General features: G+C 59.7%; 57 protein-coding genes (1 of these 57 cut by a window edge). 31 read left to right on the plus strand and 26 right to left on the minus strand.

From position 1 onward, the window contains the following. Positions 1–42: 42 nt before the first annotated feature. From phnE (HMPREF3140_RS21710) to phnC, 4 genes are all read right to left on the minus strand, one after another. Entirely contained in the window at positions 43–927 is an 885-nt protein-coding gene (phnE, locus tag HMPREF3140_RS21710; protein WP_032410886.1) for a phosphonate ABC transporter, permease protein PhnE, read from the minus strand. Then, a complete protein-coding gene (gene phnE, locus HMPREF3140_RS21715) occupies positions 924–1,796 on the minus strand; it encodes a phosphonate ABC transporter, permease protein PhnE (protein ID WP_021312332.1) in 873 nt (290 codons plus the stop codon). Before phnE (HMPREF3140_RS21715) ends, phnE (HMPREF3140_RS21710) begins: the two co-directional genes overlap by 4 nt. A 66-nt stretch (positions 1,797–1,862) precedes the next feature. Further along, entirely contained in the window at positions 1,863–2,801 is a 939-nt protein-coding gene (gene phnD / locus HMPREF3140_RS21720; protein WP_002890002.1) for a phosphonate ABC transporter substrate-binding protein, read from the minus strand. A gap of 22 nt (positions 2,802–2,823) precedes the next feature. Further along, the gene (gene phnC / locus HMPREF3140_RS21725; protein WP_004177295.1) at positions 2,824–3,666 is read right to left on the minus strand and encodes a phosphonate ABC transporter ATP-binding protein; all 843 of its coding nucleotides are present in this window, start codon (positions 3,664–3,666) and stop codon (positions 2,824–2,826) included. An 848-nt stretch (positions 3,667–4,514) separates the two neighbouring features. Between phnC and ecpR the strand changes: the two genes are divergently transcribed. From ecpR to HMPREF3140_RS21755, 6 genes are all read left to right on the plus strand, one after another. Next, positions 4,515–5,057: an ECP biosynthesis operon DNA-binding transcriptional regulator EcpR gene (gene ecpR / locus HMPREF3140_RS21730; RefSeq protein WP_004144585.1), complete on the plus strand. Its 543-nt coding sequence runs from the start codon at positions 4,515–4,517 to the stop codon at positions 5,055–5,057. 74 nt (positions 5,058–5,131) lie between these two features. Continuing rightward, positions 5,132–5,719, plus strand: a complete 588-nt coding sequence (gene ecpA / locus HMPREF3140_RS21735) for a common pilus major fimbrillin subunit EcpA (protein ID WP_032410888.1) — start codon at positions 5,132–5,134, stop codon at positions 5,717–5,719. A 58-nt stretch (positions 5,720–5,777) separates the two neighbouring features. Beyond that, complete coding sequence (locus tag HMPREF3140_RS21740; RefSeq protein WP_004144586.1) at positions 5,778–6,446, plus strand: fimbrial chaperone EcpB; 669 nt, start codon at positions 5,778–5,780, stop codon at positions 6,444–6,446. 25 nt (positions 6,447–6,471) lie between these two features. After that, a complete protein-coding gene (locus HMPREF3140_RS21745; RefSeq protein WP_021312330.1) occupies positions 6,472–8,997 on the plus strand; it encodes a fimbrial biogenesis outer membrane usher protein in 2,526 nt (841 codons plus the stop codon). Beyond that, positions 8,987–10,630 carry a fimbrial adhesin EcpD gene (ecpD, locus tag HMPREF3140_RS21750; protein ID WP_002890060.1) on the plus strand — a complete coding sequence of 548 codons (1,644 nt, stop codon included), beginning with the start codon at positions 8,987–8,989 and terminating at the stop codon, positions 10,628–10,630. Before HMPREF3140_RS21745 ends, ecpD begins: the two co-directional genes overlap by 11 nt. Continuing rightward, positions 10,599–11,309, plus strand: a complete 711-nt coding sequence (locus tag HMPREF3140_RS21755) for a fimbria/pilus periplasmic chaperone (RefSeq protein ID WP_002890061.1) — start codon at positions 10,599–10,601, stop codon at positions 11,307–11,309. The genes ecpD and HMPREF3140_RS21755 overlap by 32 nt, the downstream gene beginning before the upstream one ends. 3 nt (positions 11,310–11,312) lie before the next feature. Here the strand turns inward: HMPREF3140_RS21755 and HMPREF3140_RS21760 are convergent, their stop codons facing one another. Genes HMPREF3140_RS21760 through HMPREF3140_RS21775 form a run of 4 tightly spaced genes read right to left on the minus strand, consistent with a single transcriptional unit; the run spans position 11,313 to position 14,370 of the window. Next, on the minus strand, positions 11,313–12,002 hold the full coding sequence (locus tag HMPREF3140_RS21760) for an amino acid ABC transporter permease (protein ID WP_021312329.1): 690 nt from the start codon (positions 12,000–12,002) through the stop codon (positions 11,313–11,315). Then, the gene (locus tag HMPREF3140_RS21765; RefSeq protein ID WP_004178715.1) at positions 11,992–12,744 is read right to left on the minus strand and encodes an amino acid ABC transporter permease; all 753 of its coding nucleotides are present in this window, start codon (positions 12,742–12,744) and stop codon (positions 11,992–11,994) included. Before HMPREF3140_RS21765 ends, HMPREF3140_RS21760 begins: the two co-directional genes overlap by 11 nt. Continuing rightward, positions 12,741–13,559: an amino acid ABC transporter ATP-binding protein gene (locus HMPREF3140_RS21770; RefSeq protein ID WP_004151355.1), complete on the minus strand. Its 819-nt coding sequence runs from the start codon at positions 13,557–13,559 to the stop codon at positions 12,741–12,743. The genes HMPREF3140_RS21765 and HMPREF3140_RS21770 overlap by 4 nt, the downstream gene beginning before the upstream one ends. 1 nt (position 13,560) lies before the next feature. Further along, positions 13,561–14,370, minus strand: a complete 810-nt coding sequence (locus HMPREF3140_RS21775) for an ABC transporter substrate-binding protein (protein ID WP_070553100.1) — start codon at positions 14,368–14,370, stop codon at positions 13,561–13,563. A gap of 334 nt (positions 14,371–14,704) precedes the next feature. Here HMPREF3140_RS21775 and HMPREF3140_RS28450 point away from each other — a divergent pair, with 334 nt between their 5' ends. After that, positions 14,705–14,875, plus strand: a complete 171-nt coding sequence (locus HMPREF3140_RS28450) for a hypothetical protein (RefSeq protein ID WP_002890108.1) — start codon at positions 14,705–14,707, stop codon at positions 14,873–14,875. A 116-nt stretch (positions 14,876–14,991) separates the two neighbouring features. On the opposite strand, the gene HMPREF3140_RS21785 is transcribed toward HMPREF3140_RS28450, so the two are convergent. The 5 genes from HMPREF3140_RS21785 to HMPREF3140_RS21805 are packed head-to-tail and all read right to left on the minus strand — an operon-like array spanning position 14,992 to position 19,523. Continuing rightward, positions 14,992–15,687, minus strand: coding sequence for an ABC transporter ATP-binding protein (locus tag HMPREF3140_RS21785; RefSeq protein ID WP_002890126.1), 696 nt, complete (start codon positions 15,685–15,687; stop codon positions 14,992–14,994). Beyond that, complete coding sequence (locus tag HMPREF3140_RS21790) at positions 15,680–16,462, minus strand: ABC transporter ATP-binding protein (protein ID WP_004183132.1); 783 nt, start codon at positions 16,460–16,462, stop codon at positions 15,680–15,682. The genes HMPREF3140_RS21785 and HMPREF3140_RS21790 overlap by 8 nt, the downstream gene beginning before the upstream one ends. Next, positions 16,449–17,498, minus strand: a complete 1,050-nt coding sequence (locus HMPREF3140_RS21795) for a branched-chain amino acid ABC transporter permease (RefSeq protein ID WP_008805324.1) — start codon at positions 17,496–17,498, stop codon at positions 16,449–16,451. The genes HMPREF3140_RS21790 and HMPREF3140_RS21795 overlap by 14 nt, the downstream gene beginning before the upstream one ends. Continuing rightward, entirely contained in the window at positions 17,498–18,397 is a 900-nt protein-coding gene (locus HMPREF3140_RS21800) for a branched-chain amino acid ABC transporter permease (protein ID WP_070553101.1), read from the minus strand. The genes HMPREF3140_RS21795 and HMPREF3140_RS21800 overlap by 1 nt, the downstream gene beginning before the upstream one ends. A gap of 19 nt (positions 18,398–18,416) precedes the next feature. Beyond that, positions 18,417–19,523: an ABC transporter substrate-binding protein gene (locus HMPREF3140_RS21805; protein WP_004147267.1), complete on the minus strand. Its 1,107-nt coding sequence runs from the start codon at positions 19,521–19,523 to the stop codon at positions 18,417–18,419. Between HMPREF3140_RS21805 and HMPREF3140_RS28945 the strand changes: the two genes are divergently transcribed. Next, entirely contained in the window at positions 19,516–19,659 is a 144-nt protein-coding gene (locus HMPREF3140_RS28945) for a hypothetical protein (RefSeq protein ID WP_004144596.1), read from the plus strand. The genes HMPREF3140_RS21805 and HMPREF3140_RS28945 overlap by 8 nt on opposite strands. 439 nt (positions 19,660–20,098) lie before the next feature. Here the strand turns inward: HMPREF3140_RS28945 and eutC are convergent, their stop codons facing one another. From eutC to eat, 3 genes are read right to left on the minus strand one after another with little or no spacing between them, the layout of a single operon-like run. After that, positions 20,099–20,875, minus strand: coding sequence for an ethanolamine ammonia-lyase subunit EutC (gene eutC / locus HMPREF3140_RS21815; RefSeq protein WP_021441260.1), 777 nt, complete (start codon positions 20,873–20,875; stop codon positions 20,099–20,101). Then, a complete protein-coding gene (locus HMPREF3140_RS21820; RefSeq protein WP_004151352.1) occupies positions 20,872–22,260 on the minus strand; it encodes an ethanolamine ammonia-lyase subunit EutB in 1,389 nt (462 codons plus the stop codon). Before HMPREF3140_RS21820 ends, eutC begins: the two co-directional genes overlap by 4 nt. A gap of 9 nt (positions 22,261–22,269) precedes the next feature. Further along, the gene (eat, locus tag HMPREF3140_RS21825) at positions 22,270–23,649 is read right to left on the minus strand and encodes an ethanolamine permease (protein WP_032410894.1); all 1,380 of its coding nucleotides are present in this window, start codon (positions 23,647–23,649) and stop codon (positions 22,270–22,272) included. Positions 23,650–23,711: 62 nt separating this feature from the next. Here eat and HMPREF3140_RS28950 point away from each other — a divergent pair, with 62 nt between their 5' ends. The 7 genes from HMPREF3140_RS28950 (at position 23,712) to tauD (ending at position 29,905) form a co-directional block, all read left to right on the plus strand. Further along, positions 23,712–23,840 (plus strand): hypothetical protein, encoded by a 129-nt coding sequence (locus HMPREF3140_RS28950; RefSeq protein WP_012737473.1) that lies wholly within the window; start codon positions 23,712–23,714, stop codon positions 23,838–23,840. 82 nt (positions 23,841–23,922) lie between these two features. After that, a complete protein-coding gene (gene mmuP / locus HMPREF3140_RS21835) occupies positions 23,923–25,332 on the plus strand; it encodes an S-methylmethionine permease (RefSeq protein WP_070553102.1) in 1,410 nt (469 codons plus the stop codon). After that, complete coding sequence (gene mmuM, locus HMPREF3140_RS21840) at positions 25,319–26,251, plus strand: homocysteine S-methyltransferase (protein WP_004144601.1); 933 nt, start codon at positions 25,319–25,321, stop codon at positions 26,249–26,251. The genes mmuP and mmuM overlap by 14 nt, the downstream gene beginning before the upstream one ends. Before the next feature lie 240 nt (positions 26,252–26,491). Continuing rightward, positions 26,492–27,454 (plus strand): taurine ABC transporter substrate-binding protein, encoded by a 963-nt coding sequence (gene tauA, locus HMPREF3140_RS21845; protein WP_032410896.1) that lies wholly within the window; start codon positions 26,492–26,494, stop codon positions 27,452–27,454. A gap of 11 nt (positions 27,455–27,465) precedes the next feature. Beyond that, on the plus strand, positions 27,466–28,233 hold the full coding sequence (tauB, locus tag HMPREF3140_RS21850; protein WP_004178719.1) for a taurine ABC transporter ATP-binding subunit: 768 nt from the start codon (positions 27,466–27,468) through the stop codon (positions 28,231–28,233). Next, a complete protein-coding gene (gene tauC / locus HMPREF3140_RS21855) occupies positions 28,230–29,057 on the plus strand; it encodes a taurine ABC transporter permease TauC (RefSeq protein ID WP_002890196.1) in 828 nt (275 codons plus the stop codon). The genes tauB and tauC overlap by 4 nt, the downstream gene beginning before the upstream one ends. Further along, positions 29,054–29,905: a taurine dioxygenase gene (gene tauD, locus HMPREF3140_RS21860; protein ID WP_004147277.1), complete on the plus strand. Its 852-nt coding sequence runs from the start codon at positions 29,054–29,056 to the stop codon at positions 29,903–29,905. The genes tauC and tauD overlap by 4 nt, the downstream gene beginning before the upstream one ends. 155 nt (positions 29,906–30,060) lie before the next feature. Here the strand turns inward: tauD and HMPREF3140_RS21865 are convergent, their stop codons facing one another. The 3 genes from HMPREF3140_RS21865 to ampH all read right to left on the minus strand — a co-directional run bounded on the left by HMPREF3140_RS21865 (position 30,061) and on the right by ampH (position 34,350). Then, entirely contained in the window at positions 30,061–31,779 is a 1,719-nt protein-coding gene (locus HMPREF3140_RS21865; protein ID WP_023284720.1) for a bifunctional ornithine lipid synthase OlsF, read from the minus strand. 329 nt (positions 31,780–32,108) lie between these two features. After that, the gene (hemB, locus tag HMPREF3140_RS21870; protein WP_002890201.1) at positions 32,109–33,083 is read right to left on the minus strand and encodes a porphobilinogen synthase; all 975 of its coding nucleotides are present in this window, start codon (positions 33,081–33,083) and stop codon (positions 32,109–32,111) included. 106 nt (positions 33,084–33,189) lie between these two features. After that, positions 33,190–34,350, minus strand: a complete 1,161-nt coding sequence (gene ampH / locus HMPREF3140_RS21875; protein WP_004178722.1) for a D-alanyl-D-alanine-carboxypeptidase/endopeptidase AmpH — start codon at positions 34,348–34,350, stop codon at positions 33,190–33,192. Between the two features lie 218 nt (positions 34,351–34,568). On the opposite strand from ampH, the gene HMPREF3140_RS21880 reads away from it, so the two are divergent. From HMPREF3140_RS21880 to HMPREF3140_RS21890, 3 genes are all read left to right on the plus strand, one after another. Then, positions 34,569–35,081 (plus strand): isochorismatase family protein, encoded by a 513-nt coding sequence (locus HMPREF3140_RS21880; RefSeq protein ID WP_072143249.1) that lies wholly within the window; start codon positions 34,569–34,571, stop codon positions 35,079–35,081. Between the two features lie 117 nt (positions 35,082–35,198). Further along, complete coding sequence (gene sbmA, locus HMPREF3140_RS21885; RefSeq protein ID WP_002890204.1) at positions 35,199–36,419, plus strand: peptide antibiotic transporter SbmA; 1,221 nt, start codon at positions 35,199–35,201, stop codon at positions 36,417–36,419. An 18-nt stretch (positions 36,420–36,437) separates the two neighbouring features. After that, positions 36,438–37,544, plus strand: coding sequence for a DUF1615 domain-containing protein (locus tag HMPREF3140_RS21890; protein ID WP_032410899.1), 1,107 nt, complete (start codon positions 36,438–36,440; stop codon positions 37,542–37,544). Here HMPREF3140_RS21890 and HMPREF3140_RS21895 read toward each other — a convergent pair. After that, positions 37,541–37,843: a YaiY family protein gene (locus HMPREF3140_RS21895; RefSeq protein WP_032410901.1), complete on the minus strand. Its 303-nt coding sequence runs from the start codon at positions 37,841–37,843 to the stop codon at positions 37,541–37,543. The genes HMPREF3140_RS21890 and HMPREF3140_RS21895 overlap by 4 nt on opposite strands. Positions 37,844–38,095: 252 nt before the next feature. Between HMPREF3140_RS21895 and HMPREF3140_RS21900 the strand changes: the two genes are divergently transcribed. Beyond that, a complete protein-coding gene (locus HMPREF3140_RS21900) occupies positions 38,096–38,299 on the plus strand; it encodes a DUF2754 family protein (RefSeq protein ID WP_070553104.1) in 204 nt (67 codons plus the stop codon). Between the two features lie 32 nt (positions 38,300–38,331). Here the strand turns inward: HMPREF3140_RS21900 and ddlA are convergent, their stop codons facing one another. Beyond that, entirely contained in the window at positions 38,332–39,429 is a 1,098-nt protein-coding gene (gene ddlA / locus HMPREF3140_RS21905; RefSeq protein ID WP_004177279.1) for a D-alanine--D-alanine ligase, read from the minus strand. Between the two features lie 99 nt (positions 39,430–39,528). Here ddlA and HMPREF3140_RS21910 point away from each other — a divergent pair, with 99 nt between their 5' ends. From HMPREF3140_RS21910 to HMPREF3140_RS21930, 5 genes are all read left to right on the plus strand, one after another. Further along, the gene (locus tag HMPREF3140_RS21910; RefSeq protein ID WP_032410902.1) at positions 39,529–40,212 is read left to right on the plus strand and encodes an extensin-like domain-containing protein; all 684 of its coding nucleotides are present in this window, start codon (positions 39,529–39,531) and stop codon (positions 40,210–40,212) included. Positions 40,213–40,381: 169 nt separating this feature from the next. Continuing rightward, entirely contained in the window at positions 40,382–41,581 is a 1,200-nt protein-coding gene (locus HMPREF3140_RS21915; RefSeq protein ID WP_070553105.1) for a multidrug efflux MFS transporter, read from the plus strand. A 299-nt stretch (positions 41,582–41,880) separates the two neighbouring features. Next, positions 41,881–42,141, plus strand: coding sequence for an anti-adapter protein IraP (iraP, locus tag HMPREF3140_RS21920; RefSeq protein ID WP_002890221.1), 261 nt, complete (start codon positions 41,881–41,883; stop codon positions 42,139–42,141). A gap of 89 nt (positions 42,142–42,230) precedes the next feature. Further along, positions 42,231–43,661 carry an alkaline phosphatase gene (phoA, locus tag HMPREF3140_RS21925; protein WP_032410904.1) on the plus strand — a complete coding sequence of 477 codons (1,431 nt, stop codon included), beginning with the start codon at positions 42,231–42,233 and terminating at the stop codon, positions 43,659–43,661. Between the two features lie 91 nt (positions 43,662–43,752). Then, complete coding sequence (locus HMPREF3140_RS21930) at positions 43,753–44,070, plus strand: PsiF family protein (RefSeq protein ID WP_002890225.1); 318 nt, start codon at positions 43,753–43,755, stop codon at positions 44,068–44,070. A gap of 67 nt (positions 44,071–44,137) precedes the next feature. On the opposite strand, the gene proC is transcribed toward HMPREF3140_RS21930, so the two are convergent. Continuing rightward, positions 44,138–44,947, minus strand: coding sequence for a pyrroline-5-carboxylate reductase (gene proC, locus HMPREF3140_RS21935; RefSeq protein WP_002890227.1), 810 nt, complete (start codon positions 44,945–44,947; stop codon positions 44,138–44,140). 116 nt (positions 44,948–45,063) lie between these two features. Between proC and HMPREF3140_RS21940 the strand changes: the two genes are divergently transcribed. Next, complete coding sequence (locus tag HMPREF3140_RS21940; protein WP_002890230.1) at positions 45,064–45,522, plus strand: YaiI/YqxD family protein; 459 nt, start codon at positions 45,064–45,066, stop codon at positions 45,520–45,522. On the opposite strand, the gene HMPREF3140_RS21945 is transcribed toward HMPREF3140_RS21940, so the two are convergent. Beyond that, on the minus strand, positions 45,519–46,229 hold the full coding sequence (locus HMPREF3140_RS21945) for a DUF2076 domain-containing protein (RefSeq protein ID WP_002890273.1): 711 nt from the start codon (positions 46,227–46,229) through the stop codon (positions 45,519–45,521). The two genes, HMPREF3140_RS21940 and HMPREF3140_RS21945, sit on opposite strands and share 4 nt — an antisense overlap. Before the next feature lie 328 nt (positions 46,230–46,557). Here HMPREF3140_RS21945 and aroL point away from each other — a divergent pair, with 328 nt between their 5' ends. The 4 genes from aroL (at position 46,558) to ppnP (ending at position 48,647) form a co-directional block, all read left to right on the plus strand. After that, complete coding sequence (gene aroL, locus HMPREF3140_RS21950; protein ID WP_002890276.1) at positions 46,558–47,091, plus strand: shikimate kinase AroL; 534 nt, start codon at positions 46,558–46,560, stop codon at positions 47,089–47,091. Between the two features lie 71 nt (positions 47,092–47,162). Next, complete coding sequence (locus HMPREF3140_RS21955) at positions 47,163–47,354, plus strand: YaiA family protein (protein WP_002890278.1); 192 nt, start codon at positions 47,163–47,165, stop codon at positions 47,352–47,354. Between the two features lie 250 nt (positions 47,355–47,604). Next, positions 47,605–48,285 carry an AroM family protein gene (locus tag HMPREF3140_RS21960; protein WP_004144619.1) on the plus strand — a complete coding sequence of 227 codons (681 nt, stop codon included), beginning with the start codon at positions 47,605–47,607 and terminating at the stop codon, positions 48,283–48,285. Between the two features lie 77 nt (positions 48,286–48,362). Continuing rightward, the gene (gene ppnP / locus HMPREF3140_RS21965) at positions 48,363–48,647 is read left to right on the plus strand and encodes a pyrimidine/purine nucleoside phosphorylase (RefSeq protein ID WP_002890284.1); all 285 of its coding nucleotides are present in this window, start codon (positions 48,363–48,365) and stop codon (positions 48,645–48,647) included. Between the two features lie 71 nt (positions 48,648–48,718). Here ppnP and rdgC read toward each other — a convergent pair whose 3' ends face one another. After that, on the minus strand, positions 48,719–49,630 hold the full coding sequence (gene rdgC / locus HMPREF3140_RS21970; protein ID WP_002890285.1) for a recombination-associated protein RdgC: 912 nt from the start codon (positions 49,628–49,630) through the stop codon (positions 48,719–48,721). Between the two features lie 91 nt (positions 49,631–49,721). Here rdgC and mak point away from each other — a divergent pair, with 91 nt between their 5' ends. Beyond that, a complete protein-coding gene (mak, locus tag HMPREF3140_RS21975) occupies positions 49,722–50,636 on the plus strand; it encodes a fructokinase (RefSeq protein ID WP_002890286.1) in 915 nt (304 codons plus the stop codon). A 73-nt stretch (positions 50,637–50,709) separates the two neighbouring features. Here mak and sbcC read toward each other — a convergent pair whose 3' ends face one another. Both sbcC and sbcD read right to left on the minus strand, forming a co-directional pair. Further along, on the minus strand, positions 50,710–53,847 hold the full coding sequence (gene sbcC / locus HMPREF3140_RS21980; protein ID WP_070553107.1) for an exonuclease subunit SbcC: 3,138 nt from the start codon (positions 53,845–53,847) through the stop codon (positions 50,710–50,712). After that, positions 53,844–55,049 (minus strand): exonuclease subunit SbcD, encoded by a 1,206-nt coding sequence (gene sbcD / locus HMPREF3140_RS21985; protein ID WP_004183155.1) that lies wholly within the window; start codon positions 55,047–55,049, stop codon positions 53,844–53,846. The genes sbcC and sbcD overlap by 4 nt, the downstream gene beginning before the upstream one ends. A 182-nt stretch (positions 55,050–55,231) precedes the next feature. Between sbcD and phoB the strand changes: the two genes are divergently transcribed. Then, on the plus strand, positions 55,232–55,249 hold the 5' portion of the coding sequence (gene phoB / locus HMPREF3140_RS21990) for a phosphate response regulator transcription factor PhoB (RefSeq protein WP_002890343.1). The gene runs 672 nt beyond the window's last position; 18 of the gene's 690 nt are visible here — the first part of the coding sequence; its start codon is at positions 55,232–55,234; its stop codon lies off the right edge, out of view.

Below are 55,249 nucleotides of genomic sequence, written 5' to 3' on the forward strand. Positions count from 1 at the left end.
TAGGCCGGATAAGGCGAAGCCGCCATCCGGCGCAAAGGCGCGCTAGCGTCCGCCCTGATACAGCGGCACCGTGGCGCCGCCGATATAGCGACGGCGCAGCCAGGCGGAAAGGGTGTCCATGATCATTACCACCGCCACCAGCAGCAGGGTGATAAACATCACCACATCCCAGTTCCACAGACGCATATTTTCGGCATAGATAAGCCCGATACCGCCGGCGCCGACGAAGCCCAGCACCGCCGCGGAGCGGGTGTTGGATTCAATCTGATACAGGCTCAGCGCGAGGAAGGTCGGGAACGACTGGGTAAAAATGCCAAAGCGATGCTTTTGCAGGCCGTTCGCGCCCACGGCGGTCAGCCCGCGCCCGGGAGATCGGTCCACGGCTTCGTGTCCTTCCGCGTACAGCCTTCCCAACAGGCCGGTATCCTGCATGATGATCGCCAGCACCCCTGCCAGCGGCCCGAGGCCGACCGCACGCACGAAAATCAGCCCCCAGATAGCCATGTCGATCCCGCGCAGCACATCAAACAGGCGGCGCATCAGCAGGGCGAGGGTCCCCAGCACCACGCCGCGCATGATGTTACGGGCGGCGAAGAAGGAGAGCAGCAGCGCCAGCACCGTGGCGGTCAGCGTCCCGGCGAAGACGATGGCCAGGGTGACGCCGATTTGCGTAAAGTAATAGCCGAACGGCCAGTTCCAGAAGTCGTGCCAGACGAACATCCGCGCCAGGTAGCGGCCAATCTGCTGCAGGCCGGTGGTCAGCTGCTCGCCGCTGATACCAAACTGCAGAAAAAACCAGACGTAATAGAGCACGCAGGCCAGCGCCACCAGCCCGACGTAGCGCAGGTAGCGCCCCTGGACCTGATAGAGCTGCTTATGCTGCCGCCGGCTGGCGGCGAGATCCGGTTGCATGTGCCAGACGCTCATTTCTTATCCTCCAGTACCCACAGGCGCAGACGACCGGACAGCATGTCCAGCGCCGACACCACCAGAATGATCAGCAGCAGGGTGATGCTCACCTGATCGTAGCGGTCGAGTTTGATGTTGGTCATCAGCTCCTGGCCGATGCCGCCCGCGCCCACCAGCCCGAGAATGGTCGACGAGCGGAAGTTGATTTCAAGCCGCATAAAGCCGTAGGAGAGAAACAGCGGTTTCACTTGCGGCCACAGGGCGAAGCGAATTTTCTGCAGCGGGGACGCGCCGCAGGCCGCCAGGCCGCGTACCGGTTTGTTTTGCGCGCTTTCCACCGCCTCGTAGAACAGTTTGGTTAGGCTGCCGACGGTATGCAGCATCAGCGCCAGAAAGCCCGGGATCGCGCCGATGCCGAACGCCATCACAAAGATCACCGCCCACGCCAGCTCGGGCATGGTGCGTAAAAACGCCACCAGCACGCGAATGGCAAAGCGCACCGGCGCCGGGGACCAGGCGTTATTGGCGGCAAGAAACGCGAAAACCGTGGCGATGGCGACCGCCACCAGGGTCGAGGCCAGCGCCAGCTGCAGGGTTTCCCAGATCAGCGGCAGCTGGATCGGCAGGCGATAGCCCCACCAGGCCAGCGACCCTTTGGTCTGCACATCGGCGAACAGGTTGCCGGCGCTCAGGGGCGGAATGGTCTCTGCCATATAGTCAAAGAAGTGGGGCAGCGAGTGCCAGATAGTCAGCAGATTAAATTCCGCGGCGCTGCCGGCGGCAAAATAGAGCGCCAGCAGCAGCAGCGACCAGCAGACGGCATCGCGCTTTTGCCGCGAGCGTACCTGCTGGTAATAGCGTTCAAATTCGGTGTGGGTCGTCTTCATGCGTCGGGGATCTTCAACGTAGCGCCGCCGCTTACCCTGGGGCAAGCAGGCGGCGTTGAGGCAGGATTAACGCGCGCTCACCAGCTCGCGTTTCATATCAATAATCTGCTGGAAGTCAGCCACGCTGCCCGGGCCGATGTGCTGAGTACCGCCCATCGCTTTGATAAAGCAGGCGTGATCCTCGGTGTCCAGCTTTTTCACTGCCGCCACGACCTTCGCCTTAAAGTCCGCCGGCAGCGCATTGCTCACCAGGATCGGGCCGTTCGGGATCAGCGGCGATTGCCAGATAATGCGGATCTGCTTCATCAGATCCGGATGATCCATGCGAATCAGGCGGTTGAACGCGCCGGTAGTGTAGCCGGTGTTGTAATCGCCAACCATCGAGGCCCACGTGACCGCGCCCGCGAACTGGCCATTCAGCACGCCGAGGATGTCCTGCTCATGGCCGCCGGAGAAGGTGACGCTGGAGAAGGTGTTGTTGTATTTGTTGTCGGCGTTACCGCCAAATTTTTCTTTAAACGCATGGTTAGGGATCAGATACCCGGAAGTGGAATCCGGATCGGCGAAGCCGAAGGCTTTGCCTTTTAAATCGTCCAGCGTTTTGTACGGGGAGTCGGCTTTGACAATCACCACCGAGTGATAGCCGCGAGACTGATCTTTGTCGTCCACGGCGATGCCGACGATATCCACCGCTTTCGGATTATTGAGATAAACCGAGGCGTAGGAGGAGGGGGACATGCTCAGCACCACGTCGACTTTGCCCCCCAGCAGGCCCTGGATCACCCCGGAATAGTCGGAAGAGTTGCGCAGTTTGGTATCCACGTTCAGCTCTTTATCGAGGAAGGCCTTCACGCACTGGTTATCGCCGATTTGCTGGGTGGCGTTCTGGCCGCCGAGAATGCCCAGATTGAGCTCTTTCGGCTGCGCCGCCGCTGCCTGCCATGCCATCATCATGCCCGCGACCATTGCGGATAAACGAACTGCGCCAGTCATATATTTTTTCATTATGTTGCCCGTGTAAGTGAAATTAATGCAATTGGCTAACTTCATCGCCGTACAGCCGCTGCAGCACATCCTGCGTCAGCCGGGAGGGGTGATCGTCAAAAATAAGCTGGCCGCTGGCGACGCCGATAACCCGGGTGCAGTAGGCCCTGACCAGCTCCACCGAATGCAGGTTTACCATCACGCTGATGCCCTGCTCGCTAATCTCGCGCAGCACATCCATGATGCGCTGAGTGTTTTTCGGATCCAGCGAGGCGACAGGCTCGTCGGCCAGCAGGATCCCGGGGTTTTGCATCAGCGCCCGGCAGATCGCCACCCGCTGCATCTGCCCGCCGGAGAGGTTCTCCGCCCGCTGCAGCGCGTGCGGCAGCATGTTCATCCACTCAAGCAGCGCAATGGCGCGCGCCCGGTCGGCTGCGGGAAAGATTTTAAACAGCGATTTCAGGGTTGAAGTCTGGCTGAGGCGGCCCAGCAGGACGTTGGTGAGCACGTCGAGGCGCGGCACCAGGCAGAAGTCCTGAAAAATCATTCCGCAGTGGCTACGCCAGGCATTGAGCGCGCGGCCTTTCAGCTGTGAGACATCGTGCGGGGTACCGACTTCCGGGTAGCTAAGAATTTCTCCGCCGCTGGCGCTGTGGGTGCCGTTGAGGACATGCAGGAGCGTCGATTTACCGGCGCCGGAGCGGCCAATGACCCCGACCATTTCCCCGGCGTGCAGATCAAAGCTGATGCCGTCCAGCACCTTGTGCTGGGCTTGATAAGCTTTACTCAGATTACGCACGCTTAAGACCTTCCGCTGCCGGCCGGCAGCGAGATCGGTGAACGGCTGGAAATCAGTTTCGGCCACCGCGGCAAGAGAGCTGTTCATAAGAGTGTCCAGGTTCGTCATTAACTGGCCACTATTAATAGGTCTTTATATGAAATTTTGATGACGGTATTGCGAACAAAGCGTGAACTGGCGTGAAAGAGCGACGGCCAGCGGCTCAACGCGTGCGGCATGCTGGCGGCTGGCGAAGCGCCGAAAAGCCGCTATGCTTTGGAGGGCGCGGAGACAGACCGGTTCGTAGGCGTAGGCAGCCTTCGGCAATCTTCGCTTAATCTTGATGAAGAAGACTGTTTAATCGAATAGATAATGCGTCTGCCTTTGTTTAGCATTCAACATCCCGCATGTATTAACATATACATAACTATTTTGTGCGGCAGGTTAATCTATTCATGAGTCTTATGTGTTGGTGAATCATCCTGGTTTTTGTTTATTTGTAGATTTATATCCTTTCTTTTGTGCTAAATCCGGTTTATTTGATAAGCCATTCAAGAGTTCCATTAAGAATATTCCTAACATAATAGGGCGAAGATCCTGGATAATATAAAGCGCAGATAAGAATTGACGGTTATATTACCAATAACCTTATGAAAATAAATGTCTTTTTCTGGCGCTCAAAAATTTGATATTTTCAGTTTTTGTAAATATTGACCTGGGCGCGAAATTCATTGCCTTTCCGCATGTTGACACTCCATAGGAAAAAACTTAAATTCAACGCCAAGCAGAAAATAATTATAGTTTAATCCCCCGCTTATCCAATATTGATAAGTAATGCGTGTCTTATTTAATGGCGATTTATTAAAGGAAACGAATACGCCAGTAAACTTTATAGGCCTGGCAAGCAGTGACGTTGTAAAAATGATTACTTCAAGGACTATGAGGTTAAAAACTATATGGAATATAAAAGCTGTTCCGATAAGTATATTTGGTCTGCCGATGACTCCTATTTCTATAAAGGACTGTCCGAACTGATTGTAGACATCGACGAATTAATTTATCTCTCACTGGAGAAAATCAGAAAAGATTTTGTGTTTATCAATCTCAATACGGCTTCATTAAACGAATTTATCAGGCGCGACAGCGAATGGCTATCCGCGGTAAAGGGGAAACAGGTCGTATTGATTGCGGCCAGGAAATCAGAGGCCTTAGCGAACTACTGGTATTACAATAGCGATATTCGCGGCGTGGTATATGTTGGTCTGAGTCGCGATATTCGAAAAGAACTGGCCTATGTAATTAATGGCAGGTTTCTCCGCAAAGATATTAAGAAAGATAAAATTACAGATCGGGAAATGAAAATTATCCGCATGACCGCCCAGGGCATGCAGCCGAAATCGATCGCCAGAATTGAAAATTGTAGCGTGAAGACAGTGTATACCCATCGGCGTAATGCTGAGGCCAAACTGTATTCCAAAATATATAAGTTAGTTCAGTAACACCCAGGCAATTCTGTTTTTTAAATGGTTCACCGGGACATCATGTCCTTAATTCAACTCAGGATGAAAAAGCGATGAAAAAAAAGGTTCTGGCAATAGCTCTGGTAACGGCGTTTATCGGTATGGGCGTGGCGCAGGCTGCTGACGTAACGGCTCAGGCTGTAGCGACCTGGTCTGCGACCGCTAAAAAAGATACCACCAGCAAGCTGGTTGTGACCCCGCTCGGCAGCCTGGCGTTCCAGTACGCCGAAGGCATTAAAGGCTTTAACTCGCAGAAAGGTCTGTTTGACGTGGCGATTGAGGGGGACACAACGGCGACCGCCTTTAAGCTGACCTCGCGTCTTATCACCAACACCTTAACCCAGCTGGATACCTCCGGCTCCACGCTGAGCGTGGGCGTGGATTATAACGGCGCCGCGGTGGAAAAAACTGGCGATACCGTGATGATCGATACCGCCAACAATATTATGGGCGGCAACCTCAGCGCGCTGGCTAATGGCTACAACGCCAGCGGCCGTACCACCGCGCAGGATGGTTTCACTTTCTCCATCATCAGCGGCACCACCAACGGCACCACCGCCGTGACCGATTACAGCACTCTGCCGGAAGGGATCTGGAGCGGCGACGTCAGCGTACAGTTCGACGCCACCTGGACCAGCTGATCCTTCTGATGCACCAGCAGGGGGATCTCCCCCTGCTTTTTTCACGGACGGAATTGTTATGAAAAAGCACCTTCTGGCCCTCGGGCTGCTGCTTGCCGGGGTGTCGCCGGCGCAGGCGTTGGATGTCGGCGATATTTCATCCTTTATGAACAGCGGCAGCAGCACGCTGAGCAAAACGATCAAGAACAGCACAGACAGCGGTCGACTGATCAATATCCATCTCGAACGGCTCTCTTCCCCGCTGGACGGCGGGCAGGTTATCCCGATGGACAAACCGGATGAGGTATTGCTCACTCCCGCCAGCCTGCTGCTACCCGCCCAGGCCAGCGATGTGATCCGCTTCTTCTACAAAGGCCCGGCGGATGACAAAGAGCGCTACTACCGCATTGTCTGGTTCGACCAGGCGCTCAGCGATGCCCAACGCGATAACGCCAACCGCAGCGCGGTGGCCACTGCTTCCGCCCGCATCGGCACCATCCTGGTGGTGGCGCCCCGGCAGGTGAACTATCGCTTTCAGTACGCCAACGGCTCTCTGACCAACACCGGGAATGCGACGCTGCGGATCCTCGCCTACGGCCCCTGCCTGAAGGCCGCCGATGGTAAGGAGTGTAAAGAAAATTACTACCTGATGCCGGGTAAATCGCGCCGTTTTACGCGCGTGGACACGGCGGATAAAAAAGGACGGGTGGCGCTTTGGCAGGGTGAGCAGTTTGTTCCCGTGAAATAGACAGCTGTGCAGATGGATAACGACGATGCCTCTACAACGGATTACCCCAGGACTGAAAACGCGGCTTGCCTTCGGCATGATCTTTTTGTTCGTTCAGCCCGACGTCAGCGCTACCGCCGCAGGCGCGCAGCAGATTGGCGGGGTGATTATTCCGCAGGCCTTCAGCCAGGCGCTGCAGGACGGCATGAGCGTCCCGCTCTATATTCATCTCGCCGGCAGCCAGAGCACCCGGGACGATCAGCGGATCGGCAGCGCCTTTATCTGGCTGGACGGCGGCCAGCTGCGCGTTCGGCAGATCCAGCTGGAGGAGAGCGAAGGTAACGCCAGCGTCAGCGAACAGACCCGCCAGCAGCTGATCGGCCTGGCCAACGCCCCGTTCAGCGAGGCGCTCACCATTCCCCTGACCGACAGCGCACAGCTGGATCTCAGCCTGCGCCAGCTGCTGCTGCAGCTGGTGGTCAAGCGCGAGGCGCTGGGCACCGTCCTGCGCTCGCGCAGCGAAGATATCGGCCAGTCCAGCGTCAACGCTCTCAGCAGCAACCTGAGCTATAACCTCGGCGTCTATAACAATCAGATGCGTAACGGCGGGAGCAACACCTCCAGCTACCTGTCGCTGAACAACGTCACGGCGCTGCGGGAGCATCACGTGGTGCTCGACGGCTCGTTGTACGGCATCGGCAGCGGTCAGCAGGACAGTGAATTATATAAGGCCATGTATGAGCGCGATTTCGCCGGCCACCGCTTTGCCGGCGGGATGCTTGACACCTGGAACCTGCAGTCCCTGGGACCGATGACCGCTATTTCGGCCGGTAAGATTTACGGCCTTTCCTGGGGGAACCAGGCCAGCTCCACCGTCTTCGACAACAGCCAGTCCGCCACGCCGGTGATCGCCTTTCTGCCGGCGGCGGGCGAGGTGCATCTCACCCGTGACGGTCGGTTGCTGAGCGTCCAGAACTTCGCTATGGGCAACCATGAAGTGGATACCCGCGGCCTGCCGTACGGTATTTACGACGTGGAAGTGGAGGTGATCGTCAATGGTCGGGTGGTCAGCAAACGCACCCAGCGGGTCAATAAGCTGTTCAGCCGGGGACGCGGCGCCGGCGCGCCGCTGGCGTGGCAGGTATGGGGCGGCAGTTTTCATATGGATCGCTGGTCAGAGAGCGGGAAAAAGACCCGGCCGGCGAAAGAGAGCTGGCTGGCAGGCCTTTCGGCCTCCGGGTCGCTCAGCACCCTGAGCTGGGCGGCTACGGGCTATGGCTACGACAACCAGGCTGTGGGGGAAACCCGCCTGACGCTACCGCTGGGCGAGTCGATCAACGTTAACCTGCAAAACATGCTGGCCAGCGACAGCTCGTGGAGCAGCGTCGGCAGCATCAGCGCCACGTTGCCCGGGGGATTCAGTTCAGTGTGGGTTAACCAGGAGAGAACCCGCATTGGCGATCAATTGCGGCGCAGCGATGCCGACAACCGGGCGATCGGCGGCACCCTCAACCTGAACGCGCTGTGGTCGAAGCTGGGGACGTTCAGCGTCAGCTACAACGATGACCGTCGCTACAACAGCCATTACTACACCGCGGATTACTATCAGACGGTCTACAGCGGCGCCTTTGGCTCGCTCGGCCTGCGGGCGGGGATCCAGCGCTATAACAATGGCGACAGCAGCGCCAACACCGGGAAATATATCGCCCTCGATCTGTCGCTGCCGCTGGGCAACTGGTTCAGCGCCGGGATGACCCATCAGAACGGCTACACCATGGCTAACCTCTCAGCGCGCAAGCAGTTTGATGAAGGCACTATTCGCACCATCGGCGCCAATCTGTCGCGGGCCATCTCCGGCGATACCGGGGATGACAAAACCCTCAGCGGCGGCGCGTATGCCCAGTTCGACGCCCGCTACGCCAGCGGCACGCTGAACGTCAACAGCGCGGCGGACGGCTACGTCAACACCAACCTCACCGCCAGCGGCAGCGTCGGCTGGCAGGGCAAAAATATCGCCGCCAGCGGACGAACCGACGGCAACGCTGGGGTGATCTTCAACACCGGGCTGGAGGACGATGGTCAGATCAGCGCCAGGGTTAACGGGCGGATCTTCCCGCTCAGCGGCAAGCGTAACTACCTGCCGCTCTCTCCCTATGGTCGCTATGAGGTGGAGCTGCAGAACAGCAAAAACTCGCTCGACAGCTACGACATCGTCAGCGGGCGCAAGAGTCATCTGACCCTTTATCCGGGCAACGTCGCGGTGATTGAGCCAGAGGTGAAGCAGATGGTCACCGTCTCCGGCCGTATTCGTGCAGAAGACGGCACGCTGCTGGCGAATGCGCGGATTAACAACCATATCGGCCGTACCCGCACCGATGAAAACGGCGAGTTTGTCATGGACGTGGATAAGAAATACCCCACTATCGATTTCAGCTACGGCGGCAATAAAACCTGCGAAGTGGCGCTGGAGCTCAGCCAGGCGCGCGGCGCCGTCTGGGTGGGGGATGTGGTCTGCAGCGGCCTCTCGTCGTGGGCGGCGGTGCAGCAGTCAGGAGAAGAGAATGAAAGTTAATGCACTGATGGCGCTGGCGATCCTCGCGCTGCTCTGGCCGGCAGCCGCGCTCAGGGCGGCGGTGACCAAGACCACCTGGTCGGATGCGCCGGCGCGCGAGTTTGTGTTTGTGGAAAACAACTCCGACGACAACTTTTTCGTCACCCCCGGCGGGGCGCTGGATCCGCGTATGACCGGCGCTAACCGCTGGACCGGCTTAAAATACACCGGCTCCGGGACCATCTATCAGCAGAGTCTCGGCTATATCGATAACGGCTACAACACCGGGCTCAATGCCAACTGGAAGTTTGATATGTGGCTGGAAAACTCACCGGTTTCACACCCCTTAACCGGCCTGCGCTGCATCAACTGGTACGCCGGGTGCGATATGGCTACCAGCCTGATCCTGCCGCAGACCACCGACGCCAGCGGGTTTTACGGCGCGACGGTGACCAGCGGCGGCGCGAAGTGGATGCACGGCATGATGTCGGACGCCTTCTATCAATATCTGCAGCAGATGCCGGTCGGCGGCAGCTTTACGATGACCATCAATGCCTGTCAGACCTCGGTGAACTACGATGCCAGCAGCGGCGCGCGCTGTAAGGATCAGGCCTCCGGTAACTGGTATGTGCGCAACGTCACCCACACCAAAGCCGCGAACCTGCGGTTGATTAATACCCACTCGCTGGCGGAGGTGTTTATCAACAGCGATGGCGTGCCGACCCTCGGGGAAGGGAACGCCGACTGCCGGACGCAGACCATCGGCAGCCGCTCAGGATTAAGCTGTAAGATGGTCAACTATACCTTGCAGACCAACGGCTTAAGCAATACCTCGATCCATATTTTCCCGGCGATCGCCAACTCGTCGCTGGCCTCGGCCGTCGGGGCGTACGATATGCAGTTCAGCCTCAACGGCAGCTCATGGAAGCCGGTGAGCAATACCGCCTATTACTACACCTTCAACGAGATGAAGAGCTCAGACTCGATCTATGTTTTCTTCTCCAGCAACTTCTTTAAACAGATGGTGAACCTCGGGATCAGCGATATCAACACCAAGGATCTGTTCAACTTTCGCTTTCAGAACACCACCTCGCCGGAGTCAGGCTGGTATGAGTTTTCCACCTCCAACACGCTGATTATCAAGCCCCGTGATTTCAGCATCAGCATTATCTCCGACGAATATACCTCGGCGCCGTCGCGCGAGGGGTATGTCGGCAGCGGCGAACCGGCGCTCGATTTCGGCTACATCGTCACCACCAGCGGTAAAACGGCCGCCGATGAAGTGCTGATCAAGGTGACCGGACCGGCGCAGGTGATTGGCGGGCGTTCCTACTGTCTCTTCAGTTCCGATGACGGTACGGCGAAAGTGCCGTTCCCGGCGACGCTCTCTTTTATCACCCGCAGCGGCACGACTCAGACCTACGATGCCGGGTGCGATGACAGCTGGCGGGATATGACCGATGCGCTGTGGCTGACCACGCCGTGGACCGATATCTCCGGCGAAGTGGGGCAGATGGATAAGACCACGGTGAAATTTTCGATTCCGATGGATAACGCCATTTCGCTGCGGACGGTAGACGATAACGGCTGGTTTGGCGAAGTCAGCGCTTCAGGAGAGATTCATGTCCAGGCGACGTGGCGCAACATTAACTAAGGCCCTGCTGACGGTGGGCTGCCTGCTGGCAGCGCCGCTGGCGCAGGCGATCTCGGTCGGCAACCTGACCTTTTCCCTGCCGGCTGAAGCGGATTTCGCCAGCAAACGGGTGGTCAACAACAATAAAAGCGCGCGGCTGTACCGCATCGCCGTCAGCGCCATCGATCGCCCGGGCGGCAGCGAAGTCCGCTCCCGGCCGGTGGATGGCGAACTGCTGTTCGCCCCCCGCCAGCTGGTGCTGCAGGCAGGTGAGAGCGAGTATTTTAAATTTTACTATCATGGGCCGCGGGATAACCGCGAGCGCTACTATCGGGTCTCGTTTCGCGAAATCCCCACCCGCAACCTGACGAGGCGCAGCCCGACCGGCGGCGAGGTCAGCATGGAGCCGGTGGTGGTGATGGATACCATTCTGGTGGTGCGCCCGCGCGAGGTACAGTTTAAATGGTCTTTCGATAAGGTGGCCGGGACGGTGAGCAACACCGGCAATACCTGGTTTAAGCTGCTGATTAAGCCCGGATGCGATTCGACCGAAGAGGAGGGGGACGCCTGGTATCTGCGTCCCGGGGACGTGGTTCGCCAGCCGGCGCTGCGCCAGCCGGGGAACCACTATCTGGTCTATAACGACAAATTTATTAAGATCAGCGATACCTGTCCGCTGAAGCCCCGTCCCGCGGAGTGAGCCTTATCTGGTGGCCGCGCGGCGGGTAAAGCGCCGGCTGGCCAGCAGGCTCAGACCGCAGCACAGCAGGTAGTACACCGCGCCGGTGAAGACGAAGATCGCCAGGGGATAGATCTGCACCCGGTTGTTGACCTGGCCGGCCACGGTGGTCAGCTCCGGGACGTTGACGATAAACGCCAGCGAAGTGTCCTTCAGCAGGCCGATAAAGATCCCCACCAGCGACGGCTGAACGTTGCGCAGCGCCTGCGGGAGCAGCACCAGGCGCAGCGTTTGCCCGGGAGCGAACCCCTGGGTCAGCGCCGCCTCATACTGTCCTTTCGGCAGCGACTGCAGCCCGGCCAGCACCGAGTGCATCACCGAGGCGGCGGTAAACCACGCCAGCGCCAGGGTCACGGTCACCGCGCCGGGCAGATCGCCGCCGGTCAGCATCGGCAGCAGATACCACAGCCAGAAGATGACAAATATCAGCGGGATGCCGCGGATAATTTCCGCCCACAGAAACAGCAGACGCCGCACCAGCCCGCCGTAGCGCCAGGCCAGGCCCGCCAGCGCAATGCCTCCCGGCAGCGCCAGCAGGGTGGCGCCGATGGCCATCAGCAGGGTCAGCGCCACGCCGCCGGGCTGGCCCTCCGCCAGCCGGCCCCACAGCAGGTAATCGAGGTTATCGGCGATCACCGTCAGATTAGCGTTCATGTCGGGCGCTCCGTTGCAGTTTTCTTCCCGGGCCGAGACGCGTGAGCGCCACGCCCATCGCCACCCCCAGCGCCAGGTACAGCGCGGTGCCGACGGCAAACGCCTCCAGGGCGTGCGCGTTATAGCTCTCAATCTGCCGCACCTGATAGGTCAGTTCCGCAAAGCCGATGCCGCTGGCCAGCGATGAGAGTTTCATCAGGTTAAGATACTGGCCGACAATCGGCTGCCAGGCGTTGGCCAGCCCCTGCGGCAGGAGGATAAAGCGCAGCTCCTGCCACGGCGTAAAGCCCTGCGACAGCGCGGCTTCCCGCTGCCCGTGGCTGACGGCGCGCAGTCCGGAGGCGATCTCTTCCACCAGAAAGGCGGAGGTAAAGACCCCCAGCCCCCACATTGAGCAGAGGAACTCCGGCGTCAGCCACCAGACGTTGCCCGGCAGAATGGACCAAGCGTGTTCGTCGTTCACCACCTCCTTCACCGCCAGCGGCAGCAGGTTCCAGGCGGCAAAGTACCAGAACAGCAGCTGGACCAGCAGCGGGGTATTGCGAAACAACGAGACCCACGCGGCCACCAGTCCGCGCCCCGCGCGTCCGCCGCCGAGGCGCAGGGCCAGCAGCAGGACCGCCAGCAGGGTGGCGAGCAGGATCCCGGCGACGCTGACCCAGACGGTGGTGAGAAAACCAGAGATAATCCATTGCAACGGCTGCCCGCTCAGGACGCCGTGCCAGTCAAGCATCGGCGTCACTCGAGGCTCTCCTGGTGCAGCGGATCCAGCACCTTCTGCAGAAAACGCCGTGCGCGGGCATGCTGCGGATGGGCGAAAAACTCAGCCGGCGGGGCGACTTCGAGGATGTCGCCGCCGTCGATAAACACCACCCGGTCGGCAATTTCGCGGGCAAACTGCATCTCGTGGGTCACCACCAGCATGGTGATCCCGCTGTGGGCCAGGGTTTTCATCACCTGCAGCACTTCGCCGATCATCTCCGGGTCGAGCGCCGAGGTGGGCTCATCGAACAGGATAATCTGCGGCGAGGAGGCCAGGGCGCGGGCGATGGCCACCCGCTGCTGCTGGCCGCCGGAGAGCTGCGCCGGCATCTGCTGCGCTTTTTCTTCCAGTCCGACCTGACGCAGCAGCGCCAGCGCCCGCGCCTGAGCCGCGCTTTTTTCCCAGCCATGAACGCGCTCCAGCGCCAGAGTGATGTTCTCCTGCGCCGTCAGGTGGGCATAAAGGTTGAACTGCTGGAAGACAAAGCCGACGCGGCTGCGCAGCTGGCGCAAGGCGCTGCCGCTCAGCCGGCTGGTCGGTTTGCCGTCGATCAGGATCTCGCCGCCGCTTAAGGATTCGAGCTGGTTGATCAAGCGGATCAGCGTCGATTTTCCCGATCCGGAAGGGCCGAGGATCGCCACTACTTCGCCGGGCTCGACCTGTAGGTTGATGGCGTTAAGTACCTGATGATCGCCGTAGCGCTTGGCCACATCACGGAACGTAATGCTGGCGCGCTGCAGACGTGAAAAATCCGCGGCCGGAGCCGCGGAGTGGGAGAGTAAACCCGAGAACATATTATTTCGCTTCTATGGTAAAGGCGCGCGGCTGCGGCGTTTTGGTGGCAGGGCCAAACCAGACATCGTAAATTTTCGCGGCTTCGCCGGTTTTCTCCAGCTTCACCAGCTCATCGTTGACGGCCTTCAGCAGGGCCGGTTCGCCTTTCTTCACGCCCACGCCAATCTCTTCTTTGCTGAGCAGGTCGGGCAGAATTTTATACTTGGCTTTATCCGGCGCTTCCGCCAGCAGACCGGCGAGGATGGTGCTGTCCTGGGTGATGGCCTGGACGTTGCCGTTGCGCAGGGCGGTCAGGGCCAGCGGAATATCGTCATAGGAGAGGACGCGAGCCTGCGGGAAACGCTGGTGCAGGGCCTGTTCGCCGGTGGTGCCTTTCACCGCGCCGATGCGCGCTTTGCTGTACTCATCGAGCTTATCCGGAGAGCCGGCCGGCACGAGGAACTGCTGGCCGGTGACGAAATACGGCGTTGAGAAATCAATAACCTGGGCCCGCTCCGGGGTGATGGTAATGTCGGCGACGATCAGGTCGGCTTTGCCGGACTGCAGCAGCGGAATACGGTTGGCTGGGTTGGTGGCCACCAGCTCGAGTTTGACGCCGAGCGCTTTCGCCAGCGCCTGGGCAAAGTCGACGTCGTAGCCGACGATATGGTGGGTTTTGGCGTCCACAGAGCCGAACGGCGGGTTGGCGTCGAAGGTGGCGACTTTTACGACGCCGGCGGCTTTGATGTCAGCCAGCTGGTCCGCCTGTGCCTGCGAGGCGAGCAGCAGCATACCCAGCGCCAGTGCGATTTTTGTGGTTTTATTGCGCATAGTTTTTCCCCTGAATCCCTGTTTTGTTTTGTGGACATCACGCTCCCACAAATTGCCCGTCGGCGGCAAAGAAGAAAAAATTCTTATCTATAACCAAAAAGAACTTAACAAACCTATGGGTATTCTTTATGCGCCGCTGGCGTTTTACCAGGACGGCAACGACTGCCGGGCGATCCCCTCTCCCTCAGGGAGAGGGCCAGGGAGAGGGGGATAGGACCGGGGGTAATATGCGCCAGCCAGGATTGCAAATTCGGAATTAATATTTCCCGCGCCCGGCCAACTGTGGTTGAAATAGACCCAGGCGATTCGCTTCCCGACAGAGGAGAAAACGAAAGTGGCATTGTGGCAACGGTTAACGGGCTGGCTGGCTTTTTTGTCCAACGGTGAAGCCGGACAGCAGGATACCCAGCGCGTCATGGAGGCGATCCTGCCGGTAGCCAGCCTCTACGGCGTGGACATTGGCAACGTGGAAACCCGGTGGTTCCGTCATGATAAGACATACTGAGCGACGCAGGACGCGAGAAGCCTACTGGAACGAGGTGTGCTTTGTGTAGCAAGAGACTGCCTGAGGTTGCGGCCTTGCAGGAGGCGCCGCCGCAGCCCAGGCAGTTTTGACCATGCCTATCCCCCCAGATACATCCGCTTAATTTCCGGATTAGTCAGCATCTCCCGCGCCGCGCCTGACAAGGTGATCCGGCCATTCTCCAGGACATACGCCCGATCGGCGATCGCCAGCGCGGCCGTCGCATTCTGCTCCACCAGCAGCACCGTCATATTCTCTTCGCGCAGTTGCTTAATGATGCCGAACAGCTCGCCGACAATTTTCGGCGCCAGTCCGAGGCTCGGTTCATCCAGCATCAATAACACCGGCTCGCTCATCAGCGCCCGGGCGATGGCCAGCATCTGCTGCTCGCCGCCGCTCATGGTGCCCGCCATCTGATGGCGCCGCTCCTTGAGCCGCGGAAAGAGGGCGTACATGCGATCGCGCAGGCGGGCGTAGCCGGCGAGATTATTGTAAGCGCCCATGCGCAGGTTCTCTTCGATGGTCAGGTTGGTAAAGACGCGCCGTCCCTCCGGCACCAGCGCCAGCCCGCGACGCACGATCTGGTGGGTCTGGCTGCGTGAGATATCGTCGTTGAGGAAGCTGACGCGCCCACTGGAGCGCACCAGGTTGACGATCCCGTTCAGGGTGGAGGTTTTACCGGCGCCATTGCTGCCGATCAGGGTGACGATTTCCCGGTCATAGACGTCGATATCGACGCCCTTCAGACCCTGGATCACGCCGTAAAAGACCTTCAGTTCCCGGGCGTTAAGCATAATTGGCTTCTCCCAGATAAGCGGAAATGACGTCCGGATGCTGGATCGCCTCGGCCATCAGGCCGCTGAACAACGGCTTACCGTACTCCAGAACCATCACCCGCTCGCACAGGCGGTTGACGAAGGGCATATCGTGCTCGATTAACAGGACGCTTAGCTGATAGTCATGGCGCATGCGGAAGATCAGCTCCGCCAGATCCTCGGTCTCCTTCGGGTTCATCCCGGCGGCCGGCTCATCGAGCAGGAGCAGCTTCGGCGCGGTGGCCAGCGCGCGGGCGATCTCCACTTTGCGCTGGTTGCCATAGCTTAGGTTTGTGGCCTGCATATGGGCGAAGTGGGCGATGCCGATATCCTCCAGGATGGCCATCGCTTTGGCTTTCGCCGCCCGCTCGGCCGGAAAGTAGCGACCAATATGCAGGGCCGCCTCCAGCAGCGAGTAGCGGCTGGCGCGGTCGAGCCCGACCATCACGTTCTCCAGCACCGTCATGGAGTTAAACAGGCGGATATTCTGGAAGGTGCGGGCGATCCCGGCGTTCACCACCTGGTTGGGCTTCAGCCCCTTCAGCGACGTGCCCGCCAGGGTGACGCTGCCGCTGGTGGGTTTATAGTTGGCGGTAATGACGTTAAACAGGGTCGTTTTGCCCGCGCCGTTAGGGCCGATAAGGCCAAAGATCTCCGACTCGTCAACATGGAAGCTGACGTTGTCGATGGCCCGCAGGCCGCCGAACTGCATGGTGACGTCCTGCACCTGCAGGATAACGTTATTTTCCGCCATAGCTGCTGTTCCTTCTTCCCATCTGCCAAATCTCTTTTTTCCCCAGCAGCCCCTCGCGGGCGAAGAGCATGATAATCAGCAACAGCAGGGAGAAGACCACCATTCGCAGGCCCGGGTACGCGCCGAGATCGTGACCGAAGAACTGCAGCGGCTGATCGAGGAAGCGCAGCCACTCGCCGCTGCCGACCACCAGCACGGTGCCGAGCAGGGCGCCGGTGGTGCTGCCGAGCCCGCCGAGGACGATAATAATCAGCAGCTGGAAGGTGAGCATAAAGTCGAACAGTCCCGGGGAAATGGTGGTCAGCAGGGAAGCCAGCAGACCGCCGCCGATCCCTTCGAAGAAGGCGCTGGTGGCGAAGGCGCAGGTTTTAATGCGGAAGGTGTTGACCCCCATAGCGATCGCCGCATCTTCATCGTCGCGAATAGCTTTCATCATCCGGCCATACTTCGACCACACCAGCTGGAGGATCATGCCGGTGGCCAGCAGGGCGAACAGTCCGCACCAGAACAGGAGATGCGGCTGCTGCGGAATATCGTTCAGCCCGATGGCGCCGTTGGTGATTTGCGGGTTGTTAATGGCGAGGATCTTGATGATAAACCCAAAGCCGAGGGTGACAATGGCCAGGTAGTCGCCACGTACCCGGAAGACCGGCACGGCGAGGCACACCGCCAGCGCCGCCGCGCACAGGCCGCTTATCAGCAGGGCAGGGAGGAAGCCCGCGTGCAGGCTGAGGATCCACGGGCTGGGGGCGGCCATTTCAAACATGTCTACCTTGCTGTCGCTGGAGAGGATCAGCAGGGCGGTGACGTAGGCGCCCACCGCCACGAAGCCGTTCGGCTCCAGCGACAGCTGGCCGGTCACGCCGTTGATCAGGTTGTAGCTGACCGCGAGGATCATAAAGATAAAAATGGTGCTGATGACACGAACAATGTAGTCATTGAAAACCACGTTGATTCCGGCCAGCAGCGCGATACAGATGACAATAATGGCCAGGTTGCGCAGCTGCGCCCCGGCGGTCGTCGTCGCGTTGAGCATCAGAAACGGCTCCTTTCCAGACGTTCGTCGCCCATAATGCCGACCGGGCGGAACAAGAGGACCAGAATCAAGAACAGGAAGGCGAAAGCGTCTTTATAGCCGCCCAGTTCGGGGAAGATCGCCACGGCGACCACCTCGGTAAAACCGAGGATAAAGCCGCCCAGCACCGCGCCGGTGACGCTGCCGATCCCGCCCAGCACGACGGCGGCGAAGGCCTTCAGGCCGATAAGCACGCCCATCAGGGGATCGATCGTCGGGTAGCTGATGGAGTAGAACACGCCGCCGAGCGCCGCGAGACTACTGCCGAGGGCGAAGACCAGGGAGATGATCCGGTTGGCGTCAATGCCCATCAGGCGCACGGTGTTGACGTCAAAGGCCACCGCGCGGATCGCCATCCCATAGCGGGTGCGGTACAGAAGCCAGAGGATCGCCAGCAGCAGCAGGACGGTGATCAGCGGCACAATCCACGCCACGTTGGTAATGATGACGCTGCCGAAGGCCCGGGTCTGGTTGAAAAAGTCAGGGGCGGAGAAGAAGCGCGAGCTGCCGCCAAACAGTACGTTAAACAGGTTTTCGAGAAAGAAGCTGACGCCGATGGCGGTGATCAGCATGGAGATTTTCGAGGCCTGACGCAGCGGACGATAGGCGACCCGGTCAATCAGCATACCAAACAGGCCGCACAGCCCGAGGGTCAGGAAAACGGCTACCCCGAAGGGTAGCCCAACCGAAGAAAATAAAAACAGCGTACTAAACGCGCCGACCATCATCACGTCCGCATGGGCGAAGTTGATCAGCCGCAGCACGCCATAAACCATCGTATAACCGATGGCAATCAGGGCGTACATGCCCCCAAGACTCATTCCATTGACCACTTGCTGGAGAAAAATGGCGCCGTCCATTTTGTAGCCTCGTCACAACTTAAGGGTTAACCACGGTACGAAACGCCAGCTTGCCATCTTTCACTTCGTTGATGACCGCGCTGCGAATGGCGTCGCCGTTCTGTAACGTCAGCGTGCCGGTCACGCCCTGGAAATCTTTGGTGGCGCGGATTTTTTCATTTACGCAGACCCGATCGTGGGGATCGCTGCACTGGTTCATGGCGTTGACGATGACGTTATAGGCGTCCGCCGCCATTGCGCCCCAGGTATGGGTCGGCTGCTGGTATTTGGCTTCCCAGGCTTTGATGAAGGTTTCCCCCGCCGGGGTCTGCTCTTTGGCGTTCGGCGAGTAGTAATCGGTGGTCATATAGCCGTTGACCGCGTCTTTACCGACATCGAAGAAGACCTGATCCGCGGCCAGACCGTCGCCGCCCACCACCGGTTTGTTGAGCCCCAGTTGTTTAGACTGCACGGCAATCAGCGCCCCTTCGGTGTAGTAGATCGGCATGTAAATCATGTCGACATTCTTCGCCTTGACGCTCGCCAGCTGGGCTTTAAAGTCCTTGCTGCCGCCCGGGGCCTGGACCTCGATGGGAATGGTGCCGCCGTTTTTCAGGAACTGGGTGCGGAACGCTTTCGCCAGGCCGACGGAGTAGTCGTTGCTGCTGTCAAACACGATGGCGGCGGTTTTGGCTTTCAGATCGCGGGAGGCCAGATTGGCCCCGACCACCCCCTGGAAGCTGTCCGAGAAGCAGACCCGGCTGACGTAGGGATGGTTGCGGGTGACGCGGTCGTTGGTGGCGGTGGAGGAGACCAGCGGCGTTTTGCTGTCGTCGGCGATTTTGGTCATCGCCAGGGTGTTGGAGGAGGTGACTTCCCCGATCACGGCATCCACTTTATCGCTGGAGACCAGGCGCTGCATGGCGTTGGCCGCTTCGACTTTGTCGCTTTTATCATCGATAACGATAAGCTTGATGGTATCGCCATTTTTTAACGTTGGGGTGATGGCCTGAATAATGTCCAGCCCTTTCTGCGACGGCTGACCATAGCCGCTGAGGGCGCCGCTCAGGGGTAATACCACCCCGATTTTAATTTCCGCTGCCTGCGCGCTGCTGGCGCCGACCAGCGCGGCAACCAGCGTGGCCATTAAAGACGCTTTCCCGGAAAACGATTTCATTGGTATTTCTCCGTCGGTCGATTATTTATCTTTAACCATCAATGACTGCATAACATTGAGGAATAATGCGCCAGCGTATCCGGCGAATTATTGGCTGTTATGTTGAATAGATAACGAGATATATACCCTAAATAATTCGAGTCGCATGAAGGCGGCAAGTAAGCGAGTCCCCAGACGCTTACAGAAGTAAGTGACTGGGGGAGAGAACGCAGCCAACGCACATGCAACTTGAAGTATGACGGGTATTTTTAATGCGCTGATTTACCTTACAACGTCCGTTTCGTTTTTACTCATGCAATATTCTTATTACCTGCAGGGAAGGGCATAAGGCTGGCGACAACACGGTTTTTGGTACGGTGAAAGCATTTTGCCGGGGGGCGACTGGCGCCTTACCCGGCCTGAAAAATACGCCATATAAACCGCTGGCACGGCTTCCGTAGACCCGTACCAGCGAAGCGCCGCCGGGCAATTTCAGCGCGCGGCGGAATATAAAGTCAGGTGCACAAGATAATATTAAAAATCTATTCTGCTGCTCGCGTGACTTATTATTTTAAAGGGGGCAACGGTTTTATTTTACCATGCAGCGCCGGATTATCGCTTTCATCTTTCAGACCCACCCCGGTAAGCCGGCGCAAAAAAGCCTGCTCCAGCAGCCAGGCCAGTTTAAAGGCGGCGGCGTCATGGCTTAATCCCTCCGGCCGAATATTGGAGATACAGTTGCGCTCAGACTCCAGGCGCTGACGATGAGGCTGCCAGGTGAGGTAGACGCCGAGGCTGTCCGGCGAGGAGAGACCCGGTCGTTCGCCAATCAGGATCGCCACCGCGCGGGCTTTCAGGGTTTCGCCAATATCATCTCCCAGCGCTACCCGCGACTGATGCGCCAGCACCACCGGCGCCAGGCCGATACCCAGCGTCTGCAGATAGGGCAGCAGGGCGCGGATCAACGGCACCGCCTGGCGCTCTACAGCCCAGGAAGAGAGGCCGTCGCCGATCACCAGCAGCAGGTCGGCGGGGCGGACGCCGCTGGCGGCGAGGTCGGCGCGACTCTCGTCGGCGAGCTGCCGCCCGAGATCCGGGCGCCGCAGATAGGTATGACGGTCCGGCGCGGCGCTGTGCACCGTCAGGGCGTCGAGGCCGAGCGCCGCCAGCGGCGCCACCAATTGTTGGCTGGCGAACGGCTGATGAATGGCATCCCGCGCTCTGGCATGGGCCAGACCAAAGTTGAGGACTTCGCGGGTCGGCAGACTGGCGCCGCTGCGCCCCAGGGCGATCCGCGCATCGGTAAATTCACGCAGCGGGTTCCAGGCATCGGGACGGTTCATACGGAGGCTCCTTGCGGCAGGACGGACAGCAGCGGATGGCGGGCGTCGGTGAGCCGCAGCGCGCCGTGCGGATCGATAATCTGCATCTTCGCCAGCCAGTCGGCGAACTCCGGGGCATGCTTTAAGCCCAGCAGACGACGGGCGTACAGCGCGTCATGGAACGAGGTGCTCTGGTAATTGAGCATGATATCGTCCGCTCCGGGCACGCCGATCAGGAAGGTGAGCCCGGCGGCGCACAGCAAGGTCAGCAGGGTGTCCATATCATCCTGATCCGCTTCCGCGTGGTTGGTATAGCAGACGTCGCAGCCGATCGGCAGGCCCATCAGCTTGCCGCAAAAATGATCCTCCAGCCCGGCGCGAATAATCTGCTTGCCGTCGTAGAGATACTCCGGACCGATAAAGCCGACCACCGTATTGACCAGCAGCGGTTCAAAGTGGCGGGCGACGGCGTAGGCCCGCGCCTCACAGGTTTGCTGATCGACGCCGTGGTGGGCGTTGGCCGACAGGCAGCTCCCCTGGCCGGTCTCAAAATACATCACATTGTTGCCGAGGGTACCGCGCCTGAGGCTCAGGGCCGCCTCGCGGGCCTCCTGCAGCATGGCAAGGTTGATGCCGAAGCCGCTGTTGGCCGCTTCGGTTCCCGCCACCGACTGAAACACCAGATCCACCGGCGCGCCGCGCTCAATCAGCTGCAGCGTATTGGTCACATGGGTCAGAATGCAGGACTGGGTAGGGATAGCGAAGCGCTGAATAATATCGTCCAGCATGACGTTCAGCTGCGCCAGCACCGGTAAGCTGTCGCTGGCCGGGTTGATGCCGATCACCGCGTCCCCGGCGCCGTACAGCAGCCCGTCGAGCATACTGGCGGCGATGCCTTTCAGGTCGTCGGTGGGATGGTTGGGCTGCAGGCGTACGCTGAGGTGGCCGGGCAGGCCGATGGTGTTGCGAAAGCGCGTCACCACCTGGCATTTGCTGGCGGCAAGGATCAGATCCTGATTGCGCATCAGCTTACTGACCGCCGCCGCCATCTCCGGGGTGATGGCGCGGGCGACCCGCTGCAGCGTGGCGGTATCGGTAGCATCATCCAGCAGCCAGTCGCGAAAATCGCCGACCGTCAGGTGACGCAGGGCGGCAAAGCCCTGCGCATCATGGGTGTCGAGGATCAGGCGAGTCACTTCGTCCTGCTCGTAAGGGATAAGCGGGTTGTCGAGAATGTCGGTCAGCGGCACCTCGGCGAGGGCCATTTTCGCCGCCATCCGCTCTTCGGCTGAGGTGGCGATAACCCCTGCGAGGGCGTCGCCGGAACGGGCCGGCGACGCTTTCGCCATCAGCGTTTTCAGACTATCAAAGCGCCATACCTGGCCCGATAGCGTGGTTTTATACATGCCGCCTCCTCAGGAGACCGTGCGCAGTTGAGGATCCACTGGCGCCCGTTCACGGGCCGCTGCGGTTTTGCGGAACCACAGGTAGCCGCCGAGCATCATCGCCGCGAAAATCAGCGCCAACAGCAGGTTATACCAGACCATCGCCACCAGGCAGAGCACCGCCATGCCGAGGGCAAAGGCCGGCGCCAGCGGGTAGAGCGGGGCGCGGAACGGACGAATCAGCTTCGGCTCGCTACGGCGCAGTTTGAACAGCGCCGCCATGGAAGTGATATACATAACAATAGCCCCAAATACCGACATGGTGACGATGCAGGCGGTCAGCGGCATGCCGCTGATGGTGATCAGCGAGTCGGAGAAGATCGCGGCGATCCCCACCACGCCCCCGGCAAGGATCGCCAGATGCGGGGTGCGGGTGCGGCGGTTGAGGGAGGCCAGCCCGGCGGGCAGATAGCCGGCGCGGGCGAGGGAGTAGATCTGCCGCGAGTAGCCCATAATGATGCCGTGGAAGGAGGCGACGAGGCCAAACAGCCCCAGCCACACCAGCATATGCAGCCAGCCGCTGCCGTTGCCCACCACCGTCTTCATCGCCTGGGGCAGCGGATCGTTAATATTGGACAGCGCGCGCCAGTCGCCGACGCCGCCGGCGAAGACCATCACGCCGATCGCCAGCACCGTCAGCGTCAGAATGCCGCCGCCCAGGGCGCGGGGAATGGTGCGCTGCGGATCTTTGGCCTCTTCGGCCGCCATGGAGGCCCCCTCAATGGCGAGGAAGAACCAGATGGCGAACGGAATGGCGGCGAACATCCCCGGCAGCGCCAGGCCGCTGAAGCTGTCCGCGCCCGCCCAGCCGTTAGTGGTGAAGTGGCTCCAGGAGAAGCCGGGGGCGACCACGCCCATGAACACCAGCAGCTCGAAGATGGCCAGCAGGGTGACGATCAGCTCGAAGGTGGCGGCGATGCCGACGCCGAGAATATTGAGCGTCATAAAGATCACGTAGGCGCCGCAGGCGACCCATTTCGGATCCAGCGCCGGAAACTGCACGTTGAGGTAGGCCCCGATGGCCATGGCGATGGCCGGCGGGGCGAAGATGAATTCAATCAGGGTGGCAAAACCAGCGATAAAGCCGCCGGTGGGCCCGAAGGCGCGGTAGGCGTAGGCGAAAGGGCCGCCAGCGTGCGGGATGGCGGTGGTCAGCTCGGTAAAGCTGAAAATAAAGGCGCAGTACATCGCGGCGACCGCCAGGGCGACGACCATAAACCCCATCGTGCCCGCCTGCGACCAGCCGTAGCTCCAGCCGAAGTACTCCCCGGATATCACCAGTCCGACGGCGATCCCCCATAAACGAAAACTGCCGAGCGTTCTTTTTAAGGTGGTGGTGTGCTCTGTCATACGTATTGCCTCGCCAGATAGAAAGGTGCTGAACGACAGGCTGCAAAGAGAGTGCCAGAACGTTGTCTGCCGCGATAAGGCGTCAGTCCGTGGCGCGCCCGCTGGCGCTGCGCAAAAATGGGGCAGGCTGCACGCTGTCGGCGCGCGCCCTGGTGCAGCGGCTTTGCTTTTTCAGCGGCGGCACGGTATAACACTTCTTCTTTTGGATGTTTAGATGTCTATACGTTTATACGCATCATGACCCGGGCAAGCGGGCTGGCGTGAGAAAATAAAATGCAAAGCACAACACAACAACAAGGTGGGCAGCTGAAGCGCACCATGAAAACGCGCCATCTGATCATGCTGTCGCTCGGCGGCGTGATTGGCACCGGCTTATTCTTTAATACCGGCTATATCATCTCCACCACCGGCGCGGCCGGGACGCTGCTGGCGTATCTGATTGGCGCCCTGGTGGTCTGGCTGGTGATGCAGTGCCTTGGGGAACTGTCGGTGGCGATGCCAGAGACCGGCGCCTTCCACGTTTACGCGGCGCGCTATCTTGGCCCGGCGACGGGCTATACCGTGGCGTGGCTCTACTGGCTAACGTGGACGGTGGCGCTGGGGTCGAGCTTCACCGCGGCGGGATTCTGCATGCAGTACTGGTTCCCGCAGGTGCCGGTCTGGATCTGGTGCGTGGTGTTCTGCGCAGTGATCTTCGGCCTTAACATCATTTCGACGCGCTTCTTCGTCGAAGGCGAGTTCTGGTTCTCGCTGGTGAAAGTGATCACCATCGTCGCGTTTATTATTCTCGGCGGCGCGGCCATTTTCGGCATCATTCCGATGCAGGATGGCTCCCCGGCGCCGGGCCTGCGCAATATCACCGCCGAAGGCTGGTTCCCGCACGGCGGCCTGCCGATCCTGATGACCATGGTGGCGGTGAACTTCGCCTTCTCCGGGACGGAGCTTATCGGCATTGCCGCCGGAGAGACGGAAAACCCGCATAAGGTTATTCCGGTTGCCATCCGCACCACCATCGCCCGGCTGATTATTTTCTTTATCGGCACCGTGTTTGTGCTGGCGGCGCTGATCCCGATGCAGCAGGCGGGAGTGGAGAAAAGCCCCTTCGTGCTGGTGTTTGAGAAGGTGGGCATCCCTTATGCGGCGGACATGTTCAACTTCGTGATCCTGACGGCGATCCTGTCGGCGGCTAACTCCGGCCTGTACGCTTCCGGGCGGATGCTGTGGTCGCTGTCGAACGAGAAGACGCTGCCGGCCTGCTTTGCCAAAGTCAATAAACGGGGCGTGCCGGTGACCGCCCTGTCGGTGAGTATGCTGGGCGGCGTGCTGGCGCTGTTCTCCAGCGTGGTGGCGCCAGATACGGTGTTTGTCGCGCTGTCGGCGATCTCCGGTTTTGCGGTGGTGGCGGTGTGGTTGAGCATCTGCGCCTCGCACTTTATGTTCCGCCGCCGCCATCTGCAGCAGGGTAAGGCTCTGAGCGATCTGCAGTATCGCGCTCCCTGGTATCCGGTGGTGCCCGTTCTGGGCTTTGTGCTGTGCCTGGTGGCCTGCGTGGGCCTCGCTTTTGACCCGAGCCAGAGAATTGCGCTGTGGTGCGGGATCCCCTTTGTGGCCCTGTGCTATGGTGCCTGGTATCTTACTCGTTCACGGAATATGACTCAGGAGCCCCAACATGTCGCAGACTAATCCGTTTACCGCCCTGCTTGCCGCCCAGCCTTTCGTGCTACTGGACGGCGCCATGGCCACCGAGCTGGAGGCCCGCGGCTGCGATCTGGCCGACAGCCTGTGGTCGGCGAAAGTGCTGCTGGAGAACCCGCAGCTGATCCGCGATGTGCATCTCGACTACTTTCGCGCCGGGGCGCAGGTGGCGATCACCGCCAGCTATCAGGCCACTCCGGCGGGCTTTGCCGCGCGCGGGCTGGATGAGGCGCAGTCCCGGGCGCTAATCGGCAAAAGCGTCGAGCTGGCGCGCAAAGCGCGCGAGGCGTACCTCGCCGAGAACCCGCAGGCCGGTACGCTGCTGGTGGCCGGTTCGGTGGGGCCGTATGGCGCGTTTCTCGCCGACGGCTCGGAGTATCGCGGCGATTATCAGCGCAGCGCGGCAGAGTTCCAGGCCTTCCACCGCCCGCGCGTCGAAGCGCTGCTGGATGCCGGCGCCGACCTGCTGGCCTGTGAAACCCTGCCGTCATTCGCTGAGATCCAGGCCCTGGCGGCCCTGCTGCAGGAGTATCCCCGCGCCCGCGCCTGGTACTCCTTCACGCTGCGCGACGCCGAACATCTCAGCGACGGCACGCCGCTGCGCGAGGTGATGGCCGCCCTGGCGGATAACCCGCAGGTGGTGGCGGTGGGGATCAACTGTATCGCCCTGGAAAATACGCCCGCGGCGCTGGCGCATTTGCACAGCCTGACGGCCCTGCCGCTGGTGGTCTATCCTAATTCCGGCGAACATTATGATGCGGTGAGCAAGACCTGGCACCATCATGGCGAAGCCTGCGCCAGCCTGGCGGATTATCTGCCGCAGTGGCTGGCGGCCGGGGCGAAGCTGATCGGCGGCTGCTGCCGCACCACGCCGAAGGACATCGCCGCGCTTAACGCGAAGCGCTAAGTTTTTTGCCGGGTGGCGCTGCGCTTACCCGGCCTACATATTGTGCGAAACGGATGCTGGGTAAGGCGTAGCCGCCGCCCGGCGCCAACCATCTGCCACTAACTCACCGCACAAAACCAACTATCCTTTCCCGCTTTTGTTCTAAAAACGATTCGCTATTAGCCAGAATTTTTAATTACTTCATCTCCATCCTGATGCCGGAAATACTGCACCTATAACAACTCAGGGGAAGCAGACATTATGGCATTCACATCGCGAATTACTCTTCTGGCGGCGCTGGCTGTCGCCGCCTTCCAGGCGCAGGCGGTCAACGTTACCGTGGCGTATCAAACCTCCGCTGAGCCGGCGAAAGTCGCCCAGGCGGACAACACCTTCGCCAAAACCAGCGGGGCGACCGTCGACTGGCGGGAATTTGACAGCGGCGCCAGCGTGGTACGCGCCCTGGCCTCCGGCGATGTGCAGATCGGCAATATTGGCTCCAGCCCGTTGGCGGTGGCCGCCAGCCAGCAGGTGCCGATTGAAGTGTTCCTGCTTGCCTCAAAGCTCGGCAACTCCGAAGCGCTGGTGGTGAAGAAAAGCATTACCAAACCGGAAGATCTGATCGGCAAGCGCATCGCCGTGCCGTTTATCTCCACCACCCACTACAGCCTGCTGTCGGCGCTCAAACACTGGGGCATCAAGCCGGGCCAGGTACAGATTATTAACCTGCAGCCGCCGGCGATTATCGCCGCCTGGCAGCGCGGGGATATCGATGGCGCTTACGTCTGGGCGCCAGCGGTTAACGAACTGGAAAAAGAGGGCAAGGTGCTGACCGATTCTTCTCAGGTTGGGGAGTGGGGCGCGCCGACCCTTGACGTCTGGGTGGTCCGTAAGGACTTCGCCGAGCAGCATCCGGAGATCGTCAAAGCGTTTGCTAAAAGCGCCATCGACGCCCAGCAGCCCTACATCGCCAACCCGGAGGCATGGCTGAAACAGCCGGACAACATCAGCAAGCTGGCGCGCCTGAGCGGCGTGCCGGAAGCCGATGTCCCCGGGCTGGTGAAGGGCAATACCTATCTCACCGCCGCTGAGCAGGCGCAGGCGCTGAACGGGCCGGTCAATCAGGCCATCGTCGATACCGCGCGCTTCCTGAAAGAGCAGGGCAAAGTGCCTGCGGCGGGAACCGATTATCGTCAGTACGTTACTGACCGCTTTGTGAAGTAAAGGAGGCGGCGATGCTGCAAATCTCGCATCTTTCCGCTGACTACGGCGGTAAACCGGCGCTGGCGGATATCAACCTGACGCTGGAGAGTGGGGAGCTGTTGGTGGTGCTGGGGCCTTCGGGCTGCGGTAAAACTACCCTGCTGAACCTGATTGCCGGATTCGTGCCCTATCAGCACGGCAGCATCACCCTCGAAGGTCAGCGGGTGACCGGGCCGGGCGCAGAGCGCGGGGTGGTCTTCCAGAACGAAGGTCTGCTGCCGTGGCGCAATGTGCAGGATAACGTGGCGCTGGGCCTCCAGCTGGCGGGCGTGGATAAAGCGCAGCGCCGGCAAGCGGCGGCGCAGATGCTGAAGAAGGTGGGGCTCGAAGGGGCGGAAAAGCGCTTTATCTGGCAACTGTCCGGCGGTCAACGCCAGCGGGTGGGCATCGCCCGGGCGCTGGCGGCGAATCCGCAGCTGTTGCTGCTTGACGAGCCCTTCGGCGCGCTTGACGCCTTTACCCGCGAGCAGATGCAGACGCTGCTGCTGAAACTGTGGCATGAGACCGGCAAACAGGTGCTGCTGATCACCCATGATATTGAAGAGGCCATCTTCATGGCGACCGAGCTGGTGCTGCTGTCGCCGGGGCCGGGACGGGTGGTGGAGAGGCTGCCGCTTGATTTCAGCCGTCGCTTTGTTGCGGGCGAATCCTGCCGCAGCATCAAATCCGACCCGCGCTTTATTGAACAGCGGGAATACATTCTGAGCCGGGTGTTTGACCAACGGGAGGCTTTCTCATGAGCGTGGTACTGAACGACAAACCGCGTCAGTCGACGCTGAAGTGGCGCTGGCCGCTCTCCCGTGAGCTCACCCTCAGCGTGGCGACCCTGGCGGTGCTGCTGGCCGTCTGGTGGGCGGTCGCGGCGCTGCAGCTGATTAGCCCGCTGTTTCTGCCGCCGCCGGGCCAGGTGCTGCAGAAGCTTATCACCATCGCCGGGCCGCAGGGCTTTATGGATGCGACGCTCTGGCAGCACCTGGCGGCGAGCCTGACGCGGATCGTTATCGCCCTGCTGGCGGCAGTGCTTATTGGCGTACCGGTGGGGATCGCCATGGGGCTCAACTCGACGGTGCGCGGGATCCTCGACCCGCTGATCGAACTCTATCGTCCGGTGCCGCCGCTGGCCTACCTACCGCTGATGGTGATCTGGTTTGGCATCGGTGAAACCTCGAAGATCCTGCTGATCTACCTGGCGATTTTCGCGCCGGTAGCCATGTCGGCGCTGGCAGGGGTAAAAAGCGCGCAGCAGGTGCGGATTCGCGCCGCTCGTTCGCTTGGCGCCAGCCGGGCGCAGGTGCTGTGGCTGGTGATCCTGCCCGGCGCGCTGCCGGAGATCCTCACCGGGCTGCGCATTGGTCTCGGGGTGGGCTGGTCAACGCTGGTGGCCGCTGAGCTGATCGCCGCCACCCGCGGATTAGGATTTATGGTGCAGTCTGCCGGCGAGTTTCTCGCCACCGATGTGGTGCTGGCGGGGATCGCGGTGATTGCCATTATCGCCTTTTTACTGGAACTGGGTCTGCGCGCGCTGCAGCGGCGCCTGACGCCCTGGCATGGAGAAGTACAATGAGTGAACGTCTGAGCATTACCCCGCTGGGGCCCTATATTGGCGCGCAGGTGAGCGGGGCGGATTTAACCCGTCCGCTGAGCGACAACCAGTTTGAACAGCTGTATCACGCGGTGCTGCGTCATCAGGTGGTATTCCTGCGCGAGCAGAATATCACCCCGGCGCAACAGCGCGACCTGGCGCTGCGGTTTGGCGACCTGCATATCCATCCGGTCTACCCTCACGCCCCAGGGGTGGAGGAGATTATCGTCCTCGATACCCACAACGATAATCCGCCGGATAATGACAACTGGCATACCGATGTCACCTTTATCGACACGCCGCCCGCCGGCGCCATTCTGGCGGCGAAAGAGCTGCCGACGACCGGCGGGGACACCCTGTGGACCAGCGGCATCGCCGCATGGGAAGCGCTGTCAGAACCCTTCCGGCAGCTGCTGAGCGGCCTGCATGCCGAACACGATTTCCGCAAATCGTTCCAGGAGTATAAGTACAACAAGACCGAAGCCGAGCATCGGCGCTGGCAGGAAGCGGTGGCGAAGCATCCGCCGCTGCTGCATCCGGTAGTGCGTACCCACCCGGTGACCGGCAAGCAGGCGCTGTTCGTTAATGAAGGCTTTACCACGCGAATTGTCGAGGTGAGTGAGAAAGAGAGCGCAGCGCTGCTGAACTTCCTGTTTGCTCATGTCACTAAACCGGAGTTTCAGGTGCGCTGGCGCTGGCAGCCGAACGATGTCGCTATCTGGGATAACCGGGTGACCCAGCATTACGCCAACGCCGACTATCTGCCGCAGCGGCGGATCATGCACCGGGCGACGATCCTCGGCGATAAGCCGTATTACCGGGCGGGGTAAGGCTTGTAGCCGGTTAAGGCATCAGCCGCGAGCCGCGGAGAACATTGCCCGCTGCTTTCCGGAGGCGGCGCCTGACGCGCCTTTTCCGGGCTACCGATCCGTCGGAAACGGTAGCCCGGCTAAGGCGCAACGCGCCGCAAGCCGGGAAAAAGCTTTTATGCCGATTTTTGCGCACCCAGATGCGCGCCAATATAGCGCTGGTAGCGATTGGCCTTCAGGTAGGTGAGATCCACCAGCACCAGACCATCCACGCAGTTGTTGAAATCCGGGTCGCTGCCGAAATCGATAAACTGCACGCCGCCCGGCTCGCACACTTCCGAGTACTGCTTATACAGCGGGGGGATCGCGCAGCCGAGATTGCCGAGCAGGGACTTCAGCCGGGCCAGATCGTCGTTGTAATCCTCCCCGCCAAACTGCGCCAGCACGTCGGGCAGCGACGCCGGATAAGGGCGACGCGACTCCGCCAGCGGATGCGTCGCCGGGAACCACATCCGGTAGAATGCCACCAGCAGATCGCGGGCGGCGGGCGGCAATCCGCCAGAAATCGACACCGGACCAAACAGATAGCGATAGTGCGGATAGCGCGCCAGATAAGCGCCGATGCCGGACCACAGGTAGTCCAGCCCGCGACGCCCCCAGTAGCGCGGCTGGATAAAGCTGCGCCCCAGCTCAATGCCGTGCTGCAGGACATCGTCCATCCGCCCGTCGTAATGGAACAGACTGTAACTGTAGATCCCCTCCAGGCCGCGCTTTGCCAGCTGGATGGCCGTCGGCATAAAGCGGTAAGCGCCGACGATCTCGAGGTCTTCTTCATCCCACAGGATCAGATGCAGATAGTCGTCGTCATACCCGTCGATATCCCGCCGTTTGCCGCTGCCTTCCCCGACCGCGCGGAAGGCGATTTCCCGCAGGCGTCCCAGCTCGCGCAGCAGCGGCGCGTCCTCCTGGCCGTTGCGCTGCCAGAGGTAAATCACTTTACCATCGGCGGTGCGGCCCAGGCATTCGGCCTTGTGCAGTTCGCGTTTGAGCAGCGCCCGGTCTTCCGGACGGGCGATAGCGCTTTCGGTTTTAAACCGCCCCGGCAGCCCTTTGCGCAGCTGTTCAAGGTGCTGATAGCAGCGGCCGGTAAGTTCGCGAGCGCTGGACTGCGCATCGAACCAGCTCGACCAGGGGATCTGCTGGCCGATGCGCACCGGCAGGCTGCTGTTGCGCCGGCGAAACATCTGCTGCATCAGCAGGAGCAGCGGCAGGTTGTCGGAGACCAGCGTACTGGCGTAAAACAGGGCGCTGTTGCGGGCGTTAATCCACGCCGGCAGCAGCGGGGCGCGATATTTTGCCGCCAGCTTAATAAAGCCGGAGTGCCATTTTTTATCGCGGATGCCGCGACGGGTGAGGCGGGAGACTTCCCCCGCCGGGAAGAAGATCAGCACCCCACCGGCCTGCAGCTGCTGGTCCATCTGCTGCAGCGCCGCTTTAGCGGTGCGGCCATGAATATTATCTACCGGGATAAACAGCGAACTCAGGGGCTCAAGGTGGGTGAGCATGCGGTTGGTGACCACTTTGACATCGCGGCGCACACGGGATACCGCATACAGGAGCGCCAGGCCGTCGAGGGTGCCGGTGGGGTGGTTGGCGATAATGACCAGCGGGCCATATTCGGGGATTTGTTCGAGATCGTGCGCCGGGATGGCGCAGCGGATATTGAGGTATTCCAGCACCTGTTCGACCGTATCAAGCCCCTTCAGGTGGCGGTGACGGTCGGCAAATTGTTGAAACTCTTCCTCATAAAATAGCTTTTTTAACAGTTTCTTTTGCCAGGGGGCGGGCCTCGCCTGAGGCCACAGGTCATCGAGTACGTTGTCGAGACTAAACATAGTGGCTCCTCCTCCGTCCTGCCCAGACAGTAGAAGGTGGAGATGTCGTTCAGATTACAGTTGGGTGAAGTTTCGGTCGCAGCGGGGGAGACGACGGATAGGGAGCCGTTTTTGCGCCGGGTGGCGGCTGCGCCTGACCCGGCCTACATGCGGGATGGGACTGCGGGCCCAGCAATCTCGTAGGCCCGCGCAAGCGTCAGCGCCGCCGGGCAATGGCTACGAGTAGGGCGCCGTTTTTTGTGCCGGGTGGCGACTGCGCCTGACCTGGCCTACATTCGTGATAGGCCTGCGGGCCCCGGTAAGCGCAGCGCCACCGGGGAGGGGCGGGTTTAACGGAGGATCTTTTTCTCGGCCAGATCGAGGGCGAAATAGCTGAAGATCAGGTCGGCGCCTGCGCGTTTGATAGCGCCGAGGCTTTCCAGAACCACTTTCTCTTCATCGATAGCGCCCGCCTGGGCAGCAAATTTGATCATCGCGTACTCCCCGCTGACCTGATAGGCGCCGAGCGGAAGATCGCTGCGTTCGCGGATATCGCGCAGAATATCCAGGTAGGCGCCAGCCGGTTTCACCATCAGGCAGTCGGCGCCCTGGGCTTCATCGAGCAGCGACTCGCGAATGGCCTCCCGGCGATTCATCGGGCTCATCTGATAGGTTTTCCGATCGCCCTTCAGCGCGGTACCGGCCGCTTCGCGGAACGGACCGTAGAAGGAAGAAGCGAACTTGGTCGAGTAGGACATGATCGCCGTATTGGTGAAGCCGGCGGCGTCCAGCGAGCGGCGAATCGCCTGCACCTGACCGTCCATCGCGGCGGAAGGAGCGATGAAATCCGCCCCCGCGGCGGCGGCGACAACGGCCTGTTTGCCGAGGTTTTCCAGGGTCGCGTCGTTATCCACCCCGTGGTCGCACAGCACGCCGCAGTGGCCGTGGGAGGTATATTCGCAGAAGCAGGTATCGGACATGACGATCATCTCCGGCACCGTGGACTTACAAATCCGCGACATACGCGCCACCAGACCATTTTCATTCCAGGTATCGCTGCCGGTGGCATCGGTGTGATGAGAAATACCAAAGGTCATCACCGAGCGGATCCCGGCGTTGGCGATGCGTTCGATCTCGCGCGCCAGATATTTTTCCGGAATGCGCATCACGCCGGGCATGGCCTCTATCGCTTTGTAATCATCAATTTCTTCTTCAACAAAGATCGGCAACACCAGGTCGTTCAAACTCAGTGTTGTCTCTTCAAACAGGGCGCGCAGCGCAGCGGATTGACGCAGGCGGCGGGGGCGAGTGATTAAATCTGTCATGGTTTGCCTGATTTTGTGAAATGAAAGACGATAGTGTAACTGAAATGGCAGCGGGATGTTTCGCCAAAACGATCGTTATGGCGCATCGGCGAAACCTTCCCCGGGCTTACTGGCTGGCCGTCTGCATGTTGGGCTGTGCGCCGCTCAACTCGCTGACCAGGTCGTTGATGCCATCGCTCATATTGTTGAAGCGGGTTAACGGCGAGCGGGTTACCACCACAAAGGCGCCAACGTTAGCCTGCGGATTCATCGCCATATAGGTGATAAACCCGCCGCCGCCGCCGGTTTTCTGAATAATCCCCGGATGGCCGTTCTTCGGCTTCATATACACCCAGCCGAGGCCCAGCGCGTCTGCGCGGCCCGGCACGTCCATACCAATCACCCGGGTCAGCTGGTTACGCTGATAAATCAGCGTCTGCATCCGGTCGGCCTGCTGGCTGCGGGTATAGAAATCGGATGACAGGAACTGCTGCATCCAGCGCATCATATCCCCCGGCGTCGAGTAGACTCCGCCGCTGCCGATCGCCGCCAGGGTGTTGTTGCATGGGCTGGCGCCTTTTTCCGGGATCATCAGCCGCTGGCACTGATCCGGTGACGGGGTAAAGGTGGTGTCCTTCATCCCCAGCGGCCGGGTGATCTGTTCTTCAAACAGCTGCGGATACGGTTTGCCGGCGGCGGTGGAGAGCGCGTCCGCCAGTAAATCGAAGGCCAGATTGGAGTAGGCGGCCTGCGAGCCCGGCGCGGTCTTCAGGGTCGCGGTAGAGAGCCAGTTCCAGCGCTGCTGGCGGGTCGGCCAGACAAACACCGGACGATGAGCGGCGCCGCCAGGCTGCTCGCGCGGCAGGGCGCTGGTATGGGTCGCGAGGTTAACCAGGGTGATTGGTTTTCCCTGCCAGTCAGGCACCCGGGCGCCCGGCGGGGCGTATTTACTCAGCGGATCGTTGAGTTTCACCACCCCCTGGTCGAGCAGCTTCACCAGCATCTCGCTGGTCATCAGTTTGCTGAGGGAGGCGATACGGATCACCGAGTCGAGCTGCGGGTGCTGATTATTCCCCGGGCGGGTTTCGCCAAAGCTGCGAAAAACACGCTGATTGCCATCGATAACCACCAGCGCCATGCCGGTGGCGCCGCTGCCGTAGTAGATATGATTGGCGTAACGATCGACCACATCCGAGGCGAAAACCGGGTCAACGGTAGGCTGTGCGGCCTGCACCGAGGTCCACGACGCCGCGCACAGCGCAGCAAAAATGAGCAAACTACGTTTCAACGGAGATCATCCATTAAATAAATAAAAAGAAGAGGGTATTTATACTACGAAGTGGCGCAGAACAAAGCGGGATTCACGACATTCCTGCAGGAAAAAGGTAACGGTGCGTAAAAAAGACTTTTTTACGCTTTCGGATACCGGCTTTTTTCGCCGGCGCGTATGATGACCGTTTGGCTGAAGGTTCGTGGGAGAGAACAATGACGGCTCAACGGGTAGTGATGGTCGTGGATATGCAAAACGGCGTGTTCGCCACGCCGCGTCTGGCGCGCGAGCGCTGCGTCGCGCAAATTAATCGTCTGGTGCGCGCGGCGGACAAGGTTATTTTCATTCAGCATGATGAAGCCGGCGGCCTCGAAGCCGGCAGCGAAGGCTTCGCCCTGCTTCCTGAGCTGGAGCAGCCGGCTGGCGCGCTGTATGTCACCAAAACCGCCTGCGATGCCTTCTATCACACCTCGCTGGCGCAGGTGCTGGACGAACACGACATTCAGCAGTTCGTCATCTGCGGCTGCGCCACCGACTACTGCCTCGATACCACCATTAAAAATGGCGCCAGCCGCGGGTACGGTATTGTTATCGCGGAAGATGCCCACACCACCGCCGACCGCCCCGCCGCGCAGGCCGCGACGCTTATCGCCCACTACAATGAGGTGTGGCGTACGCTGACCATTCCTGGCAATCCTTTACAGGTGAAACCCACAGAAACAATTCTGCACGCATGGCAGCAGAACTAAGCTGTTGATATCCGGTCTTATCATTCGTCTGTCCCGCGAGGGCTCATCCACGCGGCGGCCGACGTATGCGTCGTACACAGCAATAGCAGAACGATAAGAAGTTAGCAGGAGACAATGATGTTTAAATCTTTTTTCCCCAAACCGGGGCCGTTTTTTATTTCTGCCTTTATCTGGTCGTTGCTGGCCGTGATCTTTTGGCAGGCGGGCGGCGGCGACTGGCTGCTGCGGGTCACCGGGGCATCGCAAAATGTGGCGATCAGCGCGGCGCGCTTCTGGTCGCTCAACTATCTGGTGTTCTACGCTTACTATCTGTTTTGCGTCGGCGTGTTCGCGCTGTTCTGGTTTGTCTACTGCCCGCACCGCTGGCAGTACTGGTCGATTCTCGGCACCTCGCTCATCATCTTCGTCACCTGGTTTCTGGTGGAAGTCGGGGTGGCGATCAACGCCTGGTATGCGCCGTTCTACGACCTGATCCAGAGCGCGCTGGCCACCCCGCATAAGGTCAGCATCAACCAGTTTTATCAGGAAATCGGCGTCTTTCTCGGCATCGCGATCATCGCGGTGATTATTGGCGTGATGAACAACTTCTTCGTCAGCCACTACGTCTTCCGCTGGCGCACGGCGATGAACGAGCACTATATGGCCCACTGGCAGCATCTGCGCCATATCGAAGGCGCCGCGCAGCGTGTGCAGGAAGATACCATGCGTTTTGCTTCCACCCTCGAAGATATGGGCGTGAGCTTTATCAACGCGGTGATGACCCTGATCGCCTTCCTGCCGGTGCTGGTGACGCTCTCCGAACATGTTCCCGACCTGCCTATCGTCGGCCATCTGCCGTATGGCCTGGTGATTGCCGCTATCGTCTGGTCGCTGATGGGGACCGGCCTGCTGGCGGTGGTGGGGATTAAGCTGCCGGGCCTGGAGTTTAAAAACCAGCGCGTGGAAGCGGCCTATCGTAAAGAGCTGGTTTACGGCGAGGACGATGAAACTCGCGCCACGCCGCCGACGGTGCGCGAGCTATTCCGCGCGGTGCGTCGCAACTATTTCCGTCTCTATTTCCACTATATGTATTTCAATATCGCCCGCATCCTCTATCTGCAGGTGGATAACGTTTTCGGCCTTTTCCTGCTGTTTCCGTCGATCGTTGCCGGTACGATTACCCTCGGGCTGATGACGCAAATTACTAACGTCTTCGGCCAGGTGCGCGGCTCGTTCCAGTACCTGATCAGCTCGTGGACAACGCTGGTGGAACTGATGTCCATCTACAAACGTCTGCGCAGTTTTGAACGCGAGCTGGACGGCAAACCGCTGCAGGAAGCGATCCCGACATTACGTTAATCAAGACAAGGAAGCATAATGGCCGCACGTTTATCGCGCATTATTCCCGTTTCATTGACGCTGCTGGCGGCCATGGCGCTGAGCGCCTGTACCAGCCAGCAGGCTCCGGCGCTGAAAGAGGGCGAGAAGCCTGTTGACGTGGCGTCGGTGGTGCGGCAGAAAATGCCGGCCAGCGTCAAGGATCGGGAGGCCTGGGCGCAAGCCATCGCCACCGCGTTTGACAGCCAGAAGCTGGCGCCGACGGAAGAAAACGTCTGCTCGGTGCTGGCGGTCGCGCAGCAAGAGTCTAACTATCAGTCCGATCCGGTGGTGCCGGGGCTGAATAAAATCGCCTGGCAGGAAATTGACCGCCGGGCGGAAAAAATGCACATTCCGCCGTTTCTGGTCCATACCGCGCTGAAGATCACCTCGCCAAACGGTAAAAGCTATAGCGACCGTCTGGACAATGTGAAGACGGAAAAGCAGTTGAGCGCCATTTTTGATGACTTTATCGGGATGGTGCCGATGGGGCAGAAGCTGTTCGGTTCCCTTAACCCGGTGCACACCGGGGGGCCGATGCAGGTCAGCATTGCTTTTGCCGAGCAGCACACCTCCGGCTACCCGTGGAAAATGAACGGCACGGTGCGCCAGGAGGTCTTCAGTCTGCGCGGTGGCCTGTGGTTTGGCACCTATCATCTGCTGAACTATCCGGCCAGTTATAGTGCGCCATTGTACCGCTTTGCCGACTTCAACGCCGGCTGGTACGCCAGCCGTAACGCCGCCTTCCAGAACGCGGTGGTGAAAGCCAGCGGGGTAAAACTGGCGCTCGACGGCGACCTTATCCGCTACGACAGCGAGGAGCCGGGCAGAACCGAGCTGGCGGTGCGTCGCCTGGCGAGCCAGCTGGGGATGAGCGACAGCGAGATCCATCGTCAGTTGAAAAAGGGCGACAGCCTGGCGTTTGAGAAGACCGATCTCTATCAGCAGGTTTTCCGTCTCGCCGAGAAAAAGACGGGCAAACCCCTGCCGCGGGAGATGTTGCCAGGGATCCAGCTGGAGAGTCCAAAAATCACCCGAAATCTGACGACGGCGTGGTTTGCGAAACGGGTTGATGAGCGGCGGGCAAACTGTATGGCGCGGCGTTAACGGCGCTGACGCCAGCGCACGATAAGCGCCATTACCCCGATGAACGTGCAGCCGATCAGGAAAGGGATCAGACCAAAGAGGGTACCCACGGCGAGGCTGATGTCGACTTGCGGACGGCTGGCGTCCTGGGCTTGCATCAGGCGTTCAAATACCCCGGGGGCGTGGATCAGCATGCTGAGCATCTGCGCGCCGGCCCAGCAGCAGATCAACACGAACAGCCCGTAGGCGACATGGCTGCCGGTCAGCGCGCCCCTTTTTTTATTTCCCAAAAGCGATTTTGAAAAACTGAATTCAGCCATAGGCCCTCCCACATCTGCGCTGCTGGTTTTTTCTCCAGCTCTATGTCAGGTATTCTGGCAGTCAGGGGCCATCATCAGTATCAGATTGCTGGTAATTGCCGTCCAGGAATAATCCTGTTTTCGCCGTTGTGTTAACCGCGCCACAGGAGCACAAAAGGGAGAGCGGCGTCGCAATCCAGCAACATTCTCCATATCGCTACAGACCGCCGCGGGCGGCTATGCGAAGATGCGTTTTTTGCTGTTGGAGGCCGCATGAAGCTCACTGATAAAATTCGCCGCGATTGGCACTACTACGCCGTGGCGCTGGGGTTGATTTTTATTCTTAATGGCGTGGTGGGGCTGCTGGGGTTTGAAACTCAGGGGTGGCAATCCTACGCCGTCGGTCTGATCACCTGGGTCATTAGCTTCTGGATTGCGAGCTTTGTGATCCGCCGCCGCCCGGCAGAAGAGGCCTGAGGCCGCCGCTGCCAGGCGGGGTAAAACGCGTTTTAGTTCATGGAGGTTTTCAGCGCCCGGTCCGCGGCATGGCGCTCCAGCGCCAGCTCAATCAGGCGGGTGATCAGGCTGGTGTAGTCGAGACCGCTGGCCTGCCACAGCTTCGGATACATGCTGATGTTGGTAAAGCCCGGCAGGGTGTTGATCTCGTTGATCACCACCTCGTTGTCGGCGGTGAGGAACACGTCGACACGAGCCATGCCGCTGCAGCCCAGGGTCTGGTAGGCCTGCACCGCGATAGCGCGAATTTTGTCGTTGAGCTCAGGGGCGATAGCGGCCGGGACTACCACCTGCGCGCCCTGATCGTCGATATACTTGGTGTCGTAGGCGTAAAACTCGCTGTTGAGGACGATTTCACCGCAGGTGCTGGCCTGCGGGTGGTCGTTACCCAGCACCGCACACTCAATTTCCCGCCCTTTAATGCCTTGCTCCACCACCACTTTATGGTCAAATTCGAAGGCCAGGGCCACCGCCTGATGGTACTGCTCTTCGTTTTTAACTTTGCTGACGCCAACCGACGAGCCCTGATTAGCCGGCTTAACGAACAGCGGCAGGCCAAGCTTCGCTTCGACATCGGCAAAGCTGAACTGCGCGCGGTTGGCGCGGGTGAGTGTGATAAACGGGGCGACGGCGAGCCCGGCGTCGCGCAGCAGACGTTTGGTCACGTCTTTGTCCATACAGGCTGCAGAGCCCAGCACATCGGAGCCGACGAACGGCAGATTCGCCATGCGCAGCATCCCCTGCAGGGAGCCATCTTCACCCAGCGTGCCGTGGACGATCGGGAAAATCACATCGATGGCCGCCAGCGGTTGGCCGCTTTCGGCGTTAATCAGCTGCTGCGCTTCGCGGCCCGGGATCTGCGCCAGAGTCACCGTGGAAGGGCGCAGGGCAATGCGGGCAGGATCCTGTGCGTTGAGCAGGTAGTTGCCGGCGTCGTTGATGTGCCACAGCCCCTGTTTATCAATACCCAACAGAACCACATCGAAGCGCGATTTATCAATCGCTTCCACGATATTCTTCGCTGACTGCAGCGACACTTCATGCTCCGCCGACTTGCCGCCAAAAACGATCCCAACCCTCATCTTTGCCATTTCAACTTCCATCCAGATAACATCAAAGGGCATAACATACCATGTGAAACCGCTGCCTGGCTGCCATAATATTTACCTGATCAATTGACGGGAGTGGGCGTGAGAGGAAAGACGCTGCTGGTGCTGGCCGGGCTGCTCGGCGCGGGCCTGTTGGGATACCGCAATCTGCCGCCGCACCTGAATCCGCTGGCGCCGCTGGCGCTGGACGATCCCCCGGGCTGGCTGACGTCGTTTAAGCTGCGCAGTCTGACGGCAGACCAGTGCGCCTCCCTGCTGGCGGAAGCCAATCGCCGGCGGCTTATCGCCAGCCGGCCGGTGGCCGACAGCGAGGGAAGCTGCCCTCTGCGTAACGTGGTGCGGGTGGCGAATTTTGGCTCGGTGCAGCTGAGCAGTAGTTTTCTCGCCAGCTGCCCGCTGGCGCTGAGCAGCGCGCTGTACATTGAGCAGCAGGCGAAGCCGCTGACCCGTCAACTGATGGCGAGCGATCTGCGCCAGATCGATCATCTCGGCAGCTTCGCCTGTCGCAATATTTACCATCGTCAACAGGCGCGGCGCAGTGAACACGCCACGGCGGACGCGCTGGACGTCAGCGGTTTCCGCCTGGCGGACGGCCGACGCGTCAGCGTCCTGCAGGGCTGGCGGAGCGAGACCTCGCATCCCTGGCTGGTGGCGCTGTTGAACAACAGCTGCCATTACTTCGGTAACGCGCTGGGGCCAGAGTACAACGCGGCTCACGCCAACCATTTTCATTTCGGCATGCGCGGGCAGGGCTTCTGCTTTTGAGCATAAAGCGCTATGAGCAGCCTAAATGACCAGAAAATGCTTCGTCAGGCTCTCATCCGCAGCCATAAAACACCAAACTCACCGCCAGCGCATCTATGGTAGTACACCAGTGGGATGAAATTGCTAAGCTAGATAATAATTGGCAAATCATTAATGAATACGCGTAGTTATGGAATCCTGGAAGGTTAATCTCATCTCCGTCTGGTTTGGTTGCTTTTTTACCGGCCTGGCGATCAGTCAAATTCTCCCCTTTTTTCCCCTCTACGTCTCCCAGCTCGGCGTCACCTCGCATGAAGCGCTATCGATGTGGTCGGGGCTGACCTTCAGCGTCACTTTTCTTGTCTCGGCGATCGTCTCGCCAATGTGGGGAAGCCTGGCGGACCGTAAAGGCCGCAAGCTCATGCTGCTGCGCGCCTCGTTGGGGATGGCGATTGCCATTTTACTGCAGGCCTTCGCCACCAACGTCTGGCAGCTGTTTATCCTGCGGGCGATCATGGGCTTAACCTCCGGTTATATTCCCAACGCCATGGCGCTGGTGGCCTCCCAGGTGCCGCGCGAGCGCAGCGGCTGGGCGCTAAGCACGCTGTCGACGGCGCAAATTAGCGGGGTGATCGGTGGTCCGCTGCTGGGCGGTTTCCTGGCGGACCACGTCGGGCTGCGGATGGTCTTTTTTATTACGGCGATCCTGCTGACCATCAGTTTTCTGGTGACCCTGTTTCTGATTAAAGAGGGCGTTCGCCCGCAGGTCAGCAAAAGCGAGCGTCTCACCGGGAAACAAGTCTTTGCCTCTTTGCCCTATCCGGGGCTGGTGATCAGCCTGTTCTTCACCACCCTGGTGATCCAATTGTGCAACGGCTCAATCGGCCCGATTCTGGCGCTGTTTATTAAGTCGATGGCGCCGGACAGCAACAATATCGCTTTTCTGGCCGGGATGATCGCCGCGGTGCCCGGCGTGTCGGCACTGATTTCTGCGCCACGGTTGGGTAAGCTTGGCGACCGCATCGGCACCTCGCGGATCCTGCTGGCGACGCTCTGCTGCGCGGTGGTGATGTTCTTCGCCATGTCCTTTGTCACCACCCCGCTGCAATTGGGTACGCTGCGTTTTCTGCTCGGCTTTGCCGATGGCGCGATGCTCCCGGCGGTGCAGACCTTATTGCTGAAGTACAGCAGCGACAGCGTCACCGGGCGTATCTTTGGCTATAACCAGTCGTTTATGTATCTGGGCAACGTCGCCGGGCCGCTAATTGGCGCCTCTGTGTCAGCCATGGCCGGCTTCCGCTGGGTGTTTATTGCCACCGCCATTATCGTTTTCATTAACCTCTGGCAACTGGCGTGGATGCTGCGCCAAACCCGCCGGGCTAACGCCTGAACCTCTGCTGACGGTATTTATTGCGATACCGTCAGCATTATTCGCCGTCAGCGGATTTACTATTACTTTTTGTTATCGTCATGGCGTGAACGCTATTCCATTTTATTATTTTCCAGGCAATCTGGTTATAAGCAACCCCGGTCATGATTAAACAATACTATTTATAGTGGTATTTTATTGTGGTAAAACGTTTCGCTGTATATTGGGTGTTGCGATGATTCTTAATTTAAGTAATTCTGAGGTTCGTCATCGCGTATGACATCCCAATCAAAACAGGCCTCGCATAAGGAACTGGTGCTATGAAGAATCTCATTGCTGAGTTACTGGTTAAACTGGCGCAAAAGGAAGAAGAAGCAAAGGAACTGACGGTGCAGGTTGAAGCGCTGGAGATCGTGGTCACCGCATTATTGCGCCATATGGAGCATGATGCCCAGCAGGCATTGATTCAGGATATTGAACAGGCGATTGACCAGGTGACCCCCTGTCCGCCGGTCAACGACCATGATGCGATGCTGTTGCAGCAATATCTAAAGAAGCTGTTGCGGCATCCTCGTAGCTAGTCTTTGTGACACGACAAGGATGCCGTCATTTTTCTGTCATCTCCCTTTTATAAAGTCTCCCTCGTTTTGTTTTTTTAAGTATTTTTTACATGGAGATGACAAAAGTGAAATTAAGCGCCCTGTTTATTGCCCTGATTCCTCTACTGGGCTCGCCGGTTATTCATGCAGAAACTACTGCTGCGCCGGTTCTGGAAAATCGCGCTGCGCAGGGAGATATCACCACTCCTGGCGGCGCGCATCGTTTAACAGGCGATCAAACCGAAGCGCTGCGCGCCTCGTTAATCAATAAGCCAGCTAAAAACGTTATTTTGCTGATTGGCGATGGCATGGGTGATTCGGAAATTACCGCTGCGCGAAACTATGCCGAGGGGGCGGGCGGTTTCTTTAAAGGAATTGATGCTCTGCCGTTAACCGGGCAGTACACGCATTATTCGCTGGATAAAAAAACCGGGAAACCGGACTACGTGACCGACTCGGCGGCCTCCGCCACCGCCTGGACCACCGGCGTGAAGACTTATAACGGCGCGCTGGGCGTCGATATTCATGAGAATGCGCATCAGACCATCCTTGAGCTGGCGAAAGCGGCGGGGCTGGCTACCGGCAACGTTTCCACCGCCGAGCTGCAGGACGCCACCCCCGCGGCGTTGGTAGCGCATGTGACATCGCGTAAATGCTACGGCCCGACGGTTACCAGCGAAAAATGCCCCAGCAATGCGCTGGAAAAAGGGGGCAAAGGCTCCATTACCGAACAGCTGCTGAACGCCCGACCGGATGTCACCCTGGGCGGCGGCGCGAAGACCTTTGCCGAAACGGCGACGGCGGGCGAGTGGCAGGGCAAAACCCTGCGCGAGCAGGCGCAAGCGCGCGGCTACCAGATTGTGACCGACGCGGCTTATCTTGCCGCCGCGACGGAAGCCAGTCAGGATAAACCGCTGCTGGGACTCTTTGCCGATGGCAATATGCCGGTACGCTGGGAAGGGCCGAAGGCGTCTTATCACGGTAATATCGATAAGCCGCCGGTGACCTGTACGCCAAACCCGAAGCGTGACGCCTCGGTGCCGACGCTGGCGCAGATGACGGAGAAAGCGATTGACCTGCTGAGTCGCAACGAGAAAGGTTTCTTCCTGCAAGTCGAAGGCGCTTCCATCGATAAGCAGGACCATGCGGCGAATCCGTGCGGCCAGATCGGCGAAACGGTTGATCTTGACGAAGCGGTGCAGAAGGCGCTGGAATTCGCGCGAAAAGACGGTAATACCCTGGTGATCGTCACCGCCGACCATGCGCATGCCAGCCAGATCATCCCGGCGGATAGCAAAGCCCCGGGGCTGACCCAGGCTCTGAACACGCACGATGGCGCGGTGATGGTGATGAGCTACGGCAACTCTGAGGAAGAGTCGATGGAGCACACCGGCACCCAACTGCGCATTGCGGCCTACGGTCCGCATGCGGCTAACGTCGTAGGCCTGACCGATCAGACCGACCTGTTCACGACCATGAAAGCTGCCCTGAGTCTCAAATAAGTCGCTGCCGGTGGCGAAATTGCGTCACCGGCTGGTTTTTTTTCTATCTGCGTCCAGACTTACAACGTTCCACTCACAGAAGGATGGTGCGATGAAAATAACTTTATTGATGACCCTACTGTTTGGCTTGATCTTTATCAGCGCGGTTGGCGCGGCAGAAAAAACGCCCACTCCTCAGCAGCAAAGGATGACGGACTGCAATCAGCAAGCGTCAGCCAAAATGCTGAAAGGTGAGGAGCGCAAAACCTTTATGAGCCAGTGTCTGAAAAAAGAGACCACGACCTCGCAGGGAAAGGCGCTCACCCCTCAGCAGCAGAAAATGAGCGACTGCAGCAAAGCGGCCACGGCGAAATCACTGAAGGGCGATGAACGCAGTACCTTCATGAGTAGCTGCCTGAAGAAAGCCTGAAAAAAAGGGAGCGCTCGCGCTCCCTTGTTCTTTAACCTCTCAGGGCTTGAAGCCCGCCGGCTCAGCTTCAGGAGCGGCTCAGTTTCTCTGATTTTTCCATACACTGGGTGATGGCTTCGATTACCGCCGAGCGGAACCCTTTCTCTTCCAGCACGCGCACGGCTTCGATGGTGGTCCCGCCAGGGGAACAGACCATATCTTTCAGCGCCCCTGGGTGTTCTCCGCTCTCCAGCACCATTTTGGCGGAGCCCATCACCGCCTGGGCGGCGAATTTATAGGCCTGAGCGCGCGGCATTCCGCCGAGGACGGCGGCATCGGCCATCGCTTCAATAAACATAAAGACATAGGCCGGCGCCGAACCGCTTACCCCCACCACCGGATGGATCATCGGCTCGGCAATTTGCTCCGCCTGGCCAAAGCAACGGAAAATAGTCAGCACTTCGGCAACATCTTCGCTGCTCACCAGGGCGTTAGGCGTGACGGAGGTCATACCGGCGTTAACCAGCGACGGCGTATTCGGCATCGCGCGAATGATTTTGCGATCGTGGCCAAGGGCGCGCGCCAGCTGCTCAAGCGTAACGCCGGCGGCGATAGAGACCACCAGCGACTCTTTATTCAGGCTGGAGGCGATATCGCCCAGCACTTTGGTCATGATCCCCGGTTTAACCGCGCCGAAGACGATATCGGCAATCTGCGCCACTTCCTGGGCGCTGCTGGCGGCGTTGATGCCATACTGGTCGCGCAGAGCTGCAACCTTGTCCGGCGACGGGGTGTAGACCCAGATTTGTCCCGGCTGTACCTGACCGCTGGCGATCAGCCCGCCCAGAATGGCCTTACCCATATTGCCGCAGCCGATAAAGCCAATTTTCTTATCCATCACCATTCCCCTCTGCTTTTTTCGTTACGATCTGATTAGCTTACCATCCTGGCGCTTTCCTGGGGGAGAAAAGCAGGTAACATTGGCGTCAGTTATTGCAGGTAACAGGAGCTGGCATGGCCATTTGGGTGGATGCGGACGCGTGTCCGAACGTGATTAAAGAGATTTTGTTCCGCGCGGCAGAGCGGACCCAGACTCCGCTGACGCTGGTGGCGAACCAGCCGCTGCGCGTGCCGCCGTCGCGTTTCATCCGCACCCTGCGGGTTGAGCAGGGTTTTGACGTGGCGGATAATGAAATCGTTCGCCAGTGCGCGGCGGGAGATTTAGTGATCACCGCCGACATCCCGCTGGCGGCGGAGGTGCTGGCGAAGGGCGGGGCGGCGCTGAATCCGCGCGGGGAACGTTACAGCGAGGCGACGATCCGCGAGCGGCTGACAATGCGGGATTTTATGGAGACATTACGGGCCAGCGGCGTTCAGACCGGCGGCCCGGATAGTTTATCGCAGCGCGATCGGCAACAGTTTGCCGCCGAGCTGGAGAAGTGGTTGCTGGCGGTTAAGCGTCGCCAGGGTTAAACCCAGCTATCGTCATCGCTGCCAAAATCATCGTCGCCAAAGCCGGCGTCGAAGTCGTCGTTCCAGGTATTGTCGGCAAGGAACTGATCGTCTCCCTGGCGGAACGGATCGTCACCTGCGGTGGTGTCCTGCGCGATGCTGTCCTGCGCGGAGGCGGCATCAGGCTGCGGCTTCTCTTCGATGATATTGACGATCTCCTGCGGGTGCGAGCCGCTGAACATATTGGTCAGCATATTGCCCAGCACCACGCCGCCTGCCACGCCAGCGGCCGTTTGCAGCGCGCCCGCCATAAAGCCGCCGCCGCGTGCGGCAGCCTGCGGGGCATAGTTCTGCTGCGGTGGTGGCGTATACTGCGGCTGAGCGCTGGCCTGCGGGCGACCATATTGCTCCGCGCCCGGGATAGGGTCAGAACCGCGTGACGAGCCGCCACCGCCAAACAGGCCGGAGAGGAAGCCGCCGCTGCTGGGCTTTGCCGCCTGCAGTTGGCTGACCTGACTCTCCAGCGCCTGGATGCGATCGTTAAGCTGTTTAATCGCGGCTTCCTGGATAAGAATGGTTTGCGCCATATAGTAGGGGGCCGCCGGCTGCGCGCTCACGTGTTGGGCAATCCGCTCCTCGGCGCTGGCATCGCGCGATGCGCTGTGCGCCTCAGCCTCTTTCAGCCGGGAAAACAGTCCATCAATAAGGCGTTGTTCTTCAGATTGCATGTTACATTCCTCTGTCACACTGTCGAATAGGCATCAGGGTGCTTCTGAAACATGATGTTGTAAATATGTTGCTTCGTAAAGCTATGCATAAATGTGTTACCGTTTACGCCAGCGGTGGATAAAAAATAACGCCAAGCGGAAAGTAAAGCTGGTTAAACACTAAATGCAATGATAAGTTTACATTAATAGCCCCTCTTCTCACCGTGGTAATGGGGTGTAAAGAAGTTGTGTAATTTTTTCTTTACGTATGCATTGCGGGACAGACAGCGATAATACGTGCTTTCGTTTTCATTTTTTTGCGACAGACGGAACCAGGGGGTCTTCGGTTATGACACAGCCTATCTTTCTTATTGGGCCACGCGGCTGCGGTAAAACCACCGTCGGCCATGCGCTGGCGCGAGCGCGGCATTTTCAGTTCTCCGATACCGATCATCGGCTACAGGCCCATGAGCAGCGGACGGTGGCTGAGATCGTGCAGGCGGAAGGGTGGGCGCGTTTTCGCGAACTGGAGACCCTGTCGCTGAAGGCCGTGACCCTGCCGAATACGGTAATCGCCACCGGCGGCGGCATTGTGCTGGCGGAAGGTAACCGTCAGTTTATGCGGGAGAATGGCGTAGTGATTTATCTGCAGGCCTCGGTGTCGGCGCTGATTGACCGTCTGGAAGCCTACCCGAAAGCCGAACAGCGGCCGACGCTGACCGGAAAACCGGTGCGCGAGGAAGTGGGCGAGGTGCTGGCGCAGCGCGAAGCGTTATACCGGGACGCTGCCCACCATATTGTGGATGCCACGGCCTCGCCGGATCGGGTGGTGGAGCAGATTATGTCCATGCTATGCAGCGCGACGGCAACCCCGGTAAGTTAAGAATTTACTTACATTAAGGCGGCGAGGGGCGCCTATAATTAATAGTTCTGCTACCAGAAGAAGGAAGAACTATGCCAAACAGGCCCCCATATCCGAGAGAAGCGCGCGTGGTTGCGGTAGAGAAAGGTCCTCAGGGTCAGACGGTGACCTGGTATCAGCTCCGTGCGGATTATCCTGAGCCTGATTCGCTTATCAGCGAACATCCTACCGAGCAGGAAGCCGTGGATGCCAAACGGCGTTATGAAGATCCTGACAAGTCGTAACCCCCTGAGCCCGAATTGCCCGCCATGCTGGCAATATCGGGCGTATCTCACATTTTTTATTTATCAGTCGTACTAATGAATATCTAACACACGGATTTTTCAGGCACGGCGCCGCCGCCCGGCAATCTTTACATTCAACCGCGGCGTGGAGCTGCTACGCTTCTCGACGGTTGATTTTTACTCACCAGGGGGGCGGATGCTGTGTGTGGAAAGCCTGTGTTGAAGCAGTGGTTGTGAAAAGGTACATGATATGAGTAGTGCAACGATGGCAATTTTGACCATCGGCGTTGTGCCGCTGGCGGGAGTATTGCCGCTCCTGACCGAACATATCAGGGAAGAACAGATCGCCCACATCAGCCTGCTGGGCGAGATGACGCCTGACGAGGTAATGGCCGAGTACGCCGTAGGTGACGGCGAGAAAGGACTCCTGACCTTGCTCAGTAATAACCAGTTGGTGATGGTGTCGCGACAGAAAATTGAACGCGATGTCCGCAGCGCGATCGCGATGCTGGATCGACAACATTATGATGTGATCCTGCTGCTCAGTTCCGAACAGCTGACCGGTTTTACCACCCACCACGCGATCCTCCTCGAGCCGCAGCGGATCATCCCGCCGCTGGTGGCATCGATCGTCGATGGGCACCAGGTAGGGGTGATCGTGCCGGTGGAAGAGATCATGCCCATGCAGCGGCAAAAGTGGCTCTCGCTGGAAAAGTCGCCATACTACGCGCTGGCCAATCCGTTTACCGGCAGCGACAGCGAGCTATTAACCGCCGGCAAAACGCTGCTGGAGCAGGGCGCCGACGTGCTGGTCCTCGACTGTCTCGGTTACTATCAGCATCATCGCGATGTGTTACAAAAAGCCCTTGATGTTCCGGTTTTGCTGTCGAATGTGCTGGTTTCCCGACTGGCGGCAGAACTATTGGTCTAATGTGTTAATTTCACGTGACAGGGGCAAGGAGCGCCCCCTATATTGAGCCTTTAACCGACGATCAGAAGGGCTTGTTTATGCTTCAAAGCAATGAATACTTTGACGGAAAAGTGAAATCCATTGGCTTCACCAGCAGCAGTACCGGTCGCGCCAGCGTTGGCGTGATGGCGGAAGGGGAATACACCTTTGGTACGGCGCAGCCGGAAGAGATGACGGTAGTCAGCGGGGCGCTGAATGTCCTGCTGCCGGGTGAGACTGAGTGGAAAGTTTACGCTGCCGGCGAAGTTTTCAATGTGCCAGGCAACAGTGAATTTCATCTACAGGTGGCTGAGCCAACCTCTTATCTGTGCCGCTATCTGTAAGCCAGCGTGACGCCCGGCGCCTGCCGCCGGGTTGTTTTTTCCTTCCTGCCCGGCAGGAAGGAAAGCGGCGCTTAGCGCTGCGCTTCGCCGCCGAGCCCTTCCACCAGGCTTTGGATCAGGGCAGCCAGCTCGCCGGTCATTAAGATAAAGTCGGCGTCAAAGCGCTGGGCGAAATCTTCCCGATCGATATCTTCGTTTTGGTCGCGCAGTTCATCGCAGAACTTGAGGCGCTTAATTGACGCGTCGTCGCAGATCACAAACTGAATACGCTGCTGCCAGTCCAGCGCCAGCTTGGTGACGACCTTCCCGGCCTCAATGTGTACAGCGATTTCGTCGCTAACCAGATCCTGCTTCTTGGCGCGGATCACGCCGCCATCTTCCAGCATCGCTTTCAGCTCGGCTTCGTCCAGCAGCTGGAAGCCCTGCGCCACGGTGCCGGAGCGGACCCACTCGGTCAGCGTTAGCTCAATCGGATTCTCCAGGGTCAGCGGCACCACCGGCAGCGAGCCGAGGGTTTTACGCAGCAGGGCCAGAGTATCTTCCGCTTTCTTCGCGCTGGCGCAGTCGACCATGATCAGGCCGTTGACGGTGTCGATCCACATCATTGTCTGGCTGAAGCGGCTGAAGGCGCGCGGCAGTAGCGAGTGCAGCACTTCATCTTTCAGGGAATCTTTCTCGGTCTTCTTCAGCTTGCGGCCCTGATCGGCTTCCAGCTTCTGGATCTTTGCCTCCAGCGCCTGCTTAATCACCGGCGACGGCAGGATCTTCTCTTCTTTACGCGCGCAGATAATGATCTGGCCGTTTGCCGTATGCGTCAGCGCGTCGCTGTGCGATCCCATCGGCGACACCCAACCGGTTTTCGCCATATCCTGGCTGCCACAAGGGGTAAATGTCAGCTCGGCCAGCTGTTTTTCCATCTCCTCGGCGCGCAATTCGATATCGCGGCTGAGACGGTAAACCATTAAATTTTTGAACCACAGCATGATAATTTCCACGGCTTTGTCGTTAAATCAGGCGGGCATGATAGCGAATTGTCGCTATGCTTGCATTGTTAATCGGGGTGAGGAGCTGAGCGTGCGTATTGGTATTGATTTAGGTGGAACAAAAACCGAAGTGATAGCCCTGAGCGACCAGGGAGAGCAGCTGTTTCGCCACCGGTTACCCACGCCGCGGGAGGACTACCGGCAAACCATCGAGACCATCGCCACTCTGGTGGCGATGGCCGAGCAGGCGACCGGACAGCAGGGTACCGTGGGGATGGGCATTCCTGGCTCAATTTCGCCTTATACCGGGGTGGTGAAAAACGCCAACTCGACCTGGCTCAACGGCCAGCCCTTTGATAAGGACCTCAGCCTGCGCCTTGAGCGGGAAGTCCGGCTGGCTAACGATGCCAACTGTCTGGCGGTGTCGGAAGCGGTGGACGGCGCGGCGGCGGGGGCGCAAACGGTATTCGCGGTGATTATCGGCACCGGCTGCGGCGCCGGGGTGGCGCTCAACGGGCGGGCGCATATCGGCGGCAATGGTAACGCTGGCGAATGGGGACATAACCCATTGCCGTGGATGAACGACGATGAGCTGCGCTACCGTGCGGAAGTCCCTTGCTACTGCGGCAAACAGGGGTGTATCGAAACCTTTATCTCCGGCACCGGTTTCGCCACCGACTATCAGCGGCTGAGCGGCAAAGGGTTAACCGGCAGCGAGATTATGCGCCTGGTGGGAGAAGGTGACGAAAAGGCTGAACTGGCGCTGAGCCGCTATGAACAGCGGCTGGCGAAATCGCTGGCCCACGTGGTGAATATCCTCGACCCGGACGTTATCGTGCTGGGCGGCGGGATGAGCAACGTCGAACGGCTGTATCAGACGGTGCCGGACCTGGTGAAGCAGTGGGTCTTCGGCGGCGAGTGTGAAACGCCGATCCGCAAAGCGATGCACGGCGACTCCAGCGGGGTACGCGGCGCGGCCTGGCTGTGGCCGCTCCAGGGGACCTGAACCACTTCCCCGCACCCGGATCCTCTCCCTCGGGAGAGGGTTAGGGTGAGGGGACATCGCCATAATTCAGACCTCACTCCACCGCAAACGCTTTGTCCAGCCGGCTATAGCCCAGGCCGTTAATCTTCTTCACTTTGATCTGCACCGGAATGCGGTCTTTCATCGCCTCCACGTGGCTGATCACCCCGATAATCTTACCGCTGGCGTTAAGGGCATCCAGGGCGTCCAGCGCCGTGTCCAGCGTTTCGCTGTCGAGGGTGCCGAAGCCTTCATCAAGAAACAGGGAGTCAATCCGCGTCTTATGGCTCACCAGGTCTGACAGCGCCAGGGCCAGCGCCAGGCTGACGAGGAAACTTTCGCCGCCGGAGAGGGTGCGGGTGTCGCGCACGGCGTCGGCCTGCCAGGTATCGACAACCTCCAGCTCCAGCGCCTCGCTGGCCTTGCGCTGTAGCAGATAGCGGCCATGCAGGCGGTTGAGCTGCTGGTTTGCCAGCCAGACCAGATTATCCAGCGTCAGCCCCTGGGCGAATTTGCGGAACCGGTCGCCGGTGCTGGAGCCGATCAGCGAATTGAGATAGCCCCAGTCGTCCGCCAGCTGCGCCGCCTCTGCAATCTGCTGCCCCAGCGCCTGCTGCTGTTGACGGCTCTCTGCGTCCTGCCTGAGCTGCTGGCGGATCTCACCCTGGCGGGTAGTGTTATCCCGCAGCCGCTGGGCCAGGGCGTGCAGCTGGGTTTGCAGGGTGGGGACGTCAGCGTCCACCCCTTGCGGACGCAGCGCCAGGTGCGCCTCATGTTGCCGGGTCGCCTGCTCGCAGAGCGCGGCCGCCTGCTGAAGCTGCTGCTCCAGCGTCTGTTTTAACTGCGTCAGCCGCTGGGCGGTCTCGTCATCCAGCAGCGCGGCGAGGAACGCCTCCCGATCGCTAAAGCGGCTGGCGGCCAGGGCGGAGGTGAATTGCGCCTGCGACTGGTCCAGACGCGCCTTTTCCTGGGTTTCCTGCTGCTGCTGGGCGACAAGCTGGCTGTGCAGCGACAGGCATTCCTCGTGGATTTCGCGCCAGTTGTCCGGGATGGCCGACTCAGCTTCAACCTCTGTCTCGTCGCTGGTCGGCAGCGTCTCCAGCAGTGGCCGCAGAGCAGCGATTTGCTGCTGAATGGCATCATGTTGGGTCTGTTGCGCCTGCCACTGGGCAAATTCGCTTTCGCGAGCGTGCAGCCAGGCGGCTTCTGTCCCTTCTGCCGGCAGGCTCAGGGCCAGGGCCTGCAGGGCGCTCTCCAGTCCCTGGCGCGTGGCCGCCAGCTGCTGCTCGGCCTGGCGCTCCAGCGCCTGCTGATCGTTAAGCTGACTCTGCAACATCAGGCGCTGGCTGAGCTGATAGAGCTGCTGCTCGTAGCGCTCCTGCTCCTGCATCCAGTCGTTTATCTCTTGCGCAATATCCCGCGCGATGTGCAGAGAGGCGCAGGTCTCCTGCCACGCTTTAGTAAGCGCTTGCTCTTCCTCTGCGAGCCGCCCGGCCGCTTCGGTGTCACGCTGAAGCTGTTGCGTCAGGGCCTTGACCTGCCCGAGGATCAGTAGGCCTTCTTCTTTCAGCGCGGCGACCTCCTTTTCCAGCGCATCGCGGCGGCGCTGATTATCCGTGAGCGTCAACGAGGCGTATTGTTCAATCGCCGGGTGTTCACAGGCGCCGCACAGCGGACAGGGCTTACCCGCCTCGAGCCGGTCGCGGTAGCTTTCCAGGTCTTTAATCGTTTCTTCACGCTGGCAGAGCGCCTTCAGGTCGAGATAGTGCTGGTTTTTGTCTTTATATTGTTCCCGGCGCAGCGTCAGGGTAGCGTTAAGTTTTACCTGCTCCGCCTGCGCCTGCTGGACGCTGTCGGCGTTCTGGCGCAGACGCTTGCGCAGCAGCTGATGCTGCTCATGCAGGGAGATCAGGCGCTGACGCAGCGGCCGCGATTGGGTTTGCTGTTCTATCGCTGCGGCAACGTCATCCGCGCTCAGGGTGAGAGGGCTGGCTGGCAGCGTGGCCAGCTTCTGGCGTAGCGTGGCCAGGCGGGTGCTCTGAGCCGTTAGCTGTTGTTTATCCCGCGTCAGTTGCGAGAATTGCGCTCGCCAGCCGGCGATCTCCTGACCCCATAAGCGGAAACGCTCATGGGCGGCCAGCCACTGCGCCAGATCGGCCAGTTCAGCCTGACGCTGCTGCTGAGCGCGCAAGGCGCCCTGGCGGATGCGCGCGCGCAGCGCCGTGCTGGCAAGTAAGCGAGCATTTACTTCACTGATCCGCTGCCGGGTTTGCGCCAGGCCTGCCGTCTGCTCCTGCTGGCGCTCCCACAGGGGACGCAGTTGGGCGGCGGGCTGGGCCAGCTCAAGCTTCGCCAGCGCCGGGGCGGCGTCCGCCAGCGCCTGGCGGGCCTGCTGCTGCCGGGTGGCGGCCTGCTGCTGTTGCTGCGCCAGCTCGTCGCGGCGGGTCAGCCACTGGAGCTGCTGCTGCTGGCTCTGCTGCTGGGCCAGCAGGGCTTTTTCTTCGTCAGTAAGTACCTGCAAACTTTCCTGCAGCGCCTGCTGCTGGGCCTCCGTCAACAGGACGATGCCCGCCGCCTGGGCTTCGAACTTCTCCAGCGCATGGCGAGCGGCTTTGTGCTGTTCGTAGACCATGGCTGAAATCTGGCCGTAGATTTCCGTGCCGGTCAGCTCCTCCAGCAGCTCCGCGCGATCGCTCGGCTTCGCGTTCAGGAAGGCGGCAAATTGCCCCTGGGAAAGCAGCATCGAGCGGGTGAAGCGGCCATAGTCGAGGCCGGTAAGCGTCGCGGTTTGCTCCAGCTTGTCCGAGACTTTATCGGCGAGGATTTTGCCGTCAGCGCAGCGCGCCAGCTCGACGCGGGGCGCCTGCAGATTGCCATCCGGCTGGTTACGGGCCCGGTTCTGGCTCCAGAAAGCGCGGTAGGCGATGCCTTTTACTTCAAATTCGACTTCCGCCAGACACTCGGCGGTATCGCGGGTCATCAGGTCGTTTTGCGACTGGGAGACCTTGTTCAGGCGCGGCGTCTCATGATAGAGCGCCAGGCAAATGGCATCGAGCAGCGTGGTTTTCCCGGCCCCGGTGGCGCCGGTAATGGCGAACAGGCCATTGCTGGCGAACGGCTCGGCGGGAAAGTCTATCTTCCATTCCCCTTTCAGGGAGTTGAGGTTTTTCAGACGCAGACTGAGGATTTTCATGCGTTTTCGTTCTCCGCGGTGAGCGTATGCACCGTATGGGCGAACAGCTCATGCAGCCGGGCGCGCTTCATATCGTCAATTTCGGTCAGCGCCAGCCGGCGCTCGAATACCTCCTCCACCTTCAGTTCACTGAGCGTCTCCCGCTGGGCGTTGAGCAGTATTTTCTCGCGCTGCTCGCGGCTGCGGCGCACCAGCAGCACTTCCACCGGCAGATCCTCCGTCAGCGCCTGAATATGCCGCTGAATATCGTGCAGATAGTCCTCGGTGGTGATTTCGATATCCAGCCACACCGGCGGGTCCTGCTCGACGCCGCGCCACTGCTCCAGCTGGGCGGTGATGGCGGCCAGATCGCCTTTGATTACCGCCAGAGGCTGGGTCACGGGCACCTCCAGGGTTTCCACGGCGCTAAGTCGCCCCTCGCTAAAGCTCACCAGATGCACCGATTTCGCTTTGCCGGTTTCATCGAAGCTCAGCGGCAGCGGCGAGCCGCTGTAGCGGATATGCTCGCAGCCGCCGACCATCTGCGCCCGGTGAATATGGCCCAGCGCAATGTAGTCGGCAGGGGGGAAGTGTTGCGCCGGAAAGGCATCCAGTGTGCCGATGTAAATGTCGCGGACGGCATCGCTTTTGCTGGCGCCGACGGTGGTCAGATGGCCGCTGGCAATGATGGGCAGCGGCCGATCGCCGCGCAGCGCGCAGGCCTGCTGATACTGCTCCTGATAATAGTCGCTGATGGCGTGCAGCAGCAGCTGCTGTTTTTCCCGACCGGAGTGACCGGCCTGGCTGGTCACCAGCTCGCGCGGGCGTAAAAACGGCACCGGACAGAAGATGGCGCCCGGCGTGCCGTCGCGCAGCGGCAGCTCAATCGGCGCGTAGCCGGCGTTCGCCACCACGGTGGTGTGTAAAAAGGCGAGGATATCGCGGGATTCATTGAGCATCGCCACCGAGTCGTGGTTGCCCGCCAGCACCACCAGGCGACAGCCGGTCTGCTGCAACTGGACGACGAAACGGTTATACAGTTCGCGGGCGTAGCTCGGCGGCGAGCCGGTATCAAAAATATCGCCAGCCACGATAATGGCGTCGACTTCATGCTCCTGCGCGCGGTCCAGTAGCCAGGTAAGAAAAGCGTCGTGTTCGGCCGCGCGGCTTTTGCTGTAAAAATTCTGGCCCAGGTGCCAGTCGGAGGTGTGAAGGAGGCGCATAAATCTTCCCTAGCGAAAAAAGCATGGGCGGCAGTATACCACTTGTTAGTGAGGGGTAAGTCCGCGTCGTGCTTCAAAATACCCGATCATCAGACGGTCATTTTTTTCATAAATCTGTCACAAAAGTGACGCATAATGACGCCGCACTTCTATACTGATGGCTAAAAAAAACAGGGTAAATAATGGCGAGAAGAATTCTG

The organism is Klebsiella sp. HMSC16A12, from assembly GCF_001808265.1.
In the GTDB taxonomy this organism is placed as follows: Bacteria; Pseudomonadota; Gammaproteobacteria; order Enterobacterales; family Enterobacteriaceae; genus Klebsiella; species Klebsiella pneumoniae.

What these genes read in the sequence shown, in the direction of transcription:
- HMPREF3140_RS21880 (WP_072143249.1), top strand. Translation starts at nt 34,569, where the DNA reads ATGGTCGTGGATATGCAAAACGGCGTGTTCGCCACGCCGCGTCTGGCG.
- HMPREF3140_RS21890 (WP_032410899.1), top strand. Translation starts at nt 36,438, where the DNA reads ATGGCCGCACGTTTATCGCGCATTATTCCCGTTTCATTGACGCTGCTG.
- HMPREF3140_RS21800 (WP_070553101.1), bottom strand. Translation starts at nt 18,397, where the DNA reads ATGGACGGCGCCATTTTTCTCCAGCAAGTGGTCAATGGAATGAGTCTT.
- tauC (WP_002890196.1), top strand. Translation starts at nt 28,230, where the DNA reads ATGAGCGTGGTACTGAACGACAAACCGCGTCAGTCGACGCTGAAGTGG.
- HMPREF3140_RS21785 (WP_002890126.1), bottom strand. Translation starts at nt 15,687, where the DNA reads ATGCTTAACGCCCGGGAACTGAAGGTCTTTTACGGCGTGATCCAGGGT.
- HMPREF3140_RS21955 (WP_002890278.1), top strand. Translation starts at nt 47,163, where the DNA reads ATGCCAAACAGGCCCCCATATCCGAGAGAAGCGCGCGTGGTTGCGGTA.
- HMPREF3140_RS21775 (WP_070553100.1), bottom strand. Translation starts at nt 14,370, where the DNA reads ATGCGCAATAAAACCACAAAAATCGCACTGGCGCTGGGTATGCTGCTG.
- ecpR (WP_004144585.1), top strand. Translation starts at nt 4,515, where the DNA reads ATGGAATATAAAAGCTGTTCCGATAAGTATATTTGGTCTGCCGATGAC.
- HMPREF3140_RS21865 (WP_023284720.1), bottom strand. Translation starts at nt 31,779, where the DNA reads ATGTTTAGTCTCGACAACGTACTCGATGACCTGTGGCCTCAGGCGAGG.
- proC (WP_002890227.1), bottom strand. Translation starts at nt 44,947, where the DNA reads ATGGATAAGAAAATTGGCTTTATCGGCTGCGGCAATATGGGTAAGGCC.
- HMPREF3140_RS21945 (WP_002890273.1), bottom strand. Translation starts at nt 46,229, where the DNA reads ATGCAATCTGAAGAACAACGCCTTATTGATGGACTGTTTTCCCGGCTG.
- ecpA (WP_032410888.1), top strand. Translation starts at nt 5,132, where the DNA reads ATGAAAAAAAAGGTTCTGGCAATAGCTCTGGTAACGGCGTTTATCGGT.
- HMPREF3140_RS21895 (WP_032410901.1), bottom strand. Translation starts at nt 37,843, where the DNA reads ATGGCTGAATTCAGTTTTTCAAAATCGCTTTTGGGAAATAAAAAAAGG.
- HMPREF3140_RS21795 (WP_008805324.1), bottom strand. Translation starts at nt 17,498, where the DNA reads ATGCTCAACGCGACGACGACCGCCGGGGCGCAGCTGCGCAACCTGGCC.
- tauD (WP_004147277.1), top strand. Translation starts at nt 29,054, where the DNA reads ATGAGTGAACGTCTGAGCATTACCCCGCTGGGGCCCTATATTGGCGCG.
- phoA (WP_032410904.1), top strand. Translation starts at nt 42,231, where the DNA reads ATGGAGATGACAAAAGTGAAATTAAGCGCCCTGTTTATTGCCCTGATT.
- mmuM (WP_004144601.1), top strand. Translation starts at nt 25,319, where the DNA reads ATGTCGCAGACTAATCCGTTTACCGCCCTGCTTGCCGCCCAGCCTTTC.
- HMPREF3140_RS21755 (WP_002890061.1), top strand. Translation starts at nt 10,599, where the DNA reads ATGTCCAGGCGACGTGGCGCAACATTAACTAAGGCCCTGCTGACGGTG.
- ppnP (WP_002890284.1), top strand. Translation starts at nt 48,363, where the DNA reads ATGCTTCAAAGCAATGAATACTTTGACGGAAAAGTGAAATCCATTGGC.
- sbmA (WP_002890204.1), top strand. Translation starts at nt 35,199, where the DNA reads ATGTTTAAATCTTTTTTCCCCAAACCGGGGCCGTTTTTTATTTCTGCC.
- HMPREF3140_RS21790 (WP_004183132.1), bottom strand. Translation starts at nt 16,462, where the DNA reads ATGGCGGAAAATAACGTTATCCTGCAGGTGCAGGACGTCACCATGCAG.
- HMPREF3140_RS21820 (WP_004151352.1), bottom strand. Translation starts at nt 22,260, where the DNA reads ATGTATAAAACCACGCTATCGGGCCAGGTATGGCGCTTTGATAGTCTG.
- HMPREF3140_RS21760 (WP_021312329.1), bottom strand. Translation starts at nt 12,002, where the DNA reads ATGAACGCTAATCTGACGGTGATCGCCGATAACCTCGATTACCTGCTG.
- eutC (WP_021441260.1), bottom strand. Translation starts at nt 20,875, where the DNA reads ATGAACCGTCCCGATGCCTGGAACCCGCTGCGTGAATTTACCGATGCG.
- HMPREF3140_RS21900 (WP_070553104.1), top strand. Translation starts at nt 38,096, where the DNA reads ATGAAGCTCACTGATAAAATTCGCCGCGATTGGCACTACTACGCCGTG.
- rdgC (WP_002890285.1), bottom strand. Translation starts at nt 49,630, where the DNA reads ATGCTGTGGTTCAAAAATTTAATGGTTTACCGTCTCAGCCGCGATATC.
- HMPREF3140_RS21930 (WP_002890225.1), top strand. Translation starts at nt 43,753, where the DNA reads ATGAAAATAACTTTATTGATGACCCTACTGTTTGGCTTGATCTTTATC.
- HMPREF3140_RS21960 (WP_004144619.1), top strand. Translation starts at nt 47,605, where the DNA reads ATGAGTAGTGCAACGATGGCAATTTTGACCATCGGCGTTGTGCCGCTG.
- iraP (WP_002890221.1), top strand. Translation starts at nt 41,881, where the DNA reads ATGAAGAATCTCATTGCTGAGTTACTGGTTAAACTGGCGCAAAAGGAA.
- tauB (WP_004178719.1), top strand. Translation starts at nt 27,466, where the DNA reads ATGCTGCAAATCTCGCATCTTTCCGCTGACTACGGCGGTAAACCGGCG.
- sbcD (WP_004183155.1), bottom strand. Translation starts at nt 55,049, where the DNA reads ATGCGCCTCCTTCACACCTCCGACTGGCACCTGGGCCAGAATTTTTAC.
- HMPREF3140_RS21740 (WP_004144586.1), top strand. Translation starts at nt 5,778, where the DNA reads ATGAAAAAGCACCTTCTGGCCCTCGGGCTGCTGCTTGCCGGGGTGTCG.
- ecpD (WP_002890060.1), top strand. Translation starts at nt 8,987, where the DNA reads ATGAAAGTTAATGCACTGATGGCGCTGGCGATCCTCGCGCTGCTCTGG.
- HMPREF3140_RS21940 (WP_002890230.1), top strand. Translation starts at nt 45,064, where the DNA reads ATGGCCATTTGGGTGGATGCGGACGCGTGTCCGAACGTGATTAAAGAG.
- HMPREF3140_RS21805 (WP_004147267.1), bottom strand. Translation starts at nt 19,523, where the DNA reads ATGGCCACGCTGGTTGCCGCGCTGGTCGGCGCCAGCAGCGCGCAGGCA.
- phnD (WP_002890002.1), bottom strand. Translation starts at nt 2,801, where the DNA reads ATGAAAAAATATATGACTGGCGCAGTTCGTTTATCCGCAATGGTCGCG.
- hemB (WP_002890201.1), bottom strand. Translation starts at nt 33,083, where the DNA reads ATGACAGATTTAATCACTCGCCCCCGCCGCCTGCGTCAATCCGCTGCG.
- ddlA (WP_004177279.1), bottom strand. Translation starts at nt 39,429, where the DNA reads ATGGCAAAGATGAGGGTTGGGATCGTTTTTGGCGGCAAGTCGGCGGAG.
- sbcC (WP_070553107.1), bottom strand. Translation starts at nt 53,847, where the DNA reads ATGAAAATCCTCAGTCTGCGTCTGAAAAACCTCAACTCCCTGAAAGGG.
- phnC (WP_004177295.1), bottom strand. Translation starts at nt 3,666, where the DNA reads ATGAACAGCTCTCTTGCCGCGGTGGCCGAAACTGATTTCCAGCCGTTC.
- eat (WP_032410894.1), bottom strand. Translation starts at nt 23,649, where the DNA reads ATGACAGAGCACACCACCACCTTAAAAAGAACGCTCGGCAGTTTTCGT.
- HMPREF3140_RS21745 (WP_021312330.1), top strand. Translation starts at nt 6,472, where the DNA reads ATGCCTCTACAACGGATTACCCCAGGACTGAAAACGCGGCTTGCCTTC.
- HMPREF3140_RS21915 (WP_070553105.1), top strand. Translation starts at nt 40,382, where the DNA reads ATGGAATCCTGGAAGGTTAATCTCATCTCCGTCTGGTTTGGTTGCTTT.
- HMPREF3140_RS21770 (WP_004151355.1), bottom strand. Translation starts at nt 13,559, where the DNA reads ATGTTCTCGGGTTTACTCTCCCACTCCGCGGCTCCGGCCGCGGATTTT.
- tauA (WP_032410896.1), top strand. Translation starts at nt 26,492, where the DNA reads ATGGCATTCACATCGCGAATTACTCTTCTGGCGGCGCTGGCTGTCGCC.
- phnE (WP_032410886.1), bottom strand. Translation starts at nt 927, where the DNA reads ATGAGCGTCTGGCACATGCAACCGGATCTCGCCGCCAGCCGGCGGCAG.
- mmuP (WP_070553102.1), top strand. Translation starts at nt 23,923, where the DNA reads ATGCAAAGCACAACACAACAACAAGGTGGGCAGCTGAAGCGCACCATG.
- aroL (WP_002890276.1), top strand. Translation starts at nt 46,558, where the DNA reads ATGACACAGCCTATCTTTCTTATTGGGCCACGCGGCTGCGGTAAAACC.
- phnE (WP_021312332.1), bottom strand. Translation starts at nt 1,796, where the DNA reads ATGAAGACGACCCACACCGAATTTGAACGCTATTACCAGCAGGTACGC.